This is a genomic window from Bradyrhizobium sp. Ash2021 (assembly GCF_031202265.1).
Taxonomy (GTDB): Bacteria; Pseudomonadota; Alphaproteobacteria; order Rhizobiales; family Xanthobacteraceae; genus Bradyrhizobium.
Genome location: NZ_CP100605.1, coordinates 114716 through 171842 on the forward strand (window position 1 = coordinate 114716; position 57127 = coordinate 171842).

Annotated in this window: 50 protein-coding genes and 11 pseudogenes (2 of these 61 cut by a window edge); 36 read left to right on the plus strand and 25 right to left on the minus strand. The window is 58.7% G+C overall.

The annotated features are described in order from the left end of the window. The 9 genes from NL528_RS45455 to NL528_RS45495 all read left to right on the plus strand — a co-directional run. Window positions 1-567: the end of a transcriptional regulator gene (locus NL528_RS45455; protein WP_309185769.1), read on the plus strand. The gene continues 1677 nt to the left of window position 1, outside the view; the window shows 567 of its 2244 coding nt (coding positions 1678-2244); its start codon lies off the left edge, out of view; its stop codon occupies window positions 565-567. 173 nt (window positions 568-740) lie between these two features. Beyond that, on the plus strand, window positions 741-3587 hold the full coding sequence (locus NL528_RS45460; RefSeq protein WP_309185860.1) for a winged helix-turn-helix domain-containing protein: 2847 nt from the start codon (window positions 741-743) through the stop codon (window positions 3585-3587). Between the two features lie 168 nt (window positions 3588-3755). Next, the gene (locus NL528_RS45465; RefSeq protein WP_309185771.1) at window positions 3756-6611 is read left to right on the plus strand and encodes a winged helix-turn-helix domain-containing protein; all 2856 of its coding nucleotides are present in this window, start codon (window positions 3756-3758) and stop codon (window positions 6609-6611) included. A 184-nt stretch (window positions 6612-6795) separates the two neighbouring features. Next, the gene (locus tag NL528_RS45470) at window positions 6796-7179 is read left to right on the plus strand and encodes a hypothetical protein (RefSeq protein ID WP_309185772.1); all 384 of its coding nucleotides are present in this window, start codon (window positions 6796-6798) and stop codon (window positions 7177-7179) included. Window positions 7180-7526: 347 nt separating this feature from the next. Then, window positions 7527-8291: a winged helix-turn-helix domain-containing protein gene (locus tag NL528_RS45475; protein ID WP_309185773.1), complete on the plus strand. Its 765-nt coding sequence runs from the start codon at window positions 7527-7529 to the stop codon at window positions 8289-8291. Window positions 8292-8350: 59 nt separating this feature from the next. Further along, on the plus strand, window positions 8351-8590 hold the full coding sequence (locus NL528_RS45480) for a hypothetical protein (protein WP_309185775.1): 240 nt from the start codon (window positions 8351-8353) through the stop codon (window positions 8588-8590). 66 nt (window positions 8591-8656) lie between these two features. Further along, the gene (locus NL528_RS45485) at window positions 8657-9427 is read left to right on the plus strand and encodes an alpha/beta hydrolase (protein ID WP_309185776.1); all 771 of its coding nucleotides are present in this window, start codon (window positions 8657-8659) and stop codon (window positions 9425-9427) included. Between the two features lie 105 nt (window positions 9428-9532). Beyond that, on the plus strand, window positions 9533-9958 hold the full coding sequence (locus tag NL528_RS45490) for an organic hydroperoxide resistance protein (protein WP_309185777.1): 426 nt from the start codon (window positions 9533-9535) through the stop codon (window positions 9956-9958). Between the two features lie 494 nt (window positions 9959-10452). After that, window positions 10453-10656 (plus strand): hypothetical protein, encoded by a 204-nt coding sequence (locus NL528_RS45495; protein ID WP_309185779.1) that lies wholly within the window; start codon window positions 10453-10455, stop codon window positions 10654-10656. Window positions 10657-12079: 1423 nt separating this feature from the next. Here the strand turns inward: NL528_RS45495 and NL528_RS45500 are convergent. Further along, the gene (locus tag NL528_RS45500) at window positions 12080-12391 is read right to left on the minus strand and encodes a hypothetical protein (protein WP_309185780.1); all 312 of its coding nucleotides are present in this window, start codon (window positions 12389-12391) and stop codon (window positions 12080-12082) included. Between the two features lie 301 nt (window positions 12392-12692). Here NL528_RS45500 and NL528_RS45505 point away from each other — a divergent pair, with 301 nt between their 5' ends. Both NL528_RS45505 and NL528_RS45510 read left to right on the plus strand, forming a co-directional pair. Next, window positions 12693-12914, plus strand: a complete 222-nt coding sequence (locus tag NL528_RS45505; RefSeq protein ID WP_309185782.1) for a hypothetical protein — start codon at window positions 12693-12695, stop codon at window positions 12912-12914. A gap of 336 nt (window positions 12915-13250) precedes the next feature. Then, complete coding sequence (locus NL528_RS45510; RefSeq protein ID WP_309185783.1) at window positions 13251-13445, plus strand: hypothetical protein; 195 nt, start codon at window positions 13251-13253, stop codon at window positions 13443-13445. A gap of 13 nt (window positions 13446-13458) precedes the next feature. Here NL528_RS45510 and NL528_RS45515 read toward each other — a convergent pair whose 3' ends face one another. After that, window positions 13459-13683, minus strand: coding sequence for a hypothetical protein (locus NL528_RS45515; protein ID WP_309185785.1), 225 nt, complete (start codon window positions 13681-13683; stop codon window positions 13459-13461). Window positions 13684-13903: 220 nt separating this feature from the next. Here NL528_RS45515 and istA point away from each other — a divergent pair. The 5 genes and pseudogenes from istA (at window position 13904) to NL528_RS45540 (ending at window position 19446) form a co-directional block, all read left to right on the plus strand. Beyond that, window positions 13904-15411: pseudogene (gene istA, locus NL528_RS45520) on the plus strand (IS21 family transposase). 14 nt (window positions 15412-15425) lie between these two features. Beyond that, window positions 15426-16174, plus strand: a pseudogene (istB, locus tag NL528_RS45525) (IS21-like element helper ATPase IstB). Between the two features lie 486 nt (window positions 16175-16660). Next, complete coding sequence (locus NL528_RS45530; RefSeq protein WP_309185787.1) at window positions 16661-18259, plus strand: phosphoenolpyruvate carboxykinase; 1599 nt, start codon at window positions 16661-16663, stop codon at window positions 18257-18259. Window positions 18260-18351: 92 nt separating this feature from the next. Then, window positions 18352-18729, plus strand: a complete 378-nt coding sequence (locus tag NL528_RS45535) for a DUF983 domain-containing protein (protein ID WP_309185604.1) — start codon at window positions 18352-18354, stop codon at window positions 18727-18729. Window positions 18730-18861: 132 nt separating this feature from the next. Beyond that, entirely contained in the window at window positions 18862-19446 is a 585-nt protein-coding gene (locus tag NL528_RS45540; RefSeq protein ID WP_309185606.1) for a hypothetical protein, read from the plus strand. A gap of 230 nt (window positions 19447-19676) precedes the next feature. On the opposite strand, the gene NL528_RS45545 is transcribed toward NL528_RS45540, so the two are convergent. The 6 genes and pseudogenes from NL528_RS45545 to NL528_RS45570 all read right to left on the minus strand — a co-directional run. Further along, window positions 19677-20048 carry a malic enzyme-like NAD(P)-binding protein gene (locus NL528_RS45545; RefSeq protein WP_375144130.1) on the minus strand — a complete coding sequence of 124 codons (372 nt, stop codon included), beginning with the start codon at window positions 20046-20048 and terminating at the stop codon, window positions 19677-19679. After that, a pseudogene (locus NL528_RS47445) lies at window positions 20032-20145 on the minus strand (malic enzyme-like NAD(P)-binding protein); the annotation flags it as partial. The gene NL528_RS45545 and the pseudogene NL528_RS47445, both read right to left, overlap by 17 nt. A 63-nt stretch (window positions 20146-20208) precedes the next feature. Beyond that, window positions 20209-20604, minus strand: a complete 396-nt coding sequence (locus tag NL528_RS45555) for a DUF983 domain-containing protein (protein ID WP_309185609.1) — start codon at window positions 20602-20604, stop codon at window positions 20209-20211. A gap of 56 nt (window positions 20605-20660) precedes the next feature. Beyond that, a complete protein-coding gene (locus tag NL528_RS45560) occupies window positions 20661-21539 on the minus strand; it encodes an SMP-30/gluconolactonase/LRE family protein (RefSeq protein WP_309185788.1) in 879 nt (292 codons plus the stop codon). A gap of 169 nt (window positions 21540-21708) precedes the next feature. Next, window positions 21709-22773 carry an IS630 family transposase gene (locus NL528_RS45565; RefSeq protein ID WP_309185789.1) on the minus strand — a complete coding sequence of 355 codons (1065 nt, stop codon included), beginning with the start codon at window positions 22771-22773 and terminating at the stop codon, window positions 21709-21711. A gap of 41 nt (window positions 22774-22814) precedes the next feature. Then, window positions 22815-23024 (minus strand): annotated as a pseudogene (locus NL528_RS45570) (helix-turn-helix domain-containing protein); the annotation flags it as partial. 820 nt (window positions 23025-23844) lie between these two features. Here NL528_RS45570 and NL528_RS45575 point away from each other — a divergent pair. The 3 genes and pseudogenes from NL528_RS45575 to NL528_RS45585 form a co-directional block, all read left to right on the plus strand. Beyond that, a pseudogene (locus NL528_RS45575) lies at window positions 23845-24243 on the plus strand (beta-ketoacyl-ACP synthase); the annotation flags it as partial. Window positions 24244-24354: 111 nt separating this feature from the next. After that, window positions 24355-24732 (plus strand): response regulator, encoded by a 378-nt coding sequence (locus tag NL528_RS45580; RefSeq protein WP_309185790.1) that lies wholly within the window; start codon window positions 24355-24357, stop codon window positions 24730-24732. 1073 nt (window positions 24733-25805) lie between these two features. Continuing rightward, a complete protein-coding gene (locus tag NL528_RS45585; protein WP_309185791.1) occupies window positions 25806-25952 on the plus strand; it encodes a hypothetical protein in 147 nt (48 codons plus the stop codon). A gap of 96 nt (window positions 25953-26048) precedes the next feature. Here the strand turns inward: NL528_RS45585 and NL528_RS45590 are convergent. Next, window positions 26049-26611, minus strand: a pseudogene (locus NL528_RS45590) (IS5 family transposase); the annotation flags it as partial. 58 nt (window positions 26612-26669) lie between these two features. On the opposite strand from NL528_RS45590, the pseudogene NL528_RS45595 reads away from it, so the two are divergent. From NL528_RS45595 to NL528_RS45610, 4 genes and pseudogenes are all read left to right on the plus strand, one after another. After that, window positions 26670-26888 (plus strand): annotated as a pseudogene (locus NL528_RS45595) (transposase); the annotation flags it as partial. Between the two features lie 170 nt (window positions 26889-27058). Next, entirely contained in the window at window positions 27059-27478 is a 420-nt protein-coding gene (locus NL528_RS45600; protein ID WP_309185863.1) for an SDR family oxidoreductase, read from the plus strand. Beyond that, entirely contained in the window at window positions 27430-27630 is a 201-nt protein-coding gene (locus NL528_RS45605) for a hypothetical protein (RefSeq protein ID WP_309185865.1), read from the plus strand. Before NL528_RS45600 ends, NL528_RS45605 begins: the two co-directional genes overlap by 49 nt. After that, complete coding sequence (locus NL528_RS45610) at window positions 27555-28112, plus strand: sugar O-acetyltransferase (RefSeq protein WP_309185792.1); 558 nt, start codon at window positions 27555-27557, stop codon at window positions 28110-28112. Before NL528_RS45605 ends, NL528_RS45610 begins: the two co-directional genes overlap by 76 nt. A 202-nt stretch (window positions 28113-28314) precedes the next feature. On the opposite strand, the gene NL528_RS45615 is transcribed toward NL528_RS45610, so the two are convergent. Further along, window positions 28315-28533 (minus strand): hypothetical protein, encoded by a 219-nt coding sequence (locus NL528_RS45615; protein WP_309185794.1) that lies wholly within the window; start codon window positions 28531-28533, stop codon window positions 28315-28317. A 312-nt stretch (window positions 28534-28845) separates the two neighbouring features. Between NL528_RS45615 and NL528_RS45620 the strand changes: the two genes are divergently transcribed. Continuing rightward, window positions 28846-30066, plus strand: a complete 1221-nt coding sequence (locus tag NL528_RS45620; protein WP_309185795.1) for an IS701 family transposase — start codon at window positions 28846-28848, stop codon at window positions 30064-30066. Window positions 30067-30618: 552 nt separating this feature from the next. On the opposite strand, the gene NL528_RS45625 is transcribed toward NL528_RS45620, so the two are convergent. Next, a complete protein-coding gene (locus NL528_RS45625) occupies window positions 30619-31443 on the minus strand; it encodes a universal stress protein (RefSeq protein WP_309185797.1) in 825 nt (274 codons plus the stop codon). Between the two features lie 316 nt (window positions 31444-31759). Beyond that, window positions 31760-32020, minus strand: a complete 261-nt coding sequence (locus tag NL528_RS45630) for an SPW repeat protein (RefSeq protein WP_309185798.1) — start codon at window positions 32018-32020, stop codon at window positions 31760-31762. 466 nt (window positions 32021-32486) lie between these two features. Between NL528_RS45630 and NL528_RS45635 the strand changes: the two genes are divergently transcribed. Next, window positions 32487-33640, plus strand: a protein-coding gene (locus tag NL528_RS45635; RefSeq protein ID WP_309177055.1) for an IS3 family transposase whose coding sequence is annotated in 2 segments (ribosomal slippage) — window positions 32487-32745 and window positions 32745-33640 — 1155 coding nt in all. Because the reading frame shifts where the segments join, the coding sequence is not laid out codon by codon here. A gap of 839 nt (window positions 33641-34479) precedes the next feature. Here the strand turns inward: NL528_RS45635 and NL528_RS45640 are convergent. The 3 genes and pseudogenes from NL528_RS45640 to NL528_RS45650 all read right to left on the minus strand — a co-directional run. Further along, window positions 34480-34887, minus strand: a pseudogene (locus NL528_RS45640) (acetyl-coenzyme A synthetase); the annotation flags it as partial. A 17-nt stretch (window positions 34888-34904) separates the two neighbouring features. Then, window positions 34905-35588: an integrase core domain-containing protein gene (locus NL528_RS45645; RefSeq protein WP_309185799.1), complete on the minus strand. Its 684-nt coding sequence runs from the start codon at window positions 35586-35588 to the stop codon at window positions 34905-34907. Window positions 35589-35969: 381 nt separating this feature from the next. Beyond that, entirely contained in the window at window positions 35970-36203 is a 234-nt protein-coding gene (locus tag NL528_RS45650) for a hypothetical protein (RefSeq protein ID WP_309185801.1), read from the minus strand. A gap of 252 nt (window positions 36204-36455) precedes the next feature. Here NL528_RS45650 and NL528_RS45655 point away from each other — a divergent pair, with 252 nt between their 5' ends. After that, entirely contained in the window at window positions 36456-37328 is an 873-nt protein-coding gene (locus NL528_RS45655) for an ABC transporter substrate-binding protein (RefSeq protein WP_309185803.1), read from the plus strand. A 385-nt stretch (window positions 37329-37713) separates the two neighbouring features. Here NL528_RS45655 and NL528_RS45660 read toward each other — a convergent pair whose 3' ends face one another. After that, window positions 37714-37932 (minus strand): hypothetical protein, encoded by a 219-nt coding sequence (locus NL528_RS45660; protein WP_309185804.1) that lies wholly within the window; start codon window positions 37930-37932, stop codon window positions 37714-37716. A gap of 576 nt (window positions 37933-38508) precedes the next feature. Here NL528_RS45660 and NL528_RS45670 point away from each other — a divergent pair. Then, complete coding sequence (locus NL528_RS45670) at window positions 38509-40629, plus strand: MASE1 domain-containing protein (protein ID WP_309185805.1); 2121 nt, start codon at window positions 38509-38511, stop codon at window positions 40627-40629. Here the strand turns inward: NL528_RS45670 and NL528_RS45675 are convergent. After that, window positions 40624-41286, minus strand: a complete 663-nt coding sequence (locus NL528_RS45675) for a response regulator transcription factor (RefSeq protein ID WP_309185806.1) — start codon at window positions 41284-41286, stop codon at window positions 40624-40626. The two genes, NL528_RS45670 and NL528_RS45675, sit on opposite strands and share 6 nt — an antisense overlap. Before the next feature lie 626 nt (window positions 41287-41912). Here NL528_RS45675 and opgC point away from each other — a divergent pair. Further along, window positions 41913-43343, plus strand: a complete 1431-nt coding sequence (gene opgC, locus NL528_RS45680) for an OpgC domain-containing protein (protein WP_309185808.1) — start codon at window positions 41913-41915, stop codon at window positions 43341-43343. A gap of 636 nt (window positions 43344-43979) precedes the next feature. Here opgC and NL528_RS45685 read toward each other — a convergent pair. Further along, window positions 43980-45520: pseudogene (locus NL528_RS45685) on the minus strand (L,D-transpeptidase). A gap of 289 nt (window positions 45521-45809) precedes the next feature. Here NL528_RS45685 and NL528_RS45690 point away from each other — a divergent pair. Beyond that, on the plus strand, window positions 45810-46112 hold the full coding sequence (locus NL528_RS45690) for a hypothetical protein (RefSeq protein WP_309185809.1): 303 nt from the start codon (window positions 45810-45812) through the stop codon (window positions 46110-46112). Window positions 46113-46657: 545 nt separating this feature from the next. Then, a complete protein-coding gene (locus NL528_RS45695; protein ID WP_309185811.1) occupies window positions 46658-47086 on the plus strand; it encodes a hypothetical protein in 429 nt (142 codons plus the stop codon). Window positions 47087-47328: 242 nt separating this feature from the next. Here NL528_RS45695 and NL528_RS45700 read toward each other — a convergent pair whose 3' ends face one another. After that, window positions 47329-48012, minus strand: a complete 684-nt coding sequence (locus NL528_RS45700; protein WP_309185813.1) for an integrase core domain-containing protein — start codon at window positions 48010-48012, stop codon at window positions 47329-47331. 595 nt (window positions 48013-48607) lie between these two features. Here NL528_RS45700 and NL528_RS45705 point away from each other — a divergent pair. From NL528_RS45705 to NL528_RS45715, 3 genes and pseudogenes are all read left to right on the plus strand, one after another. Continuing rightward, window positions 48608-48979: a hypothetical protein gene (locus NL528_RS45705; RefSeq protein ID WP_309185814.1), complete on the plus strand. Its 372-nt coding sequence runs from the start codon at window positions 48608-48610 to the stop codon at window positions 48977-48979. 401 nt (window positions 48980-49380) lie between these two features. Then, window positions 49381-49671 carry a hypothetical protein gene (locus tag NL528_RS45710; protein ID WP_309185815.1) on the plus strand — a complete coding sequence of 97 codons (291 nt, stop codon included), beginning with the start codon at window positions 49381-49383 and terminating at the stop codon, window positions 49669-49671. Window positions 49672-49917: 246 nt separating this feature from the next. Then, window positions 49918-50031, plus strand: a pseudogene (locus NL528_RS45715) (sulfate transporter); the annotation flags it as partial. Here the strand turns inward: NL528_RS45715 and NL528_RS45720 are convergent. The 3 genes from NL528_RS45720 to NL528_RS45730 all read right to left on the minus strand — a co-directional run bounded on the left by NL528_RS45720 (window position 50029) and on the right by NL528_RS45730 (window position 51552). Then, window positions 50029-50385 (minus strand): hypothetical protein, encoded by a 357-nt coding sequence (locus tag NL528_RS45720; RefSeq protein WP_309185817.1) that lies wholly within the window; start codon window positions 50383-50385, stop codon window positions 50029-50031. The pseudogene NL528_RS45715 and the gene NL528_RS45720 sit on opposite strands and share 3 nt — an antisense overlap. Window positions 50386-50521: 136 nt before the next feature. Further along, window positions 50522-50689, minus strand: coding sequence for a hypothetical protein (locus NL528_RS45725; RefSeq protein ID WP_309185819.1), 168 nt, complete (start codon window positions 50687-50689; stop codon window positions 50522-50524). Window positions 50690-51210: 521 nt separating this feature from the next. Continuing rightward, complete coding sequence (locus NL528_RS45730; protein ID WP_309185867.1) at window positions 51211-51552, minus strand: integration host factor subunit alpha; 342 nt, start codon at window positions 51550-51552, stop codon at window positions 51211-51213. On the opposite strand from NL528_RS45730, the gene NL528_RS45735 reads away from it, so the two are divergent. Beyond that, window positions 51499-51708: a hypothetical protein gene (locus NL528_RS45735; RefSeq protein ID WP_309185879.1), complete on the plus strand. Its 210-nt coding sequence runs from the start codon at window positions 51499-51501 to the stop codon at window positions 51706-51708. The genes NL528_RS45730 and NL528_RS45735 overlap by 54 nt on opposite strands. Window positions 51709-52188: 480 nt before the next feature. On the opposite strand, the gene NL528_RS45740 is transcribed toward NL528_RS45735, so the two are convergent. After that, the gene (locus NL528_RS45740) at window positions 52189-53421 is read right to left on the minus strand and encodes an IS701 family transposase (protein ID WP_309176838.1); all 1233 of its coding nucleotides are present in this window, start codon (window positions 53419-53421) and stop codon (window positions 52189-52191) included. Between the two features lie 645 nt (window positions 53422-54066). Between NL528_RS45740 and NL528_RS45745 the strand changes: the two genes are divergently transcribed. Beyond that, window positions 54067-55620: an MBL fold metallo-hydrolase gene (locus NL528_RS45745; RefSeq protein WP_309185822.1), complete on the plus strand. Its 1554-nt coding sequence runs from the start codon at window positions 54067-54069 to the stop codon at window positions 55618-55620. Between the two features lie 36 nt (window positions 55621-55656). Here the strand turns inward: NL528_RS45745 and NL528_RS45750 are convergent. Beyond that, window positions 55657-55879 (minus strand): annotated as a pseudogene (locus tag NL528_RS45750) (IS701 family transposase); the annotation flags it as partial. Between the two features lie 578 nt (window positions 55880-56457). On the opposite strand from NL528_RS45750, the gene NL528_RS45755 reads away from it, so the two are divergent. Then, a complete protein-coding gene (locus tag NL528_RS45755; RefSeq protein ID WP_309185823.1) occupies window positions 56458-56718 on the plus strand; it encodes a hypothetical protein in 261 nt (86 codons plus the stop codon). Window positions 56719-56831: 113 nt separating this feature from the next. On the opposite strand, the gene NL528_RS45760 is transcribed toward NL528_RS45755, so the two are convergent. Further along, on the minus strand, window positions 56832-57127 hold the 3' portion of the coding sequence (locus tag NL528_RS45760) for a DUF255 domain-containing protein (protein WP_309185826.1). 1429 nt of this gene lie beyond the right edge of the window; only the last 296 of its 1725 coding nucleotides appear in the window; its start codon lies beyond the right edge, outside the window; it ends in the stop codon at window positions 56832-56834.

Sequence of the window (57127 nt, forward strand, 5' to 3'; positions counted from 1 at the left end):
ATCGAGCAGCTGATCGTACACGCCGGACGATACTCGCTTGCACCATACCGTGTTCTCGGCATCGCGCTGAAAGGCGAACTTGCCATCGCCCGCGATGAGCCGGAAGCCGGTATCGATTTGCTACGGAGCGCGCTGGAGATCTTGCACGCTCAACAGTTCAATCTCCTGGTCACGGGCTTCATCGGTGCGTTGGCGGAAGGCCTGCGTAAGACCGGGCAATTTGAGGAGGCGCTGTTCACCATCAATGGAGCCATTGCGCGCGCGACGAATAGTGGGGTGGAATTTGACTTGTCCGAATTGCTCCGGATTAAATCGCAGATACTCGCGGCGCAACATGACCGTGAATCAGCGATGAACTGCCTGACCGAAGCGCTCGCTGTCGCACGCGCCCAATCTGCGCTCGCCTGGGAGCTGAGGTCGACGATGGTCTTGGCCCGCATGCTCGGCGAAGACGGCCAGCGCGATCATGCCCGGCATGCGCTGGTCCTCGTGTACGACCGCTTCACCGAAGGATTCGACACCGCAGATCTCAAGCTGGCGCGCGCGATCCTTGACGATCTGCGATAGCCATTTTAGCCCCTCCGCAGCACGCTGGCGGCCACGATACCATAGCAACTCGCGGACCTTGTCGAGCCGGGGTTGGTGGCCAATAACGACAGTAGCCATTGTGATTGTGCGGAACCGGCCATTGGCCTAAAATCGAAACCAGGTGATCAGGCGGCTACGAAGATGACGCCATGATGGAACCGGCGACGGAGGCCAGAAACGCAATATCGTTTGGACCGTTCAGCCTGATTACGGCCGAGAGGCTGCTCAAGAAGGGGGACGAGCCGATACCGCTCGGCGGCCGCGCGCTCGACCTCCTGATCGCACTCGCGGAGCGGGCCGGAGAAGTTGTCACGCACAAGGAGCTAATCTCGACGGTGTGGCCGGATGTGACAGTGGAGGAAGCCAACCTCCGCTTTCAAATGGCTGCCCTTCGGAAGGCGCTTGGTGACGGGCGAGACGGCGCTCGCTACATATCCAATATTGTCGGTCGGGGTTATTGTTTTGTTGCGCCAGTCACACGCTCGAGCGCCAAGCAACCGGTTCCGGTCACCGCGATCGCCACCACAGAACGAGTTCAAAAGCTGCCGCCGCGACCGGCGCGGATGGTCGGCCGTGATGAGACCGTTCGATCCTTGGCGGAGCAAATCCAGATGTGGCGCTTCGTCAGCATCGTCGGTCCCGGCGGCATCGGAAAGACGACCGTGGCAATCTCTGTCGCTCATGCGCTGGTTGACGGATTCCATGACGCGGTCTTCATCGATCTGGCTGCGCTGACCGATCCGCAACTCGTGCCGACTGCGATCGCATCGGCGCTCGGGTTCATGGTGCAAACCCGGGACCCGGTCGTTGGTCTGCTGGCCTTTATCGGCGACAGGAAGATCCTGCTCGTGCTCGACAATTGCGAGCACGTGATCGCCGTTGCGGCGGCACTGGCCGAACGCGTTGTCAGCGAGGCACCACAAGCGCACATCCTGACGACCAGCCGCGAAGCGCTCCGGGTAGACGGTGAACATGTCCACTTGTTGTATTCACTTGACTGTCCGCCCGAAGATGCCGGCCTGACGGCCATGGAGGCGCTCCAGTACCCCGCTGTCCAGCTCTTCATGGAGCGGGCGGCGGCGAGCGGCTATGGCGCCGCGCTGAGCGATATCGATGCGCCGATTGTCGCCCGGAGCTGCCGCCGGCTTGACGGGATCGCACTTGCCATCGAGCTCGCGGCCAGTCACGCCGGCTCCCTTGGGATTCGTGGAACCGCGGAGCTGCTCGACAACCGCTTCAGCTTGCTCTGGCAGAGCCGTCGCACCGCGCTGCCGCGGCACGAGACGCTGAACGCGATGCTCGACTGGAGTTACAGCCTGCTTTCGGAGCGCGAGAAGCTGGTCCTGTGCCGGCTGTCAGTCTTTGTCGGGGACTTCACGCGTCAGGCCGCTGGCTCTGTTGCATCGGAGACGGACGTAGACGAGGCGGAGGTTATCGACGCGGTCGCGAGCCTGGTTGCGAAGTCCCTGGTATCCACGACGGTCATCAACGACTCGACATACTACCGGCTGCTCGACACCACGCGCGCCTATGCCGCTGCCAAACTCGCAGAGCGTGACGAAGCGCATCGCATCGCCCGGCGCCATGCGATCTATTATTCCGAGTTCTTCGAACACGACGAGATCGTCCAGTCACTGTTCGGCGAACATGATTTTTCGCGATACGCTCCGCATATCGGCAACGTGCGGGCGGCGCTCGGATGGGCGCTGTCGGACCATGGCGATGTCGCAGTCGGCATCGAACTCGCCACCTGGACGGCGCCCTTGTTCTTCGGCTTGTCGCTGTTCGAAGAATGCAGGGGTTGGTGTGAACGGACGCTGTCCGCGCTCAACGACACCAGCCGTGGTACCCGACAGGAGATGATTCTTCAGGAAGCCCTGGCGATGTCGTCGATGTACACCAGGGGTCACACCGATCAGGTTCGTGCGGCAATCGAGCGCGGACTTGCGCTGGCGGAAGCTTTCCGGGACCGGGCACGCCAATTGCGCCTTCTCGCCGGTCTGAACCTATTTTTAGTGCGGCTTGGCGACATTCGCGGCGCCCTGGCGGTTGCGGAACAGGGCGGCGTCATCGCGCAGGCTGCCAGGCACCCGGCCGGCACCGTCTGGGCGGAGTGTTGGGTAGGCGGTGCTCACCACTTTCTGGGTAACCAGGTCGAAGCACAACTCCATTGTGAGCGCGGCTTGGCACTCGCGGTCGAGGTTGGTACCTTCAACCCCAACTTCTTCGTCTTTGATTATCGCAGCATCGCGACCGTCTACCTCGCCCGCGCCTTGTGGCTGCGTGGCTTCTCCGATCAGGCGCTTAGAATCATGAAAAGTGCCATAGGTGAAGCGGCGAGCCGAGGTCATCCAGTTTCGGTCTGCTTTTCGCTGGGTTATGCCTCGGCGTTGTTACTGTGGGCCGGTGATTTGCCAGGAGCCGGCGACCTCATCGAACAGCTGATCGTACACGCCGGGCGATACTCGCTTGCACCGTACCATGCTCTCGGTATCGCGCTGAAGGGCGAACTTGCCATCGCCCGCGATGAGCCGGAAGCCGGTATCGATTTGCTACGGAGCGCGCTGGAGACCCTGCGCGCTCAACAGTACAATCTTCAGATCACGCGCTTCATCGGGGCGTTGGCGGAAGGCCTGCGCAAGACCGGGCAATTCGAGGAGGCGCTGTTCATGATCAATGGAGGCATTGCGCGCGCGACAAATAGTGGGGTGGAATTTGACTTGTCCGAATTGCTCCGGATTAAATCGCAGATACTCGCGGCGCAACATGACCGTGAATCAGCCATGAACTGCCTGACCGAAGCGCTCGCTGTCGCACGCGCGCAATCTGCGCTCGCCTGGGAGCTGAGGTCGACGATGGCCTTGGCCCGCTTGCTCTGCGAAGATGGCCAGTGCGTTCAGGCCCGGCATACGCTCGCCCCCGTCTACGACCGCTTCACGGAAGGATTCGACACCGCAGATCTCAAGCTGGCGCGCGCGCTGCTCGAGGATTTGCGATAGCCATTTTAACCGTTGGCGGTTCCCTGTGGTTTCGTCGCATTGAAGCGATGTTGGTTGCGCGCTAAAATGCGCGACTGCGTTCGGCACAAGGAAGCATCGGTGCTTCCAGGTAAGACCTCCGCTTTACACAAATGTCCGGTTCCGGATGTAAGAGCGCGGACGACGCGTATGAATGATCGCCGCAACTCACAGCCCAAGGACGTGCTTTCTTTTGGCCCGTTCAGCCTGTTTGCGGCCGAGAGGCTGCTCAAGAAGGCTGAAGAGCCGATACCGCTCGGTGGCCGCGCGCTCGACATCCTGATCGCACTCGCCGAGCGGGCCGGGGAAGTTGTCACCCACAAGGAGCTAATCTCAACGGTGTGGCCAGATGTGACGGTGGAGGAAGCCAACCTCCGCTTCCAAATGGCTGCCCTTCGGAAGGCGCTTGGTGACGGGCGAGACGGCGCTCGCTACATATCCAATATTGCCGGTCGCGGTTACTGTTTTGTTGCGCCAGTCACACGCTCGAGCGCCAAGCAAACGGTTCCGGTCACCGGGATCACCACCGCAGAACGAGTTCAAAAGCTGCCGCCGCGACCAGCGCGGATGGTCGGCCGCGATGACACTGTTCGAGCGTTGGCGGAGCAACTTCAGGTGGGGCGCTTCGTCAGCATCGTCGGTCCTGGCGGTATCGGCAAAACCACCGTAGCAATCTCTGTCGCTCATGCGCTGGCTGATGGATTCCATGGCGCGGTCTTCTTCATCGATCTGGCTGCGCTGACCGATCCCCAACTCGTGCCGACAGCGGTCGCGTCGGCACTCGGGTTCATGGTGCAAACGCAGGACCCGCTCGTTGGTCTGCTGGCCTTTATTGGGGACAGGAAGATTCTCCTCGTGCTCGACAATTGCGAGCATGTGATCGGCGTTGCGGCAGCACTGGCCGAACGCGTCGTCAGCGAGGCGCCACAAGCGCACATCCTGGCGACCAGCCGCGAAGCCCTCCGGGTGGAGGGTGAACATGTCCACCTATTGAATTCACTTGATTGTCCCCCCGAGGATGCCGGCCTGACTGCCATGGAGGCGCTCCGGTATCCCGCCGCCCAGTTTTTCATGGAGCGGGCGGCGGCGAGCGGCTATGGCGCCGCGCTGAGCGATATCGATGCGCCAATCGTAGCCCGGATCTGCCGCCGGCTTGACGGAGTGGCACTTGCCGTCGAGCTCGCGGCCAGTCGCATCGGCTCCCTTGGGATTCGTGGAACCGCGGACCTGCTCGACAACCGCTTCAGCTTGCTCTGGCAGAGCCGTCGCACCGCGCTGCCGCGGCACGAGACGCTGAACGCGATGCTCGACTGGAGTTACAGCCTGCTTTCGGAGCGCGAGAAGGTGGTCCTGTGCCGGCTGTCAGTCTTTGTCGGGAACTTCACGCTTCAGGCCGCTGGCTCTGTTGCATCGGAGACGGAGGTAGACGAGGCGGAGATTATCGACGCGGTCGCGAGCCTGGTTGCAAAGTCCTTGATATCCACGACCGTCATCAACGAATCGACATATTATCGGCTACTCGACACCACGCGCGCCTACGCCGCTGTCAAACTCGCAGAGCGTGGCGAAGCGGATCGCATCGCCCGGCGCCATGCGATCTATTATTCCAAGTTTCTCGAACACGACGAGATCGTCCAGTCATTGTTCGGCGAACATGGTCTTTCGGGATACGCCCCGCATATCGGCAACGTGCGGGCGGCGCTCGGATGGGCGCTGTCGGACCATGGCGATGTCGCGGTCGGCATCGAACTCGCCACCTGGGCGGCGCCCCTGTTCATCGGACTGTCGCTGCTCGGGGAATGCAGGGGTTGGTGTGAACGGGCGCTGGCCGCTCTCGACGACGCCAGCCGTGGCACCAGCCAGGAGATGATTCTTCAGGAAGCCCTGGCGATGTCGTCGATGTTCACCAGGGGTCACAGCGACCAGGTTCGCGCCGCAATCGAGCGTGGACTTGCGCTGGCGGAAGCCTTCCAGGACCGTGCACGCCAACTCCGCCTTCTCGCCGGTCTGAACCTATTGTTCACGCGGCTTGGTGACATCCGCGGCGCCCTGGCGGTTGCGGAACAGGCCGGCGTCATCGCGCAGGCTGCCAAGCACCCGGTCGGCACCGTCTTGACGGAGTGGTGGGTGGGCTTTGATCACCACTATCTGGGCAATCAAGCCGTGGCACAACTCCATCTTGAGCGCGGCATGGCGCTCGCGGCCGAGCTTGGTACCTTCAACGAAAACTTCTTCGGTTTTAATCATCGCGCCAGCACGCTCGTCCTCCTCGCCCGCACCTTGTGGCTGCGTGGCTTCTCCGACCAGGCGCTTAGAATCGTGCAGAGGGTCATCGATGAAGCGGCGAGCCGAGATCGCCCAGTTCCGATCTGCATTTCGCTGGTTTATGCCTCGACGTTGTTACTGTGGACCGGTGATTTGCTAGGAGCCGGCGACCTCATCGAGCAGCTGATCGTACACGCCGGACGACACTCACTTGCACCGTACCGTGCTCTTGGCATCGCGCTGAAGGGCGAACTCGCCGTTACCCGCGAAGAGCCGGAAGCCGGTCTCGATTTGCTACGGAGCGCGCTGGAGACCCTGCGCGCTCAACAGTTCAATCTCCTGATCCCGGGCTTCATCGGCGCGTCGGCGGAAGGCCTGCGCAAGACCGGGCAATTCGAGGAGGCGCTTTTTACGATCAATGGAGCCATTGCGCGCGCGACAAATAGTGGAGTGGAATTTAACTTGTCCGAACTGCTCCGGATTAAATCGCAGATTCTCGCGGCACGACGTGACCGTGAATCAGCCATGAACTGCCTGACCGAAGCGCTCGCTGTTGCACGCGCGCAATCTGCGCTCGCCTGGGAGCTGAGGTCGACGATGGTCTTGGCAGACATGCTTTCCGAAGACAGCCAGCGCGATCAGGCCCGGCATGCGCTGGCTCTCGTGTACAGCCGCTTCACCGAAGGATTTGAAACCGCGGATCTCAAGCTGGCACGCGCGCTCCTTGAGGATTTGCAATAACCATTTTAGCCGTTCCACGCCAAGCCGACGACCACCGCACCATTCTTTCCCGCCTGGAGCCCCGGCGGAACCGGGATCCCTCCGCCCTTCTAACATTTTCTAACGTAATCAAACGGGCCAAGCCGTCGGCCATCGGGCATGCTCGTCGCGTGCAAATTGCCCAGCATCTTTCGAACCCGACACCATGATGAAATCCTCCGTTCCGCCGAACGCTCCCGTCGCCCTCCCACCCCTGGTGGCCGCCTACGTTGAAGCAACCAACAGCTTCGATCTCGAGCGATTGCTGGCCACTTTCGCCGAGGACGCTCTCGTCAATGATCAGTTACGGGACTACTGGGGAAAGCCGGCCATCAGAGAGTGGGCGAAGCGCGATATCATCGGCGAGAGTCTGACGATGAGCGTAACCAAGGTGATCAACCACTATGGGAACTTCATCGCGACGGCCAATGTCGATGGCAACTATGACAAGCGCGGCCTGCCGGATCCGCTGGTGCTCGCCTTCTATTTCACCCCCCAGAGCGATTTGATCGTTCAGCTGATCATACTTCGTAATCGATTCGATATTTGAGAATCGACGCGTCCATCGCCACGCTCATTTGATCGACGTGGATCAATGGACCTCATCCAGCTGAAGCCCCCTTTGGAGTCGATGCGTCGCCCAAGACGCGCGCCTCAGCAGCACGACTAACACAATCTTACAACGTTAAACTCGCTTACGTCGCGAGATTGCGCGACGCTTCAATCAGATTTGTTCAATGCCTCCCACCTGAGAGAGCGACGACATGCACGAGACAGAAGGACATATCGAAGAGACAGAAAGCAGCGGGGTTTTCGGCGCCCCACGGATACCAAAGCGATCCATTACTTGGAGCATGACGGCCATGGCGAACCCGCACAGGTGGAAGGGATATTGCGATGACAACTCACAACAGTAGCTGCGACACACTCGATCGCGTGCAACCGGCGTTCGCCGATACCGATCCAAGGACTTCGGAGCGGCGGCGATCAACGCGCTCGCCAAATTCATCAACCATGCCTGAACCGCATCGGAGCTTTGTTCCGGGCAAACGAATACCGCCAACGTTGCGGAATGAAATGGCGAAGCTTCTGGCCGATATCATTCATTCGCGAGTGTCGAGCAACCTCGAGAAGATGGTTGATCGGTTGCGCGGATCGTCCCCGCGACGTGACGAGCTGCTCGCGATAGTTGAATTGGGATCAAGCGGAGAGGCTTTGGCCCGGCTGCTGGCCCTGCTGAACGATACGGTGCTGCGCGTGGGACCGTTGGAGCTCGATCTCATCGATAGGGCTGCGAAGCGTGGCGACCGTCACATCGATCTTCGGCCGCGCGAATTTCAGTTGCTCAAGTACATGATGCAACGGAGTGACAAATTGCTGACGCGGGCGGCCCTCTTGAAAGAGGTATGGCACTATAAATTCGTTCCTAAAACGAACCTTGTCGATGTTCATATGGGCCTGTTGCGTCGCAAGGTCGACGGGGCAAATGAGGCGCCCATGATCCGCATTGTCCGCGGCGTTGGCTTCGTTCTGGATGCGACTCCTCTCTCGCGGGGTTCACCGAAGCAACATAATGACGAAGTTGCTGTTTCGCGTGGGCCTGTTAGCTGCAGCCTGGGCTCGGTCGGAACTACTTTGCCGATTTGTCCCCGACAAGAGTGATCAATATCTGTCAGCGCGCCTGACTGGACGAAGAGACGATCGAACGTCAGAGAAATAAGATGAGCGAAATCAACAAGACAGCTGCGGCGACAGCGATTAGCGGTTTCTTTGGCTACTTTGATTGCAATGACGGGTTAGCAGCTGAGACGGCGGCTCCACAGCGCGGCTATTGCCTGTTGCATAATCATGGCGGCGCAGACTGCAGCTTTACGAGCAAGACGCAGTGCGAAGCAACTGCCTTCGACCAAGGAGCCGAATGCTACCAGGACGACGGGGAGGTCTATCTAGCCAACTCGTAGCCAACTCCAACCTTACGAAGGAGAACTTCGATGAATAACCAAAACGATCTTCGGCAGAGGAATCCAATGAATCGACGCACCTTCGTGGGCATGGTGGCTGCGGGGGCGGCAAGCACTCTTTTGCAGGGCGGCGCCGCCGCCGCGCAGCCCGCGCCGAAGGCCCGCAACGTCGTCCTTGTGCACGGGCTGTTCGCCGACGGGTCAAGCTGGTCCGAGGTGATTGCACGATTGCAGGCAGCGGGGCTCAATGCCGCGTCTGTGCAAAACCCCCTGACGACGCTGCCGGAAGCGGTAGCCTCGGCCGAGCGCGTGCTGGCGCGGCAGGATGGTCCGACGGTCCTGGTCGGGCACTCCTTCTCCGGAATGATCGTGACCGAGGCCGGCATGCATCCGAACGTGTCGGCGCTTGTCTATGTGGCGGCGCGGGCGCCGGATGCGGGCGAGGATTACGCGGCGTTGGCCAAGACATTTCCGACGCCACCGGCGTCCGCCGGGATTGTCTTCGACGGCGACGAAGGACGTCTCAGCGAGGCTGCGTTTCTGCGCGATTTCGCGGGCGACCTGCCGGAAGCGAAGGCGAAGGTCCTCTATGCGGTCCAGGAGCCGTTCCAGAAGGCTCTGCTCGCGGGCAAGACGACGCATGCGGCCTGGCGGTCGAAGCCGAGTTTCTATGCCGTTTCGACCGAGGACCGGACCATCAATCCCGATCTCGAACGCTTCATGGCCAAGCGCATGGGCGCGAAGACGATCGAGGTCAACGCGAGCCACCTTTCGCTGATATCGCACCCCGACGAGATCACCCGGTTGATCCTGGAAGCCGCCGGACAGCCCGCCTAGCAGGTGTGGATCCTCGTGCACGGACTGGTCGCCGACATGTCGCGGCGACAGTCCGCGACGACGGTCTCAAAATTTGCGAATCCAAGCGAAGAAGGCGTATGTGCCATGTCCAGTCTATATTCCACAAAAGTCACGGCGAGCGGCGGCCGTCACGGTTCAATCCGCAGCGAAGACGGTCTGCTCGACCTCAAGCTCGCACTACCCCGGACGCTTGGCGGAAGGGGCGATGCGACCAATCCCGAACAACTCTTCGCCGGCGGTTATGCCGCCTGCTTTGAGAACGCACTCCTCCATGTGAGCCGGGATGCCGGCCACCGCTTTGCCGATAACGATATCGGCGTCGCCGCCAGGATCGACCTTGGTCGAAATGAAACAGGAGGCTTCGTGTTGGCCGCCGCACTTGCTGTAGGCATTGCTGGCATCGACCGACAGACCGCTGAACGGCTCGTCCGGGGTGCTCACGCCATCTGCCCGTACTCCAAAGCGATCCGCGGCAATGTCGATGTGGCGATCTTCGTCTCGGTCCGGTGAGCCCGACCGATCGATTTCATGCCAGTCCCTCGGAAGAAAGCCAAATGCGCATCTTGAACATTGTCACCTCACCAAGAAGAGACCGATCCGCATCCATTGCGATCATCGATCATTCCTTTTCGAGTATCAAAGGAAGATCAAAGGACTTGTGGTCGACACATTGGACGTTTGGACCGAGTCGCTTCCGGAATTTGGTGGAGAAGCGATAGGCGCCAAATGCAAAGGCGTCTCCGGAGAAGCGATGACGCCATCGGAAAGAGCTACATGGGAAACGATTAGAGAACTGGCATCACGCTTTCAAACAGCGGATCGCATCGTTCTTAAGTTCCGATGTGGAATCTTTCCTTTCCTTATAAACCAAAGCAGCTGATCGATCTTGCCTGTCAGCGGAATTTGCTTTCACGTTTGACGGGAAAGAATGGCCTTGCTCACCTGCCGCAGTGAGCAAGCAATCGACACGTTTATCTCGCACTGCGCTGTCGGCAGCACGCGATTTGCTGATGCCCTATGGTGATGTTGTGACGGCGTTGTCCATTGTGTTGCGCATCAAGCGGACGCTGGATGGCGCTGAGATCGACAAGATCATCTGGGACGTGCAGGCCCGTAAAGCGCTGGCGGCCGAACATGCGCGGCGGCGTGATTGGCGGCGGGTCGTTGAGAATGCCGCCAAGTTCCGATCCGAGGACAGCCGCCTGTAGGTGGTTTAGCCTGCTGTGTACTGAATATTATCTTTTGCGCACACAGCACTGAATGCGGTTTTCGCGTTTGAGTGCTCAAAGCAGAACGCTGTTCCATTCTCAGTTGTCTCCACCCACCAATCTGATTTCTGATCGCGCGCAATACGCGAGGCGTCTCCGCGCAAGCGATCTAGTTCTTTTCCATGGGCTCGAACCATCACACAATGTCTCATTTAGCACCTATCGCTGACTTGCTCGTTTGAAATCCGTTCGAAGCGTCTTGGGTTTCAGTAACTTCACGCCCTCGATGATGAAGCCTCGCGCCCCGGTTTCGTTGAGTCACTCCACTTCGGATTTCGGGCGATGGTCTACAGGTATAGTTCACGCACGGTTGGCCGCCTGTCGGGTGGCGGCAAATCCGGCGCTTCCGGCCTTTGTCCGCCCAGGACGCTTGAGTACCTCTTTTGAGCCGCTCACCTTCTGCCCGCCGCCGGGATAGTGTGAACGGCCCGCCGAGCTATCCGGCCCCCCAGCCCCGGCCCGGAGGACCAGGCGGCCCTGCCAAGTTCAAGAGCGCGGTGGGGCCGCTCTGTTTGACCCACTCGCGCCGAGGCGGTGCAGCGGAGCATAATGGCAATCAGCGCCACCACAGGGCCGCCTAATGACGGCTGCTCAAGTTGAATGCTTGACTTTCCACTCGGCCATCTGCGTCCGGTAGATGGTTTCGGCTTGCTCTTTCGTCAGATTGACCGCCGGATTGGTCCCAACCATTGAGGGCCCCTTACGTTCCCGATCGTAAACCATCCAGCCCTTGGAGCCCTGGCGAACCAAAAATCTGGACGGAGGCGACGACGCCTTGTCGCTCTGTTGCTGTCTCATCAGTCCGAGCCCCTACCGATTACAAAGCTCAATCTTCCAGCTAAGAAACCTTCTGCAATACGAATGCCAATTTCGATGCTCCTCTTCGGGACAGCGCGCTTTGGTTAACCGACGATCCGGTACGCCTTCGCGTGCGTCCTTCGCGGCTTAGCGACCGGTTGCTGACGTCGGTTGAGCGCACGCACACGCCGATGCGGCGCGAACATCGTCGGGCCCCCAAGATCAACCACGAGCATCAGCACTTCGATAGCGGCCTGCCATTCCGGCTCATCATGCTCGCGCTTTGGCAAATTCTCCTTCTGAAAAATAAATCGTCATTAAATGCAACATGAAGTTGACGCCAAAGATCGACAACATGCAATGGCACGGGGCTTACTTCGTGCCCCGTACAACTACGGGCGGCACTCGCACCTGATGTTGCACTGCGAAGCAGTAGCTCCTTGCGCGACATCAACGCGGTTCGATCCGATCTTCATAGACCGCACTGCCCTTGATGGGCAGGCAAAACTCAAATGAACGCATCCGGGAAAAATCGGCATCCGGCGCCGCGATTGCGAACCCGAAATCAGCGCCGGACAGCCGTCTCCAAGAACTCCTGCACGGAGCGCGGGACTTCATCGTACTCGGCAAAGCGCCGCCGCAGCTCGTCGGCTCTATCGACCGTTACATTGCGCGACCAGCCCTCGGCGGTGTTGAAGGCGATGATGCGGACGGGATGGCTAAATTGGTCTTCCAGGAGACGGCGGATGAGCGTCTCGCGGTCAGTGCCTTCCTCGTCTGTCTCGCACCAAGCGCGCCCCAGTCTGCCAAAATCGTTCGGCACCAGATAAGTGTCGCGATCGGCGCCATGCGGCACGATAGACGGGGAGCGACGCATTACCTTCCGGCTCTGGGGTGACCGGACCTTCGGCTCCAAGGTTGACCGGAACCAAGGCGTCGGGAACTCGATAGTTCCATGCGGCGCTGCATCAACGCAACGAGGAAAGTTCGGAAAATCCGAGGTATCTCAGGCGGGGTAATAGCAGGCAGCGCGATGGCGGTTCAGTAAGTCGCCACCTCGCCGTCCTCATGGCGCGGGATCGATCCTCTTCGCCGACTGTTCCGTAGTTCTCCGACCGTGAACGGGGTTCCCCGTGGTAGTAATGTTGTCGTCTGCATGGGCTTGGGGAGGGTGAGAAATGGCAATCTATCGACTACTGCAGCACTGCACTTTGGGGCCGAAAGAGATTAGCTGCATAACAGAGGCTTACGAGGAAGCGTTGCATATCCTCTGCGTCAAGGATCGCGATGATCCCCTAACGGAAATGATCGCGAAGAAGATCATCAAGATCGCGCAAACCGGCATCAAAGACCCCGCACAGATTTCGGCTATGGCGATCAAGCAACTGGAAATCCGGTAGCCGGAGCCGATCGCATCTTCGCGTCCCGCGTTCGGAACCGAAGCCTTCTTTACTTCGGTGAATTTACGGTTGGAGGCTGCGGGGCTTCGCGAGACGCGAGGCGCGCAATGACGCTTCTACCGGCGGGCGACGTGCTTCGGTCGCCATTCATGGCTCTCGGGTTCCTGGTCGTGGCCCCCGATATCGCGAGCGCGAACAAGAACCATGAGATTGCCGGTTCCCGTTGAACCGCACCAACAACTCGTTCGTTAACTGAGTATTACCGGCCAAAGGGACCCGTGCGCCGGTGGCTGAGAGACCCTTCGCGCTCCCGCCCAACCCACGTAGGAGAGAGCGATGCACCGTAAACGCTCTATCCCCCATAAGTTCGATGAACCTTTTTCCGCCGAAAAAGCGCGGCTCGAAGAGCAACTGAAAAAGACAAGCCAAGAACAGCAGCGAGGACTGATCGAGCGAAAGCTGCATGAAATAGAAACGGCGGTTCGGATCGTTAGGTGGTTGGGATCGGCTGAATTGCAGGCGCCTAAGTAACGCCTGTGCGAAGCTAGGCAACCTTGTTTGACGTTAGCTCCGATGCAGCCAATCGCCCGGCTTCGGTTAGACCGCCGAGAGTTCGATCTCCACACGCCGCGCGTTTGATAATCCTGCGCGCGATGTAACGACGCGCCGCATGACTATCGGTGCCCTTCGGCAAATGCTGACAGGCCCTTTCCAGTGCGACATCCATGTTGGCAAAGGTCCGACTGTCAAACCTTTCTGCAATCAACATGCGGATTCCGATTTATTCCGGCCGGGTATTCCGACGTGAAGCCGGCCACCGTTCCGATTTGAAGCCGGCCACCATTCCGAAATGAAGCCGGCCGGCATTCCGATCAACTTCCGGCCAGGTTTCTGAGAAGGCGGCGTTTTCGTTTGGGTCAGTCCCTCAGGCATCAAGTCCCTCGTTGATCAACGGGGGAAATCGGATGCCGGCCAAGAGAGAACTGACCATGCGACAGATACGACAAATGTTACGGCTTGCCCGTGACGGGGTGAGCGCCCGGGAGATCGGACGCACGCTCGGGGTGGCGCGTAGCACGATCCAGGACAATCTCAAGCGGGCGGCAGTGGCCGGGCTTGCCTGGCCTTTGGCTGGCGACCTCACGGACGCCGTTCTTGAACAACGTCTGTTCGCCCATGCCGGCGTCAAGCGCGGGTTCCGCCGGCGAGCCGAGCCAGATTGGGGCTCGCTCGCCTGCGAACTCAAGCGGCCCGGCGTCAATCTGATGGTGCTGTGGGAAGAGTATCGCGCGATTCACCCGTCAGGTTATGGCTACAGCCGTTTCTGCGATCTGTTCCGGGAGTTCGAGCGGCGCCTGTCGCCGACCATGCGGCAGGACCATCCGGCCGGCGACAAGGTATTTGTCGATTACTCCGGCAAGAAAATCATGATTGTCGATCGCGCAACCGGGGTTGTGCGTGAAGCGGAGATCTTCGTCGCCGTCCTTGGCGCCTCCAATTACACTTACGCCGAGGCGACCTGGACGCAGAAACTGGCGGACTGGATCGAGGCCCATGTCCGCATGTTCCGCTTTTTTGGCGGGGTGCCGCGGCTTGTGGTTCCCGACAATCTGAAATCCGGCGTCCACAGGGCCTCGTTCTACGACCCTGAAATCAATCGCAGCTACGGGATGATGGCGTCCCATTACGGCGTCGGCATCCTTCCGGCACGGCCACGAAAGCCCCGGGATAAGGCAAAAGTGGAAGCCGGAGTGCGTTTTGCCCAGACCTACATCCTCGGGCGGCTTCGCCGGCAGACCTTCTTCTCGTTGGCTGAGGCGAACGCGGCAATCGCCGCCGCGCTGGAGCGCATCAACGCGCACGTCATGCGCCGGCTTGGCGTCAGCCGCCGGCAATTGTTCGAGACCGTCGAGATGCCTGTCCTGGCGTCGTTGCCGGATGCCGACTATCAGTTCGCGGAATGGCTCCTGGCCCGCGTCTCGCTCGATTATCATGTCGAGGTCGACGGCTTCTTCTACTCGGTTCCGCACGGCCTGATCCGGGAGCAGGTCGACGTTCGCGCCACCACCCGGACCATCGAGCTATTCCATCGGGGTTTGCGTGTTGCTGCTCACCAGCGCCGTTATGGCGGCCGCCGGCACGGCACGGATCCCGATCACATGCCCAGTGCGCATCGGCGTTACGCCGAGTGGACTCCCGATCGATTCCGGCGCTGGGGGCGATCGATCGGGCCCAACACCGAGGGGCTCGTCCTCGCCATCCTGGCCAATCGGCCCCATCCCGAACAGGGATTCCGGACCTGTCTCGGCGTGCTTCGGCTGTTCAAGGATGTTGATCCCGAACGCGCCGAGCTGATCGCGGCCCGCGCCGTCGCGGTCAGCGCACTGACAAGAGCATCGCCTCGATCATCGCCAACAAGCTCGAACGCAGTTCTCGCGATACCGAGGACGCGATCATCGAACATCCCAATCTGCGCGGCCCCGGTTACTTCCATTGAAAGGATTATCCAGCATGCTGACCCATCCCACCCTCGACCTGCTGCATTGCCTCGGTCTCCACGGTATGGCCAAAGGCTTCAAGGACCTCGATACCCAACCCGAAGCGCGTAGCCTCGAACACGCCGAATGGCTGGCTTTGCTCCTGGAACACGAGAAAACGCTGCGCCAGCAAAAGCGGTTCGAAAGCAGAGCTCGAGCCGCCAAGCTCCGTCATGCCGCCTGCGTCGAGGATGTCGATTACCGCGCTATCCGCGGCCTCGACCGCGATTTCTAAAACTCGCTGCTGGCGACTGGATCCGGGCACGGCATAATCTCCTCGTCACCGGGCCATGCGGCGTCGGCAAGAGCTGGCTCGCTTGCGCCCTCGGCAACAAGGCTTGTCGAGACGACTTCTCAGTTGCGTACCATCGCGTGCCACGTCTCTTCGCGGCCCTTGCACTCGGTCGCGCCGATGGCCGCTATACCAAGATGCTGCGTGCTATCGCTCGCCTCGATCTGCTCATTCTTGATGACTGGGGACCGGAGCCTCTCGACGCCGATCAGCGCCGCGATCTGCTCGAGATCGTCGAGGACCGATATGAAGCTCGTTCGATCATCGTCACCAGCCAGCTGCCCGTCGATCGCTGGTACGAAATTATCGGAAATCCCACCATCGCCGACGCAATCCTCGATCGCCTCGTCCACAACGCTTACCGCATCGACCTCAAAGGAGAGAGCCTCAGAAAGCAAAAGCAATCCGCTCCAGGTCAACCGGCCACTTGACCTTCTTATCCCTCAACGACATCATCAAATCGACCCATGCGATTGACGCCAAGGGTGGCCGGCTTCCGATCGGAATACCCGGCCGGCTTCAAATTGGAATGCATGGCCGGCTTCGTCGGTACCCGCAATCAACATGATCGACCTCCTAAACGATCACTCCGGTGGGAGAAGTTCGGCGCTGCTGATCCATCGCATCGCCTCGGAGTCTAGCGGATCGGCTTGAACCTGAGCCTCTTGGATGTTTCCGCACTTGGTGCAGCGCAATGTCCAGTGCTCGAAGCCGGGCCTGGCCTCGACTACGTGCAGCACGGTCATGGGGGCTTGGCATCTAAGGCAGCGTGGGTGCTGCATCGCCGAGGCGGAAGGACGGATGACGTTGACGGCTTTTCGGACGTGGTGGTGCACGTCTGAGAGCAAGTTCCAACACCCATACTTAGAGCTGGAAATTTTCACTTTGCAATCACATTCTAGCTAGGGAGAAAATGAATGTTGGAACAGGGTATCCGCAATCCGGAATACGGGGCAGATAAATTCAGCTTCACGGATCTTGAGGCGGTCAATTGGAATTTGTTGGAGCCGGAACTTTACGAACGCGCCCTTGCCGGCGGCGAAGCTCAACTCACGTCCGGCGGCGCGCTCTGCGCCGAGACCGGCGTACATACCGGACGCAGTCCGAAGGACAAGTATATCGTTTGCGACGACCTGACGGACGCGACCGTCTGGTGGGAAAACAACGGCAAGATGACGCCAGCGCAATTCGCGCGTTTGTACCAGGACTTCATCGCGCACTCGCACGGCAAGACGTTGTACGCCCAGGATCTTCGCGCTGGCGCCGACGCGGAATTCGGAGTGCGGACGCGCGTCTTCACCCAACTCGCCTGGCACTCGCTGTTCATCCGCACACTGTTACTCAGGCCGAACCGAAGCGAGCTTGCGACCTTCGTTCCGGAGCTCACGATCTACTGTTGCCCGACGTTCAAGGCGGACCCTAAGCGCCACGGCGTCCGAAGCGACACGGTGATTGCGATCGATTTTACCAAAAAGATCGTCCTCATCGGGGGAAGTTCGTATGCGGGAGAGATCAAGAAGGCCGTCTTCACGACCATGAACTACTTTCTTCCCGCCCAGGCCGTCATGCCGATGCATTGTTCCGCAAACGTCGGGCCAAAAGGCGATGCCGCGATCTTCTTCGGCCTGTCGGGGACCGGAAAAACGACGCTCTCCGCCGACCCCGGTCGGACGCTGGTCGGTGACGACGAACACGGGTGGGGCCCCAAAGGCATCTTCAATTTCGAGGGCGGCTGCTACGCCAAGGCGATCAAACTGAGCCCTGAGGCCGAGCCGGCCATATATGCCACCACGCAGCGCTTCGGGACTGTCCTGGAAAACGTCGTTTTCGATCCGATCACCCGTGTTTGCGATTTCGACGACGGCTCAAAGACGGAAAACACGCGCGCGGCCTATCCGATGCATTTCATACCCAATGCTTCGAAAAACGGGCGCGCAGGACATCCGAAAAATCTCGTCATGTTGACCGCCGACGCGTTCGGGGTGATGCCGCCTATCGCCAAGCTGACAGCGGCGGAAGCCATGTTTCACTTTTTGTCGGGATATACCGCCAAGGTTGCCGGAACGGAAAAGGGCGTGATTGAACCCGAGGCTACCTTTTCGACCTGCTTCGGTGCGCCGTTCATGCCCCGTCATCCCTCGGTTTACGGAAATCTATTGCGTTCCCTGATTGCGAAGCACAACGTGAACTGCTGGCTGGTTAACACCGGCTGGACAGGCGGAAAATATGGCGTGGGACAGAGGATGCCCATCAATGTCACCCGCACCCTGCTGACGGCCGCGCTCAACGGCATGCTCAACGATGGCGAATTCTACATCGACAAGCATTTCGGCTTCCAGGTACCTGTAGCCGTCAAGGGGGTCGACAGCCGCATCTTGAAGCCGCGGGAGACATGGAGTGACAAGGAGGCGTTCGACGTCGCCGCCCGAAAGCTCGTGCAGATGTTCAAGGACAATTTCGCCAAATTTGAAAGTGTCGTTCAGGCGGATGTCATGGCCGTTGCAATGTCCGCATAGGAGCGGCCCCAGTCTGGCTGATCCGAGACGCCAAAACGTAACCTTGGCGATCGGGCAGCTTGCCCGATCACCTTCAGACCAGGACCAACCGAATGTCCGTAAGCGATTCGCATCTGCCCATACGCGTCTGGCCGGCGATCGTTCGCGCGGTATCCGGAAGGTGTCCCGCGTGCGGCGGCGGCAAGTTCTTCAAAAGCTATTTGCATCAGGTCGACAGGTGCTCGGTGTGCGGTGAAAGCTTCGGTCAAATCCATGCTGACGATGGGCCGGCGTGGTTGACCATCGGCATCGTGGGTCACGTCGTGGTGCCTATGGCCTTGTTTACCGAAACGAATTTTCAGTGGCCGCTTTTGGTAAGCATGCCGGTATGGCCGTTGACGGCTTTTGCCATGACGATGACCATACTGCCACGGGCGAAGGCTCTATTCATTGCGGCAATCTGGGCAATGAAGGCTCCCGGCTTCGAATGAGGCGGTAGAGGACTGTCGCGTGGGATACTTGCCGGCAAGGTGAACATCGAGCAAAGGCTCGCTTGAACCTCTGCTTCGTAGTATCATCCGCCCCGTCGCTACCGAACGAGCGCACCCTAAGGTCCATCCGACATGGGCGAAACCAAGGAAACCAAGCAGGAAACCTCCCTGATTCCATTTCCGCGGCTCGCTGCGGCGTATCTCCTTTTTTTCTGCCTTGAATGCGTGTTGGCCGTCGAAGTCAGGTCCGTCGCTTTTTTCTCGGACAGCATCGTGTTCCTTGAAGGGGCTTCCGTGAGCGTCCTGATGTGGCCGAGGCTGAATTGGAGCCTGCCGAGCCGCGAAGCATTTGCCCGTTTCTCAAGAACCATGATTCTCGTCCCGGCGTGTTTCATGTTCTGGATGATCGCGGCGAACTATTACGGTGCCGAAGTTCCTTCTGCAGCACCAATGGCTACGATTGGAGCCGTGCTCCTGCTTACTAATATCGCTTGCCTGATGATGCTGAGACGAGGCATGTCCGTGCACCCGGCGGATTCGAGTTCGAACGTTCGAAGTCATGCGATCATGAACGCTGCGATCATTCTGGCCGCATTTCTGACGTGGGGATCCGGGACGATGTGGCCGGACGTCCTGGTCGGCCTGGGGATTTTATACATGAACGCGGACGCGGGGGAGCATGTTGAGCTCGCGGCGCTGACGCCCGAGGCCGCATGACAGACGATCACTTGGATGCAATCCGGCGAAATCGATCCCTTGCCGATGAACTGGAATTTACGTCTCGATTTAGCAGCGGTCTCAGCGAGAACGCGCATACGACGCATGTGCCGGCGTCCACATTTTGTCATCGATCCTGCGCGCAAGCGCAGCCTCGCCAACGTCGGGAGCGAGTCCTTCTTCGATGGCTGTCAATCCAACCGCTCTCGCAACCTGGAAGGCGACATTTCTTAAAGGGCCGAAACAGGCGGCAAAATGTTTCCATCCGAAAGCTTTGTCCTCAGGGAGATTTCCGCGAGGGCTTTGGCGGCAGCCATGAACATGGCGTCACTTATCCGCGTTGCCTTGGATGCTATGGCCCCGAGGCCGCCACCGGGAGAAATGTAAGAATTGTTCACCTGGTCAGTCCGGAACGGCCGGCAGTCCCGCGTCATTGGCGGAAACGGGCTGCCCACCCCAATAACGCCACGTCCGTCGGTCCAGGCGAGAATATCGGCTGGCGCCGCCTCGCTGCAAGAAGTCGGATTTCGACAGTGGAAAAATGACCGGCCGCCGAGCTCCCGCCGCCATTTTGCGGACGACGTCCTCGTTGAAGGCTCCACGTTGCCCCGAAACGCCGATCAAGACGTTGGGCCGCGCGTTAGCAACCGTTTCCAGGAGACCAGTACTGCCGTCATTCGCAATTACCGAGCCCACCATATCAGCAGCGAATTTAGCGAACGACGGCCGTTGAATCGAATGGCGGTCCGAAACATAGATGGGTTATTCTTTAACTCGCGGGATGAGTTTCGCTTGCGATGCCTTGTGATGATACTGCAGCGAGATAAGCAGGCTTTTCAGCCCTCGTAGCGGCCAAAGCGTCACGATCAGGATCAGCGGGAGCCAGAGCGCCGCGTGGACCCAGTACGGCGGCTGATACTTGACCTCAGTTATGAGGGCCGCGCCGACGACGATGGCGCCGGCGATCATGATGACGAATATGGCGGGACCGTCGCCGGCATCCGCAAAGGTGAAATCGAGGCCGCACGATTCGCAATCGGGTTTCAGCGTCAGGAATCCGTCAAAGAGCTTTCCCTTGCCGCAGCGCGGGCAGCGGCACAACAACCCCGTGAGATAGGGCGAAGGACCGATTGCCGGCAATTGCTTTTCTGTGACCATCGTATTGGCCTTTGCGCCGTTCGGACGGCGGCAAATGCCGACGTCGGTTCGGAACGCTAATGAGGGGCGATCTCCGCGAGCCGTATGGAACTCGCGGCTCCCGGAACATCGACAAACGTCGTCTCAACGCGTGCCGTCTGTTGGCGATTGGGATAATCCCCTAGATCGGCAGCGACCGTCAGACAAAAGAGCGTTCGGCCGTCCCGCCCGCCCAATTGACACGCGACCGCCTGGCGGCCCGGTACGTGGACGCGATGCGTAACGCGTCCACCTTGCAGCACACGGACAAACAGCGGCTGTCGGGCGGCGGCCGCCCAGACCGCTCCCTCCGAGTCCGCGCAGATGCCGACCGGGCTCATCCTTTCGAAATTTGCGAACACCCTTCGATGCAGCAGCGCGCCGTCGTTCCCGATCTGGAAAGCGAGGACCCGATTGCCGAGCGTCTCCGCGACCAGCACTTCATGAGTGCTTGTGATCGCCAGTCCGTTCGGATGAGCCATATTCTCGGCAACCGACCGGATCTTGCCGTCCGGCGTCGCCAGGAGGACCCGGGCCGACGCGAAGCAGTCCGGACCCGCCGCGTCGGCATCGAATGAAGTCACGTAGGCGTTTCCATCCCGGGCGACAGCCATGTCCCTCAGATATCCGACCGCAGCGTCAGCCAGGTCGGCATGGATCGTCGCCTTCGCGCCGCGCAAGTTCAGTATCAACCTCTGGGTCATCGAGGCGACCAGCAAGTCGCCGTCGGGCAAGAAGCCGAGACCGAACGGCCGGCTGGGCACGTCGGCGACGACCGTGACCTTGCCGTCCAGATCAATGCGGTAAACCGTTCCGGCGCGCGGGTCGGACACCCACAAGGCGCCCATGTGCCATCTCGGCGCTTTAAGGCGCCAAAATCCGCTTGCGAGCACAGTAGTCTTCGCCGTTTTCAACATCTTCGATCGGGTTGTCCCGTTGTTGCGTCAGCCGCAGCCCGCAATTATCGAACGCGTTCCAAGGTCCGCGGCGATGATGGCTTGGGCTGTTTTATGTTCTTCATCTTCGGCTTCGAGACGTGCTCCCTCAGCCGGACACCGCGACCGCCAGCCGTGCTAGTACCCGGAATCAGAGCTGAGTGATACGGCGGCCTTTGAAACGGCGTTGACGGACCTTTTTCTTGGTCCAGACGAAGGGCTCTGCTCTGTCATTGTACGCGCCGACGTAGGCATCGATGTGTTCCTGAAGCTGCTTGAGGCTTGTGAAGGAGGTGCCGCTAAGCGACTGCCCCTGCAGGATCGAAAACCATACCTCGACCTGATTGAGCCAGGACGCACTTGTCGGCGTGAAATGAAATTGCACGTTGGGATGGGCCTTGAGCCAGTCCTCGTTCTTCTTGTGGGTGTTGAGGTTGTCGAGGATGACGTGAAGCTGGCGGTTCGGAAAGGCCGCGGTAACGCTGTTCATGAAGTCGAGAAACTCGACGCGGCGACGTCGTTTTGAATGGGCCGCAATGATCTTTCCGGTGGCGACTTCGAGCGCCGCAAACAATGTTGTGGTGCCATGCCGCTTGTAATCGTGGCTCTGGCCGGTCAAGGCGCGGCCATTGGGCAGCTTCAGATAGCCCTGCGCTCGCTCCAAAGCCTGGATCGAGGGCTTCTCGTCCACGCATAGCACAATGGCCTTCGCGGGCGGGGCGACGTAGAGGCCAACAACATCGGCGGCTTTGGCCGTAAAGTTCGGGTCGTTGCTCTCACACCAGGACTTGCGAGCCGCGAGGTCAATCTTGTGACTGCGCAGGAACCGCCAGACATATTGGACGTCAACATCGCCCAGCGCCTCGGCCAGCAGAGGTCCGGTCCAGCGTGCAAACCCTTGCGGGGGCGGCTTATCCAGCAGCTTCAGAATCCGCTTGTCGGTCGTCTTCGTATAGATCGGCTGCTTGCCCGGTCGCGGCTTGTCTTGCAGCCCTTCAAGGCCATGATCGGCATAGCGATGCCGCCAAAGGCTGACAATCCGCGGCTGGACCCCAACTTCCTTGGCGATCGACCGGGTGCTGCGCCCGACCGCCGCCAACAGAACTATCCGTGCTCGCTTCAAATCGCGCTGCAATGTCATCGGTGAGCGACAACACGCCTCAAGCACCTTGCGATCTTTCTTCGAAAGGCGGACTTCTCTTGCTTCGGGTATCATCCCGACCTTGAATCACGACTCACGATCTAAGAAAAGTGGGTACTAGGCACGCCTGGATTGATGAGTTCGATCCCCGCGTTCTCCAGAGCCGAAACCAGTTTCATCAGAGAATCTACATTGCCGCGGATGACGCCGTCGCTCGCTTCCATGCGCTGAATAGTCGGCACGGAGAGGTCCGCCAATTCGGCCGTCTGCCGCTGATCGATGTTCAGGAGCGCGCGGGCGGCCCTGAGTTGATTGGCGGTAATCATGAGTGGGCGGCCTCCGGTGCGATGTGCACACGATATATCTACACCCTGCGAATTATTGTTTCAAGCATCAATTTACATGCACGAGATATCAATACACGCTAATTTGGCTCGGGAGCTAGGCGGTATCACGGCAACGATGCTGAGCCGACGCCGAATCGTCCCACCCGCGCGCCAAACATTAGCAGCAAGCGCCGAATTGATTTGCGCCCTGCACGTTACATGATAAGAGATGTTTTACACATGTTTTCTAATGTTTTGCTCTTTTATGGTGTCGACTGTGCGATTGTTGGAACGTTATCAGGGTAGGAACGGGCAGATCGAGATCGTCGAGTGCTCTTGGGACGGTACGCGCGTGTACTTTGAAGAAGGCGTTCGACAAAGCCAGGCGACGCCCGACGGCGAAAGCGTGTTCACCTACGTCAAGATCATGGACGAGCTCCTATCACGCTCCGAACACATCCTCGTCCTGGGCTGCGGGGGCGGGAATCTCGCGACACGGCTTTCGCGTCTCGGGAAGCGACTGACCATCGTCGACATTAACCCGATCAGTTTCGTCCTCGCGCACAGATACTTCGATCTCCCGGATGACCTGCCCTGCATCGTTTCCGACTTTCGTAAATTCGTGTTCGATGACCGCGCATACTACGACGGCATTGCAATCGACGTAGGCGGGCCGGGATTCAGGTTCGCGGAAGAATTCGATGCAGAGACCTGCGACGCCATCCGTGCCCGGCTGGCACCGGGCGGCCGGATCGTAATGAATGTGATGGTGTCGAACGACATTGATCCGACACCTGACCGAATCGCGGCCATCGCGGATTGCATGCGCAATGCGCTGACCGACGCCAGCATGACGTGCAACCAGATCGACTACATCAACGCGCACGGAACCAGCACGCCTGAAAACGACAAGATGGAATACGTCGGCACCGCTGCCGTGTTCGGCGATCATGCACGCAAAATTCCGGTCTCATCCAACAAGTCGATGATCGGGCATACCCTTTCGGCCGCGGGCATCATCGAAGCGGTTTTCACCTTCCTGACGCTTGAGCACCAACGCATCCCACCGACAATCAACTACGACATTCCGGATCCCGCAATCCCGTTCGACGTCGTGCCGCACAAGGCAAGGGATGCGCGCGTCGCAACGGGGATGTCGAATTCGTTCGGGTTTGGCGGCCAAAATGTCTCGCTCATCATGAGGCGGGCAGTGACCTGACCTGAATCGAAAAAAATATTGGCCGCGGCCAAATCGAGCGCTTGCCGCCATTATTTGTTGGCTTAACCATGAAAGCATCAGGTAGTTATGCTCTTGCCCCAACCCCTTCTGGTGTCCACGGTTCTGGTGGTCGAAGACGATGAGGTATTGCGCATGTGCGCAGCAGAAGTCGTCGCCGACGCCGGTTTTAGCCCGGTCGAAGCGGCGAATGCCGACGAAGCGTTTGCGATATTGGAAAGCCGCTCGGACATTGCGCTGCTTTTAACGGACATCCAGATGCCCGGCAGCATGGACGGCTTAGACCTTGCCCGAACCGTCCATGATCGATGGCCGGCCATCAAGATCATTCTGGTGTCGGGACGAGTGGAACTGTCTGAGCGCGAAAGACCCATCAACAGCCGCTTCTTCCAGAAGCCGTTTGCGATCGGAAGAAATATGCTCCGTCGTACTGAAATTGCCAGCCCCGGTGCGAACTGCATTGTGGCATGAATTGCGTCGCAATTTGATTCCGGGAATCTACGGAAATGGAACCGGAACTTCGGTTAACTTGCCCGCGCCGATCTACATTAAGGCGTCCGAGATCATTACGCACCTCGCGTTCTACATAGGCTGGGCGAACGCAATGGATGGTTCAAGAAGACGTTGCGCGAATGGGAGAGGGAGAAGATGGGGGGTGAGCGATCCCAAACGTGCAAACAGAATGCGCGACTGGTCGGGAAAGATCTGCAATCCAGACATTCCGCTTTAGCGGCCGCCGCCCCTCGGCACGCGACGCCGTTTGGGCGGGGGACCGGCTGCCGGCTTCTCGCCAGTCCTGTAGCTAGTGGTCGGCCTTGTCTACTAGTCTTAGCCATTCCGCAGCCATCTCTCGCAGAATGCCCCGGGATTCCGGATCACTTGTTTGTCTCGCCAATTTCACGCAATGCTCGGCGTAGCCGACGTATTCATGTCGTTTTTCAATTGTCGGAATTGCCATAAATAACCTCGCTAGATCTCGTGGTAACAAGCTCCAAGTAAGTCCCCTCAGAACCACGCTTAAGATTTCACGGGCGCGAATGCCACCTTGGTCATGTCGTTGTGGAAAATCGAATTCGTGAGCCCATTGTCCCAAAGTATCTTGACGGCACTCCAATTGTTTTCGACCACCTTGCCCCGATCAGCCTTGCGGCCTTCCCAATAGACATACTCGCCAACCTTCAAGAGTCTGGATCGATCGCCACTTATTACAATTGCACCATGATATGTATTTGAGACGAGCTTTCGCCGGGCTTGTGAAGATAACGCGCGCGTCATGTAACGCGCGGCGCGCAACAATCTCCAGTTGCCCTAAAGTCGCTCGTCCGCTCCGCGCGCAATTGATCAGTCGTTCAGCAATAAATTTCCGGTCTTCGTGTCGACCGCCATGCGGTAGCTCACCGCACACACGTTCAAGCACTATGTCCATGTTGGCGATGGTACGCTCGTTGAATTCGCTCATGGTGTGGCCCTCCAGCCTTGAGCAGTTCCAGCATATCCCGTTTCGGCCTGGCGGGTAGGCTCGGTGCGGTGCGTCAAGCCCGAATTTGGCGCTGTCGCCGCGCCTCCTTGTCGATCAACTCTTGCTCGGTAACGACGCCCTTGCCGACCACCGGGCGATGGATTTTGCGCGCTTCGTCCGGATCGCCATTGCGAGGATAGACGCGCAAGAACTCGTCAAACCGATTCGGTGATGATCGCTTGGGTTTCGGTTTCAGTGGTGGTGCTGGTCGTTTCGGTGATCTTGGTCTCTCGACCTCGGCCAACAGGTCTTTAGAGTCTGTCCGGGATCATGCTGTTTTTTGACAGAGCTTTCTGAGCATGAGGCGGATTGAGGCAAGGCGCAAGAACGCCAAGGCCTTTCGGTTGAGGCACTCCCAATCCTTGGCCAAGCGGCGGCAGCGATTGAGCCAGGCGATGGTGCGCTCGACGATCCATCGCTTGGGCAAGACCGCAAAGCCCTTTGCTGTATCGGAACGCTTGACGATTTCCACGTCGATTTGCCGGAGGATTTTGCGAACGGCGGACTGAAAGATCGGCCCCTGGTAGCCGCCGTCGGCATAGAGCTTCAGCAGGAATGGATGCAGGCCAAACAGAGTGGCCATCACCAACACCCCGCCGTCTCGATCCTGGATGTCCGCCGAATGTACAAGGGCGTGGAGCAATAAGCCCTGGGTATCGACTAGGATGTGGCGCTTCTTGCCCTTGATCTTCTTTCCCGCATCGTAGCCATGCGGGTCAATCCACGCCCCCCTTTTTCCGCGCTCTTGACGCTTTGACTGTCGATGATGGCGGCGCTCGGGCTGGGTTCTCGGTTGGCCAACTCCCGACATTGTACATAGAGCGCGTGATGGTGGACGAAAGAGAACCGCGGTCGTTACGACCGCAGCCGGCTACGCTATCCCAGCGATTTGACCGATGAGGAATGGGCGTTTGTGGAGCCGCTGATTGCGTCAGCCAAGCGAGGCGGCAACAAGCGCACGGTGGATGTGCGTGAAGTGGTCAATGGTCTGATGTATGTGCTGAGCAGCGGTTGCCAATGGCGAGCGATCCCGAAGGATCTGCCGCCGCGCAGCACGGTGCACGGTTATTTTGACTTGTGGACTTGGGACGGCACGCTCGATCGCATCCTGCGGCCATTTCGGTTTCTTATAGCCGACAAGCTGCCTGCAGTGCGGCTAAGCTGACCTCTTGTGCAGTTCATTGAGATGAAATCATCTCTTGCAATCCTTCTATCACCTGCTTCACATCGGCGCTCCTTCAGATTCGGACCGCCTCCCTTGAATCACAAATGATTCCGATGATTCAACATGTTTTCGGACAGACACTTAGGGGTAACGTCGAAGGCATTTTCACGCTGTGCAGTCTTGTTGTGCCAAACATGGCGGCACGCGGCCAGGGGCGAATTTTCAACGCCGCGTCTTGGTTCGGTAAAATTGGTAAGGCGCAGTACAGCGCTCATTGCGCATCTAAATTCGCAGTCATCGGGCTCGCGCAGTCGCTGGCTGCAGAACTCGCCCCTTCAGGCGTAACGGTAAATGCAGTCTGCCCGGGCACGATCGTAGATACCGGGATGCGACTGGCCGACAAGCGATCACGCGAGTTGGGCTCCGCACCGCAAAGGAGCGCGAAGCCGAAATCCCACTCGGACGCGTTGGCCTGCCGGACGACATCGCCAAGGTCGTCGCATTTTTGCCTTCAGAGGAAGCCGACTATATGACGGGTCAAGCAATCAACGTAACCATTGATGTACTCCCGACAGATTGGCCTCAGGGGATAGAAGTGGGAGTTATTTCATGCGGACTGAGAAAGAGAAGATGTTGGCCGGGGAGCTGTACGACGCCAACTCACACGAAATTCAGGCGGACCTAGCGGCCACGCATAAGTGGCTCGCGCGATACAATGCTTCTCTCGATATGCCCTCCTCTGAGCGACAAAAGCTGCTGCTAAAGCGCTTCGCCGCCGTCGGAGAAGGTGCGGTGATTCGGCCGCCTTTCCATTGCGACTACGGCTTCAATATCCAACTCGGTGCAGGCGTGTTCATTAACTTCAATTGTGTGATCCTCGATGTCGTAGAGGTCACGATCGGAGACCGAACACAGATCGGACCGGGTGTTCAGGTCTTGACAGCCGACCATCCGCGCGGTGCGACAGAACGAGCTTCCGGCCTTGAATTTGGCCGCCCAATCCGCATTGGGCGCAATGTCTGGATCGGAGGCGGCGCAATCATTCTGCCAGGTATTTCCATTGGTGATGACGCGTTGATCAGCGCAGGCAGCGTGGTCACACGCAATGTGCCTCCAGAGGCTACCGCGTTCGGCAATCCAGCTCGCGTGCGAACCTCACATGTTTGACGCATCCTGCGCCTCACAGGGCAGGAGGAACTCGTCTTGAGCACCAGACGGACCTCTTAGTTAGCCCGAGCCGATCGAGGCGCAGGATATGCGCTTGAGATGGGAGAACAGCACAGGCGCTCTCGACGCCGCTATCGCCAAGATCGACTCAACGTCATCTTGACATATCTCGCGCCGAATACGGGCATCGTCAATTTGGCACCTACGCGATGGCAACAATCGAGAGTACAACCAGCAGTTGGCGGTAATGCCCGTGGCGTGCGTGCACTGCGTTATGCGCGACGTGCAGTAGCAATACTTTAGAGAGTTCGCTGGCCGCCTGCCCCGGCATCGACTTATTTCGCTCCACCCACCAGTCGAAAACGGACGACGGAATCGCTTTGTGATCTGCTGCCCCGCGCCATATCAGTTTAGAAGGCATTTCCCTCCGTCTGTCTGATTGTCCCTCTCTCCACCACCCCTCCACTCGCCTACCCGCCAGCCTCTCCAGATTCCCTCTGCGCTCTTCGCAGGGAACCATCCTCTCAGGACGGGAGGAGTCGGATGAGAGGTCCAGACCTGACCGCGACACCAATATTCGCGATGACGAGCGCCCGGAGGACAGGAAGTTTCAGGTGCGGTTGGCGCACAACCGCGCGCTGTGCATTTCCAGTTCGCGTCCCGAACTTGGAAGAACTCACAGTACTAGCATTACAGTTGCCTTTTATGAAGCTTTCTGAATCCATGGGCAACCATGATTCGAAGATCGTGGACGCAGACAGCGTCGATTGAGGAGAGGCTTGCGTTATGGGCGGCGTCGCTTTGGGAGGTTAAGAAGCGGATACGTCCGTTGTTCGGGCAAGAACGTGTTGCGAGGAACGCAGGCCTGTTTCTGGAAGGTCTGCTCGGTGATGAGCAACGCAAGACCGGTTGGATGCGCGCGGAGGCAGCCGGAGATCCTGGTCCCTGGCGGCAACAGGCGATCCTGGGTTGCAGGGATTGGGATGCCGATGCCCTGCGTGATATCGTCCGTGACTATGTCGTCGAGCATTTAGCGGATGACGATGCGGTGCTGGTGATCGACGAGACCGGTTTTCTCAAGCAGGGCAAGGCGTCGTGCGGAGTGGCGCGGCAATACACTGGTTCGGCCGGGAAGATTACGAACTGCCAGATCGGCGTGTTCGCCACCTACGTTTCGCGTCATGGTCATGCGTTCATCGATCGCGCGTTGTATCTTCCGAAGGAATGGACCGACGATCCGGATCGTCTGGAAGCCGTATATGTGCCTGCCGATGTCGGGTTTGCGACCAAACCAAAGCTCGCGACCGGAATGATCGCACGCGCGATAGCCGCGTCTGTACCATTCAAGTGGGTTGCCGGCGACACCGTCTACGGTGTTGGCGACATCGAACAGCAACTGCGTCGGGCAGGTAAAGGCTACGTGCTCGGGGTCAGCAGTGCTCATGTATTTCGATCCTGGGGCAAGCGATCGCCGGTCTCCGGTACGGCCGTAGACATCGCCCGGACGCGGCGCTCATCCGACTGGAAGCGCCTGTGGGCGGGAGCCGGAACCAAAGGACCGCGGCTGCACGATTGGTGTTATCTCGAATTGGCCGATCTTGAGGCCGAGCAATTCAACAGTGCCAATGATGGTTTGTGGACGCGCGGCCTACTGATCCGTCGTCGCATCGCCGATGATGACCTCGCCTTCTTCACCACCTGGTGCCCCGCGGGAACATCAATTGAAACGCTGGTCGCGGTCGAAGGCCACCGGTGGGCGATCGAGGACAGTTTTGAGACCGCCAAAAACGAGTTCGGGCTCGATCACAACGAGAGCAGATCCTGGCATGGCTGGCATCGCCACGTGTCCATGGTGATGCTTGCTTTCGCCATGATGGCCGCGGTCCGACATCGCGCCAATCCGTCGCCGCCCAAAAAAACGAAACGCCGCCGCCCGGCAAAAGCCCGGGTATAACCATGCCGCCACTGATCCGTTGGTCAATCCAGGAAATCCGCCGCATCGCCATCAGGCTCGCTCGAAAGCGAATACGACCCGCGCACGTCATCGCATGGTCACTCTGGCGCAGGGCTCACCAGGCGGTCGCTCAGCGTGCGCATCTCAAAGCAAAACGGCAACTGTAATGCTAGTTGTTTAGTCCCGGCATTTTCTGGAGCGGATTGAGTTTGAATCGTTCTGGCTTGTGTTTCGGCGTGTTTGGATGCCGGTCCGGGGTCCCAATCCAACGCCGATTGACAGTCGTGCCGACGATCTCATTTCGTCTGCTCTATGGCCTATTGATCATGACGCATGGTCGACGACAGAGTTATGGTTTGGCGTCACAGCGCATCCGACCGCGGAATGGATCGCAAATCAGGTCACGGAAGCTTATGGCTGGGACCAAGCTCCCGCTATCTCATCCGTGATCTGGATGGGCCTATGGCGAGATCTTCATCCGAAGACTTCGATCAATGGGCATTCGTGATCGGCCGACGTCGCCGTGCTCCCCATGGCAAAACGGATATCCGATTAGTGCGACATCAATGTCGGTTTGGTCATCGAGGCAAGCATACCACGTGTCGTCCCGCCAAGAATAAATTCCCGCAGCCGGGAATGCCCGTACCCGCCCATGACAATGAGATCGGGATCTGTATCGGCTGCATATGACAGGATTGCATTTGAAACATCGATCTTGCTGACGGGAAGGCGCTCAATCGTGACGTCTACTCCGTGACGGGTCAGATGGGCCGCGATATCCGCACCCGGAAGGTCGGCGCTTTTGGCGCTCTGAATGTCCGCAACAACAATACTCGCCTTGCCGGAGCGGGTAAGAAACGGCATGGCATCGCCGACCGCTCGCGCGGCTGCCCGGCTGCCGTCCCAGCACACCATGATATGATCGAGTTTGAGGCTATCTTTCTGAATAAAAGGAACGATGAGCACCGGTCTACCGGATTCGAACAGCGCCGCCTCAATGACGATATTTTTGGTCGGATGATCCCTGCCGCTTTCAAATTGGCCAATGACGGAAAGATCGAATCGTCTTGCGATATGCGCAAACTGGGTTGGTACGTCGCCAATACCAGCTTCAATCCTGCGCGTTTCGCCTGAAACGCCGACGCGACGGGTCGCCTCGTCAAACGCGGCGGCCACGGACGCTGCGCGTTCTTGAGCTTCTGCTTGCTGGGCTCGGCTAAAGTTAGCCGACAAGCCAACGCCACCGCCCATTACCGGGTAGGCAAAGGCGGTCCCCACGATGTGCGCGCCGAATGTTTCCGCAACCGATAAGGCGTAATTGGAAACGCCATCTTGCGATGTCCCGTAAGACAGGTTGACAAGAATATCTTTGATCATGCGTCTGCCTCCAGTTAGGTGATGCGTATCTACCAGTTCCCATCTTTATCCCGGCGGGCCATTCCCGTGTCCCGGGACCGGCGTGCCTATTCGAGTAAAAAGGGGCAAACGGGTCCACGCTGCACGCTCTCGAGACACTCCTCATTCGGCCGTCACCAGATGACGGTCAGGCTGAGGCTTCAAGCAACTACCCTTCCCATCAGGTCATCCGGCGACCGGGTAATGCCGGCGATCGTGCCACCAGTTGATGAAATCGCGATCGGTCATCATTTCCCAGGCGGCAAACAAGATCACCAATATTCCGGACGCCACGCTGTTACCGTAGCCAATACCGACTCGTAGCCGACTGTCCAAGGTGCAACCAGGAGAGCCAGACCGAAGAGAAGCTCTCCCCACTCCTCCAGATAGGACGGAATGACAAATCGACAAATCCCTCTACGGCAAACAGAATGACGAACAACCCAAGCACGATGGTTACCCAAGTAGCCGCCCCGGCGAAGCCCAGGACGAACGGCGACATAACCAGCCACACGCCCAGCAGCAGGCTGGCGATGTCTTGCCAATGTTGAATGCGCATGATGCTCACCTCCCTCCCTTTTCGTTATATATAGTAATAGTTTTCGGCGCCCGAGTGCCAGCTTTCACTGGCTCTGCGTTGCTGCCTTTGCTCGCTGCCTCACAGAGTAGGATTTGCCTGTCATCCCGGTTCAGGCTCCAACTTCGCGGTCGGAGCAAATTGCCCCTCAAACTCTCGCGTGCGGGTCCTTCTCAATGCATCTGCGCTAGGGGCAGTAGGCACAGCTCTGGATCAATCACGACAAGGCGCAGCGCGACAGCCTAAAGGTGGCGCCCGGCTTCTACGACTAAGGCTCACCGGATTACAAATGTCGGTAGTGTCTCAGTTTGAAAATGATCCGTCTTGACGGTCGGCTTCTGCCTCCAAATTCGTGCTATGCTTAGCGCAAAGCAGAAGTTGGGAGGGGTGAGCTGCACCCGGTTCCGAGGACACCGAGTTAGGTGTTTTATGGAGCAGGAGGTGTGTCATGGAGAGACGGCAGTTTACGCGAGAGTTCAAGCTTGAGGCTGTACGCCTGATCAAGGAGCGCGGCGTGTCGTATGCGCAGGCGTCAGCAGACCTTGGCGTTCATCCAACGCAGTTGCGCAATTGGGTGAAGCAGCTGGCGGACGATCCGCAGCATGCATTCCCCGGCCAGGGCCAGATGAAGCCGGAGCAGTTGGAGATCGCGCAGCTCAAGCGCGAGGTCGCCAAGCTGAGAGCCGAACGGGACATCCTAAAAAAAGCCGCGGCCTACTTCGCGAAGGAATCAACATGAAGTTCGCCTTCATCGCGAAGCACCGGGGGATCTGGCCGGCGGAATGGTTGTGCGGGGCGCTCGGTGTCTCGCGGGGTGGGTTCTATGCCTGGCTGACACGGCCGCGCAGCCAACGCAGCCGGAGCGATGAGGAGTTGGGCGCGAAGGTTCGCGCCAGTTTCCTCGCCAGCGATCGAACCTATGGCGCGAGGCGAGTGTGGCACGACATGTTGGCGGAAGGCGGGTTGTGTGGACTGCATCGGATCGAGCGTTTGATGCGGCTACAGGCTCTCAAAGCCCGTCCACGACGGCGGCGACTGCCGCCCGATCTGGGTGAGCGGCAGGTCGCCGCCGTCGCTCCCAACGTGCTCGACCGCAGCTTCGATGCGTCCGCTCCCAACCGCAAATGGATCGCTGACTTCACGTACGTGTGGACAGCGGAGGGTTGGCTCTATGTTGCCGCTGTCGTCGATCTCTTCTCCCGCCGTGTGGTTGGTTGGTCGATGAACGCAGCGATGACGGCCCAGCTCGTCACTGACGCCCTGGTGATGGCGATCTGGCGACGGGGCAAACCGGACGCGCTCTTGCATCATTCCGATCGCGGCAGCCAATACACCAGCGAACAGTTCCAGCGGCTGATGGCCGATCACGGCGTCGTCTGCTCGATGAGCCGGTCAGGCAACGTCTGGGATAACGCGGCGATGGAGAGCTTCTTCTCGTCATTGAAGACCGAGCGGACTACGCGCAGAGTGTACCGAACGAGGGATGACGCCAAGGCTGACGTCTTCGATTATATTGAGCGCTTCTACAATCCGAAACGCCGGCACTCGACGATCGGATATTTGAGCCCTATGGAGTTCGAGCAGCAGGCTGGATTAGCTTAAGCAGGTGTCAACAGAACCGGGTGCAGCTCAGGAGCCATGAAAAAGGTCTTGGAGGACGCAAAGCGACTGCATGACGAAAGCGTGCGGCGACTTGCTGGCTTACAGTCTGGAAAAGTTGAACCCGCAGAGGGTTACACCAAAGAGGAGGTTATTGAGGCCCTAAAGAAAGATATCGCCGAAACTAGCAAGATACTTGAGCGACATAGCCGGAGAGACGATGCCAAGAGGGCCTAAAGGCGAGAAGCGACCCGCCGACGTGATCGGCAACGCTGTCCATGTCAGGCGATTGGCGACGGGCGAGATTGAGGAAGGCGCCCCCACCGGATGACGGGAAAGACGCGCGAAGACGAAACTCACCACAGACTCACCAGCGAATTATCTGTGCCAGCGTGTGATCAGCGCCTTAGCTCTGGCGAGAGGCGCCCACGCATGTTTCTACGTGTGCTGTCCATGGCTCACGGGGGTTACGAAGCAGAAGGTCGACCACGTTGTTTCGCTCTCTCCGCGTCTCGCGGAACTTGCGCTATTGTGGCTGATATCCCTCGATGTGCATCAGCAGATCTTCTTCCAACCCAGCTTTTCCGCTCTTTGAGCCGCTTAACTTCCTTTTCGAGACCATCGAGGCGCTCGATGACCTCGCGATACTCGTCACAAAGCGCGTCGAAGCTTGCGTCTGTCGCCACTAGCTGGCGAACGGTCTCTTCATTCTCCGAGAACCTCGCCAGCAATGATCGGATGCGTTCGACCATTTCGTCGGTCCTCCATCTTTCCAGGATAATTGATTGCTTCCCCTTGCTCCGTATGATCCTCTTCTCAGGACAACATTTTACGACCTCGGCCTAGGTCTTGATCTTTCGGATTTCATCGACGACTTCAGGATTGGCCAACGTCGAGATGTCGCCGGCATCCTCGTTGTTCGAAATCGCCCCGAGGACGCGGCGCATGATCTCGCCGGAACGCGTCTTTGGCATGTCGGGGACGATCACGACACGGCGCGGGGGGGCAATCGACCCTATCTCGCGGATCACGGAGTCCTCCACTCGTTTGCGGATGTCCTCGCTTGGGGCGAGCCCGGGCTTTAACGATACGTACAGGTCAGGGACCTTGCCTTTGATTTCATCTCGCGCGGGGACTACTGCGGCCTCGGCGATCTCCTCAACCAGCAGACTGGCGGACTCGATCTCCTTGGTTCCGAGCCTATGCCCGGCGACGTTGATGACGTCGTCGATTCGACCCAGGATGCGATAGTTGTGGCTACCGCAAATCAAATCCGGGCATATTGGTGGTGCAGTCCGCCCAGGATCGGGCAAACGATAATACGTCCGGCTGTCTCGGCGCCGCGAGGGACCGGGGCATCCTTGTTCAATGACAAATGAGTCCGCGTGGCGTTGTAGTAATCTTTGTACGACAGCAGAACATGGCGCAGATGGCGTTCGCCAAATATCACGATGTGATCAATGCATTCTCTGCGGATTGAACCGATCAGCCGTTCAGCATATGCATTTTGCCAGGGTGAGCGAGGAGATGTCGGGCGGTCTCGAATGCCGATCGACCGAACCCGGCGGGCATAAATCTCGCCATAAGCTCGATCTCGATCCCTAATCAGGTAACGAGGGATCTGCTCCCAGCCAAAGGCCTGAGTGAGCTGATTGGCGATCCATTCGGCCGTCGGATGTGCGGTGACCCCAAACCACAGGATCTGCCGCCGGCCGTGGCCCATGATCAGCAATCCATAGAGCAGCCGAAATGAGATCGTCGGCACGACGAACAGATCCATCGCCGCGATGCCGTCGGAATGATTGCGGAGGAATGTCTTCCAGCCTTGGGACGGCGGGCCCCTCCTCCGCGCCATATACTTGGCCACGCTGGTCTGGCCGACATCGATGCCGAGCTTGAGAAGCTCACCGTGGATTCTCGGCGCCCCCCACAACGGGTTGGCGATGCTCATTTCGCGGATCAGCCGGCGAATTTCCAACGACATCGTTGGTCGCCCGCAGCGGCGTCGCGATTTCCAGCGCCAATACAATCTGAAACCGGCGCGGTGCCAGCGGATCACGGTATCGGGTCGGACAATTGCAAGTGTATCATACATTTCGGGAAACAGCCTGCAGACGCCTCCCAATATCAGCCTGTCAATCGACCGAAATGGAAGCCTCTTGGGATTGGCACGCCGCAGCACATTGATTTGCTGCCTCAGCACCACAATCTCTGCCTCGAGCGTTGCGCGCGACCGTAGCAGATCGATCACCGTCCCAAAGATCAGTTTGCACAAATCTAACATCGAGCGGCAGCATCGCCCGATTCTCGATCAACCGCCAGCGGATTGGATTTACGATAGGGACAGCCATTCGAAGCGCTCAACCAGCCGCCTGGCTTCGACGGCGGGAAAGGCTTGGTAGAGTGAAGCCTTGCTGTGGACGCTGAGATTGTCCTGGACCAGCACGATGGTGCTGGCGCTCGCGAAGTGGATGTCAGCCAAATCTTTCAGAACCTGAGCATAATCGACGGCGGCATGGCGATCCGTGACTTCGACACGACGCCAGACATCACTCGGAATCGGCATGATGTCGCAGTTTGACCCACAAGAGACATCGGCGCATTCCGTGGATGGGCGACGCCCGCTATCCGCCCTTTTAGCGCAGTCGTCTAAGCGCTACGATGCCACCTGCTGAAGCTTGGGGGGGCGGACATGAGGCGGCGGGATTTTGTGGTGGGGGCAGTATCGTTTGCTGCCGTAACGCGTGTCGCGGCGCAGCCTGTCGTCAACAGCCGGCGTTTGGCCATTGTCAATATATCGGCGGTTTAGCATTCGCTGATGCGTGAGGACAGCAACAGCTACTACCGGGTATTTTTTGCCGAACTTCGGCGTCTCGGGCAGATCGAAGGACAAAACCTTACAGTTGAGCGCTACGGAAGGGAACAATACCTGTCAGACGCAGCCGCACTGGCTGCGCAGGTAGTCCGCAGCAATCCGGATGTCATTTACATCATCGATCCCTCCGCTTCGTATTTCAAGCACGAGACCTCGAAAATCCCGATTGTCACCATAACGAACGATCCCGTCGCGGCCGGTTTCGCTGAGAGCCTGGCTCGCCCCGGCGGCAACATCACCGGTGTTAGTGCCGACCCTGGCCCGTCGATTCACGGCAAACGCATCGCGCTGTTGCGTGAAATGTTTCCGTCGACGTCGAAACTGGCCTGCATCGCCCCGCGAGTTACGTGGGAACGTTTGGCGGGCGCTCCGGTGCGCGCCGCTGCTGACGCCGCGGGGATTGCTCTCGTCAGCGTGCCGATCGAACTACCCGCCAGCGCAACAACCTATCGCAACGCCGTCGCACAGGCCTCCCGCGATGGCGCGGATGCGATCATGGTGCTGGATAGCCCAGATGCGTTGGCGAACCGCGCCTCGATCGCTGAGTCACTCGCAGACGCGCGTATTCCGGCTATTCATGCATTTGCTGAAGCCGTCGATGCCGGCGGCCTGATGGCTTACTCCTTCGACTTAAGGGAGTTGATCAAGCGGATGGCCGGCGACGTCGACGCCATCCTGCGTGGCGCCAATCCCGCTGACATCCCCTTTTATCAGGTTTCCAAATTCGAATTGTCGATCAACCTCAAAACCGCCAAGGCGCTCGGGCTCGCCGTGCCGGCGACGCTGCTGGCCACCGCCGACAAGGTGGTTGAGTAAAGTCTCCACGTCCGTTCATGGCCCATCGCGTCATTTCATGTGCGCGCAATAATCAGGTCGCTTTCAGGTCGAAGCGGACATCAGATGGCAGTCGGGACCGGCTGGCTCTGTCGAGAATGACCCAAAGCCGCCCTTATCAACGGGCGCCGGGCCTTCGATACGGACTACCGATTGCCGATCTTGGTGCGGCCAGCCATGTTTGACAGGGTCAAAGGGTTGCGCGATCAATCACCGTGTTGTGGCCATGTGCAATTCGCCATCGCCCGCTCTGATTTGTCAGAATGAACGACAAGCGGTTTTCGGCCTCGGGACGACGGACGCGGATGGCGGCGAGACCGGCGCGCACCGCTCGCGCGGCGTCGCCCTCATGCGCGCGCGGCCATTCTCATTTAGAACGCGAATGGAATATGGAGCTTGGGCTGAAGCGCTTCGCCCAGCTCCAGGCACTGTTCGGCGCCTTGTGAGATAGCCCCAGAAGACGAACTTGCGGAAACGATCGCCTTGAAGACGAGTTCGAGCTGGCGATCATTTCGATCAGAGGAGAATTGCGCCCCTGATCGCAAACGCACCGCCGGCGCAACGGGCTCATCGCCTCGTCGGTCATGGGATACTCCTATCTTGAGTGAAGGTTGCGAACCCCTCATCTCAAGACAGGACGCTCCGCAGCGCCATCGGGGTGTCCGGATCCGCCGCAGCAAGCTATCGCGCGAGAGGTATAGTCCTGAGACCCCAACGAGAGATAGGCACACAGTGACCTTGTCCGGAATCAAAATCCGGCCTTTCCGAGAGCCTGTCTTCGTCGTACAATGCGTCCCCTCGAAAGCTCGGGGTGAACACGAGGCGGCGCGAATTCCTCGGCGCGCAATGGCGGCGTGTTCCGTGCCGCTGATGTTGAGGCGATCTGCAGGGCCGTTGTCCGGCCAAACATGCGGTTCGTGGAGATGAAGACGCCTGAACAGCAAGTCTGCCTGATGCTCCATCGCACGCATCATCTCTTCGTCCGTCAGCAGACTGCGGTGATCGATTCGATCTGATCGCATCTTGCCGAGTTTTGCATTGTAGCACGGGTCGGACGTATCAACCGCTTGGTAAACGGGAAAGTAGCGATCTTTGATCTTTATCAAGGAGATTAAAAGTCAGTCATGGTGGACGATCCAATTGTCTAGTCCAGGCATCGACGATGTCCGATCCACGATCACTAACGCCGCAGATAGATTTCCGCCGAGGCATTAGCTATGCCGGCGGTCTGGTCGCAATTGGAGCGATCTATTTCGTCCTGGCAAAAGGCGGCCTTGCTCTCGCCTCTATTAATCCCAGCGCAACGCCAATTTGGCCACCGACGGGTGTCGCGCTGGCGGCGGTGCTGTTGTGGGGATATCGGACTTGGCCCGCAATTTTCATGGCGGCGATGATCGCCAATGCGACGACGGCCGGCTCGGTTGCCACCGCAATTGCGATTGCAACCGGTAACACTCTTGAAGCGGTTGTTGGTGCTTATTTCATCAATCGATGGTCGAGCGGATGTAATACGTTTTCGACGCCAAATTCTGTCGCGAAGTTTGTTCTGATTTGCGTCGTGATCGCGACACCGATCAGCGCCAGCATTGGACTGACCAGCCTAGCAACCGTCGGGTACATCGAACGGACGAATTTCGCGAACGCCTGGGTCACATGGTGGCTGGGAGATGTGACCGGCGCGCTGGTCATCGCCCCCGTTATCGTGCTTTGGGCATCAAGCCCCTACCATGCTTTTAACCGCAAGGAATTTTTGGAGACGGTCGGCGTCCTCGCAACAGCGGCAGCTGTTGGACTCATTGCTTTCAGCCCCCTGATCGAGCAAACGCCGAGCCGAACTCCACTGGGTTTTCTTGCGATCCTGCCCATGTTGTGGGCGGCGCTGCGCCGCGGTCCACGTGACACCGCAACGGTTGCGCTGGTGCTTGCGGGCATCACGATTTGGGGGACGCTCACGGGCGGCGGCCCCTTCACGACCGCGGATCTCAACGTTTCATTCCTGCTGGTGTTGATGTTCTTGATCAGTATTACCGTTCCAAGCTTGTTACTGAGCGCCGACGTCGAGGTGCGCAAGAAAGCGGAGGGAAGTCTGCGCCGCGCGCAGATTGGACTCGAGCGGAAGGTCGCAGAGCGTACGCGAGAGCTGGAGCTCGCCAATGCGGCAAAATCGCGCTTTCTTGCCATGGCAAGCCATGATTTGCGGCAGCCATTACATGCATTGGGCCTGTTCGTTGCACAGCTGCGCACGCCGCTCAAACCGGGGGAAAGGACAAAGACGATCGAGCGGATCGATGCAACGCGCAAGGAAATGGATGAAATGTTCAATTCGCTCCTGGATATTTCCAGGCTCGATGCCGGGGTCCTTACACCCAAAATTACCGAATTCCCGATCGCGCGCCTGTTGCAAAAAATTGAGACGAGGTTTGATCAGGCAACGCGAGAAAAAGGCCTGCGTCTACGCGTTAGGCGAAGTGACGCCTGGGTGCGGAGCGACGCCATGCTGCTCGAACGCATACTGTTCAATCTGATATCCAATGCTGTGCGCTATACGTTGCGGGGCGGGATCATCGTCGGATGTCGTCAGCGCGGTGAAATGTTGCGTATCGAAGTATGGGATAGCGGTCCCGGCATTCCTGAGGATCAGAAGCAGAATATCTTTGGCGAGTTTTTTCAACTTCCTGCCCCTGAACGGAACCGGTACGGCGGCCTGGGGCTCGGCCTGGCTATTGTCGACAGGCTTCGCCGTCTTCTCAACCATCAAATCGACCTGGCTTCGACTGTGGGCCGAGGTTCGCGATTCGCGATCCTGGTTCCAATGGCCGATGAATGCGTCACGTCCACAGCGCCCGTTGACTCACCCCACCCCGGAGCCTTTGCGGTCGAAGGCAAGGTAGTTCTTGTTATTGCCGATGCTCCAATTGTGCGGGAGGGAACGGGCGGATTGCTTGGCAAATGGGGATACTCCGTCCTTACCGCCGGATCCGGCGAAGCTGCACTTATCCGACTTGCTGGGCGCCAACAACGCCCCGATCTTATAATCTCGGATTATCACCTTGCGAGCGGAGAGACCGGGATCCGGGCAATTGAACAAATTAATGCGGCGTTTGGTTCCTCAATTCCAGCTATTCTCATCAGCGGCGATACGGCAGCTGAACCATTACGTGACGCTAAGGATAGAGGATACATTTTGCTGCACAAGCCTGTCGACCCAATGCGGCTCCGCGCTGTCATGCACGAGGTCTTTAGGGATCATGACGATAGGAGAGACGCCGGGGCAGTTTTATGATTCAGATTTCGGCGACAATTCCCAGCCCATTTTTCCTACCTTTACTACTGCCTCGGTGCGGCTCGTTACGCTGAGCGCCTTGAGAACGACCGTGATGTGGTTCTTCACTGTCGGTACTGCCATATTGAGCGTCTGGGCAATGACCTTGTTGCTTCTTCCCTTCATCATGAGCGCAAGCACTTCAATCTGCCGATCGGTCAACCCGAGACCCCTGGGAGAGTCCCGCGTCGCTGGCTTATTTGTAAGCCGCGGACACGTTGTTTCCTCCAGAATTTCCGAGGGAATGTAAACTCCGCCGGAGAACACTAACTCAATAGCGTTGAGCATGACCTCACGTTCCGTAGTTTTCGGGATGAAACCCAGAGCGCCAAGTTTGAAAGCGAGCTTGACTGTGTCTTGATCATCCGAGGACGAGAGAATGATGATAGCAATGGTCGCATAGCGGTCACGCAGTTCTCGGAGGACAGAGAAGCCATCTCGATCAGGCAAATTGATATCAAGCAAAATGAGGCTGATGTCGGGATGTTCTTCGACGATGTGCATTGCCTGACGGCTGTTCGAAGCTTGAAATATGACGGCTTCTCGCTTCAGTTGTTTCAAGACAGCGTGCAATGCCTCGCGAATCAATGCGTGATCGTCGACAATAAGAACCTTCATAAAAAACTCTCCGTCATCCATCGCACGGAGATCCAATTGGAAAAATCATACACCCACCTTCGGGTGTTTGGCGATGAAGAAGCTGGCGGAAGAGTGGCTCTCGAGACCGTCCATCCTCCATCCCTGGCCCAACCAGCGGCTCGCCGTCAGGCACTCAAGGTGGGAGCCGAACGCCGTTGTGTGCTATGGTTGTAATCACCTCACAGTAGGACACCGAAAAAGCGAGCGCGAACTAAGCGAGCGCGAACCAAGAGAGTCGCGGGACTCAGAGTCTGCTTCGCCTATGCGCAATGATGAAGTGTCCATGATGTGTGTGACCGATGTCAGATTGATGCCGAGATCTGTACGGTACCTTGATCATAGGACCTAGGAACCCCTCTGTGTGGACCTCCGGCTGATTTACACACTGCGCCGGTTGAACGATGATCGTCAACAGAACAGCCTCACCGCCAGGAGGTTCTACCAAGCGCGGCCATATGGATCGTTGTCGCAATAGCTGTCGTGGCCGGGCTCGGCGTGAAGAAGCTTTAGGCTGCGCGTTGTCACGATCCCGCAGTGTGGCGGCGATTTTTTTGTCAAATTCGGTCCCTCTTGAAGCGTGCTCGCACGCCGGACGGGGCAACCAGATGCATGATCGAACTGCCACCTCGAAGCCATTGGTAGACGCGCTGCCGGAGCTGAAAGGCTACGGCCGCGATCTGCGCATTGATGCCTGCCGCGGCATCGCACTCTGGTGCATCTTTCTTGACCATGTCCCCAACAACATCGGAAGTTGGCTGACGCTGCGGAACTACGGCTTCAGCGATGCCGCGGAAGTGTTCATGTTCGTCTCGGGTGTGACCTGCGCACTGGCCTACGGCAAGGCATGGCGCTGCGAGGGCTGGACCAGCGTGATCAGCCGGACGCTGCGGCGAAGCTGGGATATTTATGTCGCATTTTTGCTGCTCACGCTCGCCTGCGCCATCTTGGTTCACCTCGCAGGCGGGGGCCGTCTTGCTGACGAGAGCAATACGCGCATTCTGTTGGACCAGCCGGGCGCGACGCTCGCGCACGCGGCGATCCTGCAATACTGTCCGGTCAATACCGACGTGTTGCCGATCTTCGTGCTTCTTCATCTCTTGTTCGCGCTGTTGCTGTGGCTGCTGCTGCGGCTGCCGAATGTGACGCTTGGCGCCTCGCTGGCGCTTTATGCGCTCGTGCATGTGTTCGGCTGGACTATGCCGGCGTGGCCGAACGGCCACTGGGCCTTCAATCCGCTTGCTTGGCAGCTGCTGGTTGTACTTGGCGCGTGGTGGATGATCGAGGGCGAGAGAGTGCGGCCGTGGGTGACGTCACGCACGGCGCTTGTGCCTGCCGTTCTCTATCTGGTGTTCAGCCTCATCATCGCATTGAGCTGGAGGATCAGACCGCTGGAAGCGCTGATCCCGCAGGCGCTGCTGAAGCTGCTTTACCCGATAGACAAATCGAATCTCGATCCATTGCGACTGCTGCATTTTTTGGCCCTCGCGGTTTTGGCGGCATGGTTCGTGCCTCGCAATTGGCGAGGGCTGACGACGGCGGTGATGCGCGGCGCCATTCTCTGTGGCAAGAGCTCGTTGCCAATCTACTGCCTCGGCGTTCTGCTGACGCTCGCCAGCCTCCTGGCGCTGCTCGACATCTCGGAGGGGCTGGCGATGCAGATCGCGCTCAGCGTTGGTGGCGTCCTGATGATGATCGTGGTGGCGACGCTGCTGAACTCGATCAAGATCAAACCCAGGCAGCAGCCGACCGTCGTGCTGCCTATGGGTGTGCGCGCCCAGCCGCAGGAAGGCTGGGGCACCGTCGGCTGGCGCCTCCTGGAGGCGTTTCACCGAGGGCTGCGCGAGTTCGGATGGGCCGACAGACAGAACCTCGTCATCAATTACCGGTTTGCGGAGGGGCAATCCGACCGGCTGCCCGGCCTCGCAGACGAATTGGTCCGGCTCAAGGCGGATGTCATCGCGGCGTCGCCGAAGCCTGCAGCCATGGCGGCCAAGAATGCAATGGCGACGATTCCATCGTCGGAATATCGCTTTTGACAATTCTGTTCAGCACGGGCTCAGCGCGAGCCTTGCGCGCCCGGGGGCGGGAAAGTCACAGGGGTCTCCTACAGCGTCGGCCCGGAATTTTCGGCAAAGACCTCGAGTTGCTCAGGGAGGTTCATTCCCAGGTCCGACATATACCGTCCTTTCCACCTTGACCGGTCCGAGCCACGCGCCCATGATAACCAATGTCAAAATCGCGGCCCGATCGTTGGGCGTGGAGCTTCTGATCCTGGAGGCGCGCGGGCCCGACGAGTTCGATTGCCGCCTTCGCGGCGATGGCCAGAGAGCGCGAGACCCTATGTTCAGAGGTGGCACTTTCGTCGACCCAAAGATGCTCGATTATATGCCGAAGCGTTCCTGATAGCAGGCATGCCGGAATGACCGTGCGTGGCCTCGCCGCTATTCTTGGCGGATGCGTGCGGGTTATTCGCGCCTTGTCAGGTGCGAATGAGCGACCGATAGCGCGACGTTATCCTCATGTCCGGTATTGGCCCTTCGCGTCATTAGGCGCGGGTTCAATGATCAGTCGCTTTTAAGACCGAAGCAGACATCAAATGGCAGAAAACACCGGCTGGCTTGGTCGTGAATGACCCTGAGCTACCATGCGGCCTACGCGCGACGTGCCGCGTCTTACCACCAGCGCTGTTGCATCGGTTGATAGTATTGTCCGGCGCGCGGACGCGTATTGCCAGGTTGGGAGTTCCAATTGCGCTGGAAAAAGAAGCCGAAGCCGTCGTTGCCCCAGTCGTTGCCGCTCGCAACGGGGACATCGACCGTAGGCTGGCGCGTCACGAAGCCGCCCTGGGGCTGGTTGTTCGGCACCGCGACGAACTCGGTGCGATAGTTGGTCTCTCGGCTCAGCGGCTCGTCCGAGACGATGATCGAGGATCGCGGCACTGCGGTCGACGCGATGCGGTCGAGCACATCCTGCGGGAAGGTGATGCGGTCGAGCGCGTCTTTGGCGTCGTCCCCGTTGTCGATCGTGACCGCGGTCCAGCGCAGGCCCGCGTCGTTGCGCGCCATCGCCGTGAACACATGCGTGCCGATCGGCTTGTCGGGATTGCGGATCGTGAGCGGAACCTCAATGGTCGCATCGAACACCTCGCCCCCGTCCGGCCACGGCTTATGCGTGTTGCGCCGCACGTAAAGCTTCTGCGTCGTGCGGCTGATGTAGACCGAGACCGGCTCGAGCGCGAGCTTCGCCTCGCTCGCCGCCTTGGCGGTGTCGGCCTTCTTGGTCCGGGCCGCTTTGGCGGCGTCCTTTGCGGCGGCGGCGGCGTCGAGCTTCAACTTCGCGTCGGCCTTGGCGGTGTCGAGCTGCGTCCCAGCTTCCGCGGCCCTAACTAAGGGCGGCCTTCTGCTTCTGCTCTTCGGCCCGCGCCTTGGCTTGGTCCGTCTTTGCGGCGGCGAGCGTCTTGTCGGCGAACGCGAGCTCGGCGTCGGCGCGGGTCTTGAGCCACTCCAAGTTGCGCAGCGACGCCGTGAGCGATGCTGTCTCGCGCGCCGCTGTCGCGGCGGCTTTCTTCGCCTCGTCGGCCGTCTTGGCGGCCTCCTCGGCCTCGCGGGCGAGCGTCTCGGCACGCGCCGGAGCAGCCGCGACGGTCTCTGCGTTCGGCACGAATAGCACCGGGTGGGAAAGCTCGACCGGGGTCGCGTCGTTTGGCGAGATGATCACCCGCATACCGATCCATGTCTTGTCGAACAACTTCTCCGCAAAGTCGTAGGGCATCCGCACGCAGCCGTGCGAGGCCGCATACCCCGGCAACGGCCCGCCGTGCAGCGCGATGCCGTTCCAGGTGATACGCTGCATGTTCGGCATCCAGGCATCGTCATAGAGGGTCGAGTGGTGGTCCTTGTCCTTCTCGATGACGGCGAAGACGCCGGCTGGCGTCTCGCGTCCCGTGGTGCCGGTCGACACCGGCGCGCGCAGGATCCAGCCGTCGGCGTCGTAGAAAGTGACCTGCTGGGTCTTGATCGACGAGCGCCATGATCGGCTCCCCTGCATCGCGCGGCGCCGTCGCCTCGGCGGGTGACGCCGGGCGCGCCTGTCTCGCCGCGGCGTCGGCCGTCAGCGCCGCCAGTGCGGCCATCGCCGCGAGCGTCACAATGGCGGGCCCCCCCCAACGCCGCATCTCCATGGTGGATTGCGCCGTCATGAATCGATTTACCATGCCATGTCCCGGTTGAAATGCCTGTCCGCGCTTGCGTCGATCAAGATCGGCGACCAGCTTATTTGACTCACCCCGACACGGCTAGACCGACCCGATGTCGGCTGTTGGCAGCACTTAACGGACTTGAATGTAGGCGGTCCCGATGTCTGCTTTCAGAGGCAACGCGGACACGGGACGGTTGCCCGGCCCCAACGCTCGGTGTTTATATTTTGTTAACCATGCTGAGGCATGACTCCAGACGTCGATGAAAGGAGAAGTGTCATGCAGGATCTGAAATCAACATACGGTCATGCTCCTCGACCCCGAGAATGTCGGCGGCAAGCGGACGGAGATCGAACGAGCGCTCATAGGCGTCACCATCCATGACCGTCGGAGATCGGGCGCCGCGCCAGAGGCTCGCCGTTTCCATCTGGAGGAGTTCGTCGAGCCCGTATCGGCTAAGATGGTCGAATGCCGCCGTTGCGTTCGGCATCCATTTTATAACGGGTCCGCCGGAGCATCCCTGCACGTCGACCAGTTCGCGGATGATCCGCTCGACTCGCTGTCGATCGGGTCGTCGTCCAGCGCGTCCAAGGGGTCGAAGGTGGCATGAGCGATTGAGTTCAGCACTGATCCGACGCGAGAGGTTCTAGACCCCCAGCTTGGCGGGATAGGGCCGTCATCTGGCCGCCTTTCCGCGAATTCTAATGGGAGTCCAACCACAATCTGAGCGCGATCGCCTGTTTTATAGACAGAAGGCCATTTCGAAAATTCAACAGCACAATCAGTATGTTAATTTGAGCATTCAAGTCATTTTGGCCTTGAAAAGTATCCTAGGGGTAACACTAGCTCGAATCTGAAAGGCCGCACTCTTTTTAGGGACCCCAGACGGTTTTGTCCGTCTTGGTCCCTGACCGATCACCTGCCCGAAATCTGAAGGCCTCACCTTTTTTATGGAGTTCATGCTCAAAGTAACGGATTTCTACTCGCGCCGGGCGACTGAGCCAGCCGGTCCTGCCTGCCATCTGATGTCCGCTTCTCTAATCGGCCGTCTGGGGTCAAGCGCTTTCAGACTAGCCGGCTGCTCTGCCGGTCATCTCTTTCGCGCAACAGGAAAACGTCCTAACATAGCCCTTGGTAATCTGCGGGGTTACTACGATGCGGTTCCGCGTGAGGAAATCCGCTCACGTTCTGGAGCGCTTTGGGCTTGCGATGGCCGGGGCTGCGAGCGGCTTGTTTGTCGGCGTTCTCGTGGGGTCGAGCGTCGCGGCACTGACGTCCCAGGGTTTTTTACTCCTAATGATGATTGGTGGCGCCGTCGGATTTTACTTTGGTATCGACACCCCTCAACTGCCTTTTCACTCAACAAACGGTCAGCCTTCAAAGGCGGACGAGAAGATCGACACCGCGGAATTCCTGAGCGCGCTGGGCACGTTTCTCGCGGGGTTCTCGTCTTTTGCTGCGGTGGGCATTATTGTACTCCGCCACGATCCGCACATTGCCTGGACGACAATGATCATGGCGGGATGGGTGGTTGGCGTGGCCATGCAAATCACTGCTGGAGCGATGGCACACCTTCGCCGTTGAGACGCCGTCAAAGCACGGCCCCGCCGCTTGCAGGACCGTAGATCTGGGGCTGCTTTAGCGCGAACGCACCGATGGCGTTTCCGGCGCCGGCGCTCTTACAACGATGTCTCAGTGACGATCCGCAAGCTGGGTCCACTCGGACGGCGGCAGTTCCATACGACCCCGGGATTCTGTCATCTTGTCGACGATGTCGAGCAACTCCGTCTCCACGCCCATGTCGTGCAGGTTGTGCCTACCGCAAATCAGATCCGGGTATATTGGTGATGGAGACCGCCAAGGATCGGACAGCAAAGAATGTTCCCAGACCGCTCGACCACGCGCGAGACCGGCGCATCCTTGTTTAACGACAAGTGAGTGCGCGTGCTATTATAGTAGTCCTTGTACGACAGCAGAACGTGGCGCAGATGGCGTTCGCCGAATACCACGATATGATCAATGCATTCCCTGCGGATCGAGCCGATCAGCCGTTCAGCGTACGCATTTTGCCAGGGTGAGCGAGGAGGCGTCGGACGATCTCGAATGCCGATGGATCGAACTCGACGTATGAATATTTCACCATAGGCTCTATCTCGATCCCTAATCAGGTAACGAGGGGTTTGCTCCCAGCCACAGGCCTGAGTGAGCTGATTGGCGATCCATTCTGCCGTTGGATGCGCGGTGGCCCCAACCCACAGGATCTGCCGCCGGCCATGGCCCATGATCAGCAATCCATAGAGCAGCCGGAACGAGATTGTCGGCACCACGAAGAGGTCCATGGCGACAATGCCGTCCGCATGGTTGCGAAGGAACGTCTTCCATCCCTGCGAGGGAGGGCCCCTCCTCCGTGCCATATACTTGGCGACGCTGGTCTGGCCGATCTCGATGCCGAGCTTGAGGAGCTCTCCATGGATTCTCGGCGCTCCCCACAACGGGTTGGCGAGGCTCATCTCACGGATTAGCCGACGAATTTCCAACGACACAGCGGGTCGACCGCAGCGGCGTCGCGATTTCCGGCGCCAATGCAATCTGAAACCGGCGCGGTGCCAGCGGATCACGGTATCGGGTCGAACAATTGCAAGTGCATCATACATCTTGGGAAACAGCCGGCAGACACCTCCCAATATCAGCCTGTCAAGCGACCCAAATGGAAGTCTCCTGGGATTGGTACGCCGCAGCACATTGATTTGCTGCCTCAGCACCACAATCTCTGCCTCGAGCGCTGCTCGCGACCGTAGCAGATCGATCACCGTCCCGAAGATCAGTTTGCACAAATCTAACATCGAGCAGCAGCATCGCCCGATTCTCGATCAACCGCCAGCGGATTGGATTTACGATAGGGACAGGAAGCTGAAGCGTGACGAGTAGCGCCTAAAGCCTCAAATTCCCGGCCTACTCCTTGCCTCGATCGGCGACGACCTCGTAGCTGACCTTGGCGCCTTGCGGCCTCATTGGTTTCACTGAATGGCCACATGAAAATCAGACGCTAACCAATTTTCGCGGATATGAGTTTTCTTAGTTTTCCAACCTCTGGAAAGGAACGGAATGACCATGCGCATTTTTACGGCGTCCATCATCATTGCGACCGTCTGCCTCCTCGGGACGCCGCCTTTCGTGCAGGCACAGCGAGCACCCTCGCAATCGGAGGCACCGACGCCGCCTGCTCAGTCTCAGTCCAGCACGGTCATACGGAGCATACAGGTCGTTGACGTCAAGGAACTGCAACCGTCGGTTCGCTCGAAGGTCGATGACATCGTCGCGCGCACAAGCGAGGAAGATATCCAGTCACTTCGGAAGTCGATTGACGCGACACCGGAGGCGGTATCCGCGCTTAAGGCCAAGGGCCTGAGTTCGTCGCACGTCGTTGCGATCAACATCGCCGACGGTGTCCTGACGCTGTTCGCCAAGACAGCTTGAAATCAGGATTACTGGTACTCAATTGGCTACCGAACGCTTCGGATGCACTTGGGGCCAAGTAGGCCGTCAGGATGTTATCGTCCGGTTCTCACTGACAGATCGGGAAGTGGAACTAACGCTCGACGAGCTAGCAAAGCTCATGCCGTCGAATGATTCTACGGAACTTTGCGAATTTAATTCCGTCAGCGGGTTGAATCGGCAACACACGTCCGATGTCCCGGACGTCGCTCGCATTCGGTGGCGGAAATAAAGCGTTTCCGAAGCAGCACACTCGTGTGCTGATGGGATGAGCGATCAGAACCTGACGCCCTTGATCGCTTGGCTATTCCCGCAGGAAGCGGCCGCGTGCGGGTTTGGTTGTCACGCGGTGCAACCCTCCAAATCCAAAAGGAGTGAGAGCCATGAAACTGAACTCAGCACAGATAGAACGAGCTTTGAGCCAATTCGATGCCCAAGCCCTTCCCGACAATCATCCGGCAGTTCCGCAATTGAACAGTCTGTTCGGCGACCACACGTTCTTTCTCGACAACAGCGGGCTTAACGTCCTGGAACCCACCGAAGCGCCCGAAGTGGGAACCCAAATCGGCAAAATTGTAAACCTTGCCGATTGGAGCGACGACAATCTAACGAAATTGACGCCTCACGAACCCGAGCCGACGGGCGTCGTCGTCAGCCTTGGGTCCAAACACTGATCTTCGCCTGCAACGATTGATCCTTCTGAAGCAGCCCGGTCACATGGTGTGGCCGGGTTCGCTTCGAGCGCCATTCAAGCATTCAAGCTGCCGTTTGAAACAGCAATTTCAGATGGTTGCGTGTCCCCGATTTGAACGTATTGCGGTTGATCGTAGCGGCGCCGTTGCGGGATCGAGTCCTGACTATCGTTGAAATCGAGGTTGGAAGGAGTTGTAACCAGGAACGCGGCTGGTTCCCCCCTTACGGCTCTCAACGACGCCAGCGCAATGAACGCATGTACCCTCTCTGACCGCGGCACCTGGCTGAGCTTCAATAACAAAGGCTCCCTGATCATTGCTATCGAAGGCGACTCGCGTCTAACCTAGCAAAAGCTGCGCCTTGTAATCGTCAAGCACGCCTTGGACTCGATGGCATCCCGCCTCATCTGGTATGAACGTCACCCATTGCTTTTGCTGAACAACGAATACCGACGACTCTCTTGCGCCGCGCTGATAGCCAACCTCTATACGTTTTTTGTCAGTCGCGGAAACAAGGTGGTTAAGCGCGTGCATGATCGATTTCGTCTGTCCTGCAACGATGAGTTTACGATCTTCACATTGAATCGCCGCGGCAAAAAAAGATCCGACACTGATCGCGGCGTCTTTTGACAGCGCGGCATGTGACGACAAAGGCCAAAAGGCCATGATCGCGAAAGAGACACTTCGCTTAAACATCACCCTGATGTTTCCCTTGCGATTGCATCGTCACTATCGTGAGCTTTTTGGGTGAAATGAAAAGCAAAATGACTCAGAACGGTTCCATTCTGAGTCATCTTCGCAACGAACAAGCGTACATCCGGCTTGCTTGGTGCTAGTTCGGTGGTTGTAGTTCCTTTGATGCGACCCAGTTATCCACGTTGGCGTAGGATCTGTATTGCTTGGCCTCAGCAATCAGAGCGTCGCGCTCCGGTCCCGGCTTCATCGCTTCTGCCTGTAACAAGTAGTCTGCAACCATGCGTGCGTAATCAGCCGGCTTCATTGTCGTCCCCCCTGAATCTTAGTCCAAAAATCTAGTGCGCCAATCGTGGCAAAAATTTGCGGGAAAAAAGACGACTTGGATCTTATTGCTGGCGCTTCATGACGTATCGGCGATCAAGGAGGAGCGCGGTACGCGCGGCTTGGCGGCTGCAATTGCTGCGGGTAAAGCTGGTACGGAATGCGGCGAGCGAAAAGAAAGCGACCGCCGACTGAGGCAGCCAAAGTGACGACATCAATGGCCGCTTAAAGAAAATCCCGCAGTCTGGCGATTTCAACGATAAGTTCGGCAGACATAACAGCACTGACTATCGGCCTGCGGCGACGTATGAATCTCGTACAGGTGACGCTGACCAATCGGCTTTGCCATAAACTCCTGGATGCATTCTCCCAAGGTGCCGTCAACGACCAGATATGGATCGGGCCAACGGGAGTCGCTGACGCGCTTGTTGCCGAGTGACGGCGACTTTCTAAGTTCTGCGGGCGCACTGAAATCGACGTGAACGATAGACCCACCTTGTTCCGTCATTCGCTATGGGCTTCCAACATCGGCGAAGCGCGACCGCTTTCAACGGGTCTTGCGTTGACCTGCTTCTTCATGATCGCCGACGCTTTGACAACACGGCGCGGTTCGATAGGCACTTCAACACCGTTTTTGGGATTGCGGCCCAATCGCTGGCCTTTCTGCCGAACGATGAACGTTCCGAACGATGTCAGCTTGACTGTCTCGCCGCGAGCGAGGCAGTCGGTGATTTCTTTCAGGACCAGTTCGGTCAAGTCTGTCGACTCCGTTCGCGACAAACCGACCTTGCGATGTACCGCATCATAAAGGTCGACCCGGTTAACAGCCTTGCCGCGAAGGGCCATAATGTCCTGCTGAAAATGTTCAATCGCGGGATTATGAAGCACCGGCGCGCGACCGAATCAATACACAACGCCACGCGCAAAATTATTGCCAGCATTCGCCTGTCGCCCAAGGGAGGAACGATAAGGCAGGCACTTGCCCGCCACAGAACGATATGAGGCTTGCGCGCTTGCCGATCTCCGGGCTCGCGCGCCGTTGTGCAGCCGGGACACTGGCACGGTCGCGTTCCCGAAAAATCGTTTTGTATTCTCGCCAGCCTTAGCCGCCCGCGCGGCGCCCCGATCTCGCCCCGCTGAAGCCATCTTCTCTTAAATCTCCCTTAACCGGCAGCGGGCATCGTTCGCGTGGCCCCAGTCCTTCACCCCGCTTGGTGGCCACATAACGAGCGTAAAGAGCCGTCGCTGATCCCCTCAACCCAGCGGCGGCTTTTTGCTGCCTGCGAAAAAGGACACCCAGCATGTGGAGGACACCGCTGGCTTCCTAACATTACAGTTGCCGTTTTGCTTTGAAGTGGGCTCGCTGAGCGACCGCCTGATGAGCTCTACGCCAGAGTGACCATGCGATGATGTGTGCGGGTTGTATCCGCTTTCGCGCGAGCCTGACGGCAATGCGTCGGACTTCCTGGATCGACCATCGGATCAACGACGGCGTGGCTGTGGTTTGACCCTTGCCGTGGTTCGGCGTTTGGTTTTTTTTGGCGCCGGCGGATTGGCGCGATGGCGGATCACCGCCATCATGGCGAAGGCGAGCATCGCCATGGAAACGTGGCGATGCCAGCCGTGCCAGGATCTGCTCTCGTTGTGGTCGAGCCCGAACTCGTTCTTGGCGGTCTCGAAACTGTCCTCGATTGCCCACCGATGGCCTTCGACCCCCACCAGTGTTTCGATCGATGTTGCCGCTGGGCACCAGGTGGTGAAGAAGGCGAGATCGCCATCGGCGATACGACGACGGATCAGCAGACCGCGTGTCCAAAGGCCCGGATTTTCGTCGTTTGGTTCTCCGGCCAGGTCGGCCAATTCGAGATAGCACCAATCATGCAGCCGCGGTCCTTTGGTTCCGGCCCCTGCTGACAGGCGTTTCCAGTCGGACGCACGCCGCGTCAGGGCGATGTCGGCAGCCGTGCCGGCGACCGATCGACGCTTGCCCCAGGATCGAAATACATGCGCGCTGCTGACCCCCAGGACATAGCCTTTGCCTGCGCGACGCAGTTGCTGTTCAATGTCACCGACACCGTAGACCGTATCGCCTGCAACCCACTTGAACGGGACAGGCGCGGCTATGGCGCGTGCGATCATTCTCGTCGCAAGCTTTGGTTTGGTCGCAAAGCCGGTATCGGGGGGCACGTATGCGGCTTTCAGTCGATCTGGATCGTCGGTCCATTCCTTCGGAAGATACAGCGCGCGGTCGATGAAAGCATGACCGTGGCACGAAACGTAGGCCGCGAAGACGCCGATCTGGCAGTTCGTGATCTTGCCCGCCGAACCAGTGTACTGACGCGCCACGCCGCACGACGCTTTGCCCTGTTTGAGAAAGCCGGTCTCATCGATCACGAGGACCGCGTCATCGTCCGCCAAATGCTCGATGACATAATCGCGGACGATATCGCGCAAGGCATCCGCATCCCAATCCCTGCGACCCAGGATCGCCTGTTGCCGCCATGGACCAGGATCGCCTGCGGCCTCAGCGCGCATCCAACCAGTCTTGCGTTGCTCATCTCCAAGCAGACCTTCCAGAAACAAGCCAGCATTCTTCGCAACACGCTCTTGCCCGAACAATGGACGTATCCGCTTCTTGATCTCCCGAAGCGACGCCGCCCACAACGCAAGCGTCTCTTCAATCGACGCTGTCCGCGTCCACGATGTTCGAATCATGGTTGCCCATGGATTCAGAAAACCTCACAAAAGGCAACTGTATTGCTAAGACCAAAGAAAGCGAACCCCTATCCATAATATTACCTCCGTGAAAGTCGAGCCATAATCGGCTCGCTCCAAGTATTCGGAAGGATGGGTGCCATTGTTACACCTATCACCGCTTTTTGTTCATCATTTTGAGCAATCTTATCCTTCAGTAACACATCCGTTATCAGACTTGGAATCGCATTTGGCACGTGCGTAACGCGGCGTCCGAAGAAACGCGAATGTATCCTGCGCGCCTACCTATCGCGGACCGGCACAGCTCCGCGAAAATATGAGCGGTGTCATCGAAGGATTCACGATCTGGTGATGACTTAAGCTGCGGCTATGCAGTGAGGCCGGGAGTTCGAGACGGTCGCCCACCGCATCGCGGCGCGATACGCATGATTGACTAAAGCAGCAATGACGGGTGACTTTCGCACCCGGAGTGTTTCGCGCCAGGGCTGCGTGCAGGCTTGTGCGACAGAATTTCGACAGGGCGACAGAATCATTCGTGACAACCACATTAGGTGAAGCTGCCTGCCATGCGGTCCGCGGTGATTGACAAGGCGCTGCAACGATTTGTATCGGGCAACTAGTCAGACGCCCAGTGGAGGAATTGTTATGAAGCGCGATTGGTTGCTTGCATTGGTTGTTGTTGCTGGGATTTCCACATCGCAAGCTGCGGTCGCGCAGACCGCGCCGCTCGATCTGATCAAACAGGCGGTCTCGGCCGTTGGCGGCACGGATGCGCTGCGCAACCTCAAACGCATCTCCATCAAGGCTAACGCCGAGCATCGCGAGCCGGAGCAGAGCTATGTGGCGGACGGTGAGCCGCGGTTGACCGCCACGTCGAAGCTGACGATCAGCTGGGACCTCGAAAGTGCCTTGGCGCGGACCGAGTGGGATCGCAGTTTGGTCTATCCGTTTCCGGGCCCTGAAAAATACAGTGACGTCCTGACCGCAAAATCGGGATTCACCGCCACGGAGAAAGGCGAACGGCCAATGTCATCGATTCGGGTTGCTGCTGAGCGGCGTGAGCTCGAGCGCGCCTCGCCGACCTTGTTGCTGAAGGCGCTGGCGGCGCCGGAACGCCTCGGCGTATTGAAGGATCAGCCATTCGGTGCCGACAGCCTTCCTGCTGTGACGTTCGACGAAGGCTGGACCAAATTCATCATCCTGTTCGATCGCCAAACGCATCTGCCGGCGGCAATCCGAACCATCGACGACGACAATCTGCTCGGCGATGCCATTTACGATGTTGTCTTCACGGACTGGAAGCCGGTCGCGGGCGTGCAGATCGCGCATACCCAGACGCAGCGGCTGGCCGGCGTCGATGTCGGCAAGATCGTTTACACCGAGGTCGCACCAAATCCAACCCTAGCCGCCCAGACGTTCGAGCCCAGCGAGGCCGTGCGAAAGGATCTGAAACCGGCGGCGACCGCGAACGTTCCGTATCAATGGGTGCTGCGCCGCATCACGCTTGCCAGGTTCATCGACAGCGATGCCATCAACTACGACGCAGCGAGCGTCCCCGGATTGAAGTTGGTCGAGATCACTCCGAATGTGCAGCAGGTCCTTGGTGGAAGCCACAATAGCCTGATCGTTGCAACGCACGACTCCCTCGTCGTGTTCGACGCGCCAATCAATGAATGGCAGTCCCATTGGACAATCGCTGCCGCCAAGAAGAAATATCCGGGCAAGCCGGTCAAATATCTTTTCCTCACGCACCAGCACAACGACCACACTGGCGGCGTCCGGACCTACGTCGCCGAAGGTGCTACCGTCATCGTGGGCTCTCCGAACAAGGCATATTTCGAAAAGGTGCTCGCGGCACCTCACACCGTCAACCCCGACGACCTGCAGAAAAATCCGAAGCCTGGCAGCATCATTGAAGTCGCGGATCAGATGACGTTGGGCAAGGGCGACGATGAAATTCGCTTTTACAGGATCGCCAACCCGCACGCAGAAGGCATGATGATCGGCTATGCCGTCCACGACAATGTCGTGTGGGTCACTGATCTTTATTCGCCGACCCGCGACAAGGCCAAAAGCCAGGGGGTAATCGCGTTTGGCCAAGCTCTCAAGAAATATAACATCAAACCCTTCATGATTGCAGGTGGCCATGGCGCAATGGCGCCGCCCGCCGAACTTGAAGGAATCATGAGCAAGAATTGACGATGCAGACGAGCGCTTCTTTGGCAGGTTTCTTCGCGTTGGGACGTGAGGATTGGTCTTCAGCAGTGGGAGCATCGCGGAGGTAGCGGCCGAAGGATGAGAATGGAGATGGCGTGGCGCACGGCCGGCAGGCTTGGCTGAGGTGGAGGCCCGTCGATTCTTTTTTCCGCCCTGCTCTGGCGATGCGGCGGTGCTGCACGAAGGAGTATGCAATCATCGTCACGAGGGCGTGACGGTGAAGGCCGTGCCAAGACCGTCCCCAGCGGAGTCGTTCCAGCGGTGATCATTCCGCTCGCCGTCTCGGGATCAACATAATTGTAGAGCAATCGGTCTGGAAATATCGAATTGTTTATTACGATGACTTGATTATCAAAATCGGGGATTCTCGGCGTGAGCATAGTTTTGGTGGTAGCGCAAAAGGATATCCAAGCGTGAGTATTCAGGAAGTTTGTGGCAATGCAGCGGTTTCTTCAGCTCAGTCGGCGCGTAGCCCGCTTTGAGTATACGGAGCAAGCTCCAAATTGTTACATGTGACAGAGACATAAGTACGAAGTGTCCCGGCCATCATGCAAGGGCCACGGTTTCTCCATGACCTCCAGAACCCGTAAGCAGCTGTCGGCGACAGTTGGTGGCCACCGGGGCCTCGCTCGCTCGAAGCAGAAGAGGAAGGCGTAGTCAGCGTCCAGTCGATCATTGAGATTCTGCAATCTAGATGGTTCTGACGTGTAACTAAAGCCAATCGGTTGCGTAATTCATTTTGATGCGAGTCTGTCGGCCGGCGATCGTGTCGCTAGTTACAGCCCATGCATCTTTGTAACAACTCGTTGGAGGAATTCCATGAAGATCACTTCGAAGTCTGGTGCTACAATTGCGGCGGCAGCCGCCACCCTGTTCCTTGCCGGCGCGACCATGACAACGACGGTTGCGTATGCAGCCGGTGAAGGTCACTGCGTCGGTGCGAACGCCTGCAAAGGCCAGAGCGCCTGCAAGGGCGGCAATCACTCCTGCAAGGGCCTGAACGCCTGCAAGGGTCAGGGATTCTCGGAATTGACCAAGGCAAAGTGCGTCGCGGCCAAGGGCAAATTCGAACCGGCCTGACCCCGCCGCATCCGGAAGTCAGGGCCTGGCTTTTGCTGGGCCCTGCGCCGGCCTCGGCATCCCGACTACTGGCCAGTTTGCCCAAAGCCGCACGAGAGCCGCCCGAACGACATTCAAAGTTTGCGTGCGCGCTTGAGGCTATCGAGCTGTGCAGCGATCGCACCGGGCTCAGTGACCGGATACGAGCAGAACGTGCTCGTGCACGCGAAGGCGGCGGGACCGTCGGGGTAATCAGGGTAGTCGACGTCGATATTGGCCAGCTTGCCTTGGCGCTTGTCCCACCACTCCGCGCGCTTGTTGACGAGCGGGTAAGCCAGCGCTGCTGTGTAGAGCGCGGAGCGTGGATCATCCTTGGCGCCGACGATGGTGACATGCACCGGCTCATTGCGCAGTTCGTCTTCGGCCAGCA

Bases quoted from the DNA above. Each gene is read 5' to 3' on its own strand.
- NL528_RS45505 (WP_309185782.1), top strand. From the start codon at position 12,693: ATGGCAATCTATCGACTACTGCAGCACTGCACTTTGGGGCCGAAAGAG.
- NL528_RS45470 (WP_309185772.1), top strand. From the start codon at position 6,796: ATGATGAAATCCTCCGTTCCGCCGAACGCTCCCGTCGCCCTCCCACCC.
- NL528_RS45675 (WP_309185806.1), bottom strand. From the start codon at position 41,286: ATGAAGGTTCTTATTGTCGACGATCACGCATTGATTCGCGAGGCATTG.
- NL528_RS45660 (WP_309185804.1), bottom strand. From the start codon at position 37,932: ATGACCGACGAGGCGATGAGCCCGTTGCGCCGGCGGTGCGTTTGCGAT.
- NL528_RS45535 (WP_309185604.1), top strand. From the start codon at position 18,352: ATGTCCGTAAGCGATTCGCATCTGCCCATACGCGTCTGGCCGGCGATC.
- NL528_RS45725 (WP_309185819.1), bottom strand. From the start codon at position 50,689: ATGAAGCCGGCTGATTACGCACGCATGGTTGCAGACTACTTGTTACAG.
- NL528_RS45710 (WP_309185815.1), top strand. From the start codon at position 49,381: ATGAAACTGAACTCAGCACAGATAGAACGAGCTTTGAGCCAATTCGAT.
- NL528_RS45625 (WP_309185797.1), bottom strand. From the start codon at position 31,443: ATGATCAAAGATATTCTTGTCAACCTGTCTTACGGGACATCGCAAGAT.
- NL528_RS45560 (WP_309185788.1), bottom strand. From the start codon at position 21,539: ATGTTGAAAACGGCGAAGACTACTGTGCTCGCAAGCGGATTTTGGCGC.
- NL528_RS45615 (WP_309185794.1), bottom strand. From the start codon at position 28,533: ATGCCTTCTAAACTGATATGGCGCGGGGCAGCAGATCACAAAGCGATT.
- NL528_RS45735 (WP_309185879.1), top strand. From the start codon at position 51,499: ATGTACCGCATCATAAAGGTCGACCCGGTTAACAGCCTTGCCGCGAAG.
- NL528_RS45510 (WP_309185783.1), top strand. From the start codon at position 13,251: ATGCACCGTAAACGCTCTATCCCCCATAAGTTCGATGAACCTTTTTCC.
- NL528_RS45485 (WP_309185776.1), top strand. From the start codon at position 8,657: ATGAATCGACGCACCTTCGTGGGCATGGTGGCTGCGGGGGCGGCAAGC.
- NL528_RS45600 (WP_309185863.1), top strand. From the start codon at position 27,059: ATGATTCAACATGTTTTCGGACAGACACTTAGGGGTAACGTCGAAGGC.
- NL528_RS45475 (WP_309185773.1), top strand. From the start codon at position 7,527: ATGACAACTCACAACAGTAGCTGCGACACACTCGATCGCGTGCAACCG.
- NL528_RS45740 (WP_309176838.1), bottom strand. From the start codon at position 53,421: ATGATTCGAACATCGTGGACGCGGACAGCGTCGATTGAAGAGACGCTT.
- NL528_RS45730 (WP_309185867.1), bottom strand. From the start codon at position 51,552: ATGGCCCTTCGCGGCAAGGCTGTTAACCGGGTCGACCTTTATGATGCG.
- NL528_RS45620 (WP_309185795.1), top strand. From the start codon at position 28,846: ATGATTCGAAGATCGTGGACGCAGACAGCGTCGATTGAGGAGAGGCTT.
- NL528_RS45630 (WP_309185798.1), bottom strand. From the start codon at position 32,020: ATGCGCATTCAACATTGGCAAGACATCGCCAGCCTGCTGCTGGGCGTG.
- NL528_RS45650 (WP_309185801.1), bottom strand. From the start codon at position 36,203: ATGCCGATTCCGAGTGATGTCTGGCGTCGTGTCGAAGTCACGGATCGC.
- NL528_RS45645 (WP_309185799.1), bottom strand. From the start codon at position 35,588: ATGAGCATCGCCAACCCGTTGTGGGGGGCGCCGAGAATCCACGGTGAG.
- NL528_RS45465 (WP_309185771.1), top strand. From the start codon at position 3,756: ATGAATGATCGCCGCAACTCACAGCCCAAGGACGTGCTTTCTTTTGGC.
- NL528_RS45670 (WP_309185805.1), top strand. From the start codon at position 38,509: ATGTCCGATCCACGATCACTAACGCCGCAGATAGATTTCCGCCGAGGC.
- NL528_RS45530 (WP_309185787.1), top strand. From the start codon at position 16,661: ATGTTGGAACAGGGTATCCGCAATCCGGAATACGGGGCAGATAAATTC.
- NL528_RS45695 (WP_309185811.1), top strand. From the start codon at position 46,658: ATGCGGTTCCGCGTGAGGAAATCCGCTCACGTTCTGGAGCGCTTTGGG.
- NL528_RS45500 (WP_309185780.1), bottom strand. From the start codon at position 12,391: ATGCGTCGCTCCCCGTCTATCGTGCCGCATGGCGCCGATCGCGACACT.
- NL528_RS45705 (WP_309185814.1), top strand. From the start codon at position 48,608: ATGACCATGCGCATTTTTACGGCGTCCATCATCATTGCGACCGTCTGC.
- NL528_RS45655 (WP_309185803.1), top strand. From the start codon at position 36,456: ATGCGTGAGGACAGCAACAGCTACTACCGGGTATTTTTTGCCGAACTT.
- NL528_RS45480 (WP_309185775.1), top strand. From the start codon at position 8,351: ATGAGCGAAATCAACAAGACAGCTGCGGCGACAGCGATTAGCGGTTTC.
- NL528_RS45555 (WP_309185609.1), bottom strand. From the start codon at position 20,604: ATGGTCACAGAAAAGCAATTGCCGGCAATCGGTCCTTCGCCCTATCTC.
- NL528_RS45610 (WP_309185792.1), top strand. From the start codon at position 27,555: ATGCGGACTGAGAAAGAGAAGATGTTGGCCGGGGAGCTGTACGACGCC.
- NL528_RS45460 (WP_309185860.1), top strand. From the start codon at position 741: ATGGAACCGGCGACGGAGGCCAGAAACGCAATATCGTTTGGACCGTTC.
- NL528_RS45515 (WP_309185785.1), bottom strand. From the start codon at position 13,683: ATGTTGATTGCAGAAAGGTTTGACAGTCGGACCTTTGCCAACATGGAT.
- NL528_RS45745 (WP_309185822.1), top strand. From the start codon at position 54,067: ATGAAGCGCGATTGGTTGCTTGCATTGGTTGTTGTTGCTGGGATTTCC.
- NL528_RS45700 (WP_309185813.1), bottom strand. From the start codon at position 48,012: ATGAGCCTCGCCAACCCGTTGTGGGGAGCGCCGAGAATCCATGGAGAG.
- NL528_RS45720 (WP_309185817.1), bottom strand. From the start codon at position 50,385: ATGTTTAAGCGAAGTGTCTCTTTCGCGATCATGGCCTTTTGGCCTTTG.
- NL528_RS45690 (WP_309185809.1), top strand. From the start codon at position 45,810: ATGCTCCTCGACCCCGAGAATGTCGGCGGCAAGCGGACGGAGATCGAA.
- NL528_RS45565 (WP_309185789.1), bottom strand. From the start codon at position 22,773: ATGATACCCGAAGCAAGAGAAGTCCGCCTTTCGAAGAAAGATCGCAAG.
- NL528_RS45755 (WP_309185823.1), top strand. From the start codon at position 56,458: ATGAAGATCACTTCGAAGTCTGGTGCTACAATTGCGGCGGCAGCCGCC.
- opgC (WP_309185808.1), top strand. From the start codon at position 41,913: ATGCATGATCGAACTGCCACCTCGAAGCCATTGGTAGACGCGCTGCCG.
- NL528_RS45540 (WP_309185606.1), top strand. From the start codon at position 18,862: ATGGGCGAAACCAAGGAAACCAAGCAGGAAACCTCCCTGATTCCATTT.
- NL528_RS45490 (WP_309185777.1), top strand. From the start codon at position 9,533: ATGTCCAGTCTATATTCCACAAAAGTCACGGCGAGCGGCGGCCGTCAC.